The sequence below is a fragment of the Azoarcus indigens genome, from assembly GCF_004361735.1.
In the GTDB taxonomy this organism is placed as follows: domain Bacteria; phylum Pseudomonadota; class Gammaproteobacteria; order Burkholderiales; family Rhodocyclaceae; genus Azoarcus; species Azoarcus indigens.
In genome coordinates, this window is record NZ_SNVV01000001.1 from 1 (window position 1) to 56,705 (window position 56,705).

General features: G+C 66.0%; 52 protein-coding genes, 3 tRNA genes and 2 riboswitches (1 of these 57 running past the window's edge). Of the genes, 28 read left to right on the top strand and 27 right to left on the bottom strand.

From position 1 onward, the window contains the following. Positions 1-229: 229 nt before the first annotated feature. The 4 genes from aptA to C7389_RS00020 all read right to left on the bottom strand — a co-directional run bounded on the left by aptA (position 230) and on the right by C7389_RS00020 (position 2,152). Positions 230-1,468 carry an omega-aminotransferase AptA gene (gene aptA, locus C7389_RS00005; protein ID WP_281275339.1) on the bottom strand — a complete coding sequence of 413 codons (1,239 nt, stop codon included), beginning with the start codon at positions 1,466-1,468 and terminating at the stop codon, positions 230-232. A gap of 383 nt (positions 1,469-1,851) precedes the next feature. Next, a tRNA-His gene (locus C7389_RS00010) sits at positions 1,852-1,927 on the bottom strand. A 46-nt stretch (positions 1,928-1,973) separates the two neighbouring features. Further along, a tRNA-Arg gene (locus C7389_RS00015) sits at positions 1,974-2,050 on the bottom strand. A gap of 25 nt (positions 2,051-2,075) precedes the next feature. Continuing rightward, positions 2,076-2,152, bottom strand: a tRNA-Pro gene (locus C7389_RS00020). Positions 2,153-2,314: 162 nt separating this feature from the next. On the opposite strand from C7389_RS00020, the gene dksA reads away from it, so the two are divergent. Then, a complete protein-coding gene (gene dksA / locus C7389_RS00025) occupies positions 2,315-2,740 on the top strand; it encodes an RNA polymerase-binding protein DksA (RefSeq protein WP_133587116.1) in 426 nt (141 codons plus the stop codon). Positions 2,741-2,806: 66 nt separating this feature from the next. Here the strand turns inward: dksA and pnp are convergent, their stop codons facing one another. The 14 genes from pnp to C7389_RS00095 all read right to left on the bottom strand — a co-directional run bounded on the left by pnp (position 2,807) and on the right by C7389_RS00095 (position 17,194). Next, positions 2,807-4,906, bottom strand: a complete 2,100-nt coding sequence (pnp, locus tag C7389_RS00030; RefSeq protein WP_133587118.1) for a polyribonucleotide nucleotidyltransferase — start codon at positions 4,904-4,906, stop codon at positions 2,807-2,809. Positions 4,907-5,073: 167 nt separating this feature from the next. Continuing rightward, positions 5,074-5,343, bottom strand: coding sequence for a 30S ribosomal protein S15 (gene rpsO / locus C7389_RS00035; RefSeq protein ID WP_133587120.1), 270 nt, complete (start codon positions 5,341-5,343; stop codon positions 5,074-5,076). Between the two features lie 78 nt (positions 5,344-5,421). Beyond that, positions 5,422-6,351 carry a tRNA pseudouridine(55) synthase TruB gene (gene truB / locus C7389_RS00040; RefSeq protein ID WP_133587122.1) on the bottom strand — a complete coding sequence of 310 codons (930 nt, stop codon included), beginning with the start codon at positions 6,349-6,351 and terminating at the stop codon, positions 5,422-5,424. A 17-nt stretch (positions 6,352-6,368) separates the two neighbouring features. Further along, entirely contained in the window at positions 6,369-6,752 is a 384-nt protein-coding gene (gene rbfA / locus C7389_RS00045) for a 30S ribosome-binding factor RbfA (RefSeq protein WP_133587124.1), read from the bottom strand. Between the two features lie 3 nt (positions 6,753-6,755). Further along, positions 6,756-9,566: a translation initiation factor IF-2 gene (infB, locus tag C7389_RS00050; RefSeq protein ID WP_133587126.1), complete on the bottom strand. Its 2,811-nt coding sequence runs from the start codon at positions 9,564-9,566 to the stop codon at positions 6,756-6,758. A 13-nt stretch (positions 9,567-9,579) separates the two neighbouring features. Further along, on the bottom strand, positions 9,580-11,055 hold the full coding sequence (gene nusA / locus C7389_RS00055) for a transcription termination factor NusA (protein ID WP_133587128.1): 1,476 nt from the start codon (positions 11,053-11,055) through the stop codon (positions 9,580-9,582). Positions 11,056-11,082: 27 nt separating this feature from the next. After that, on the bottom strand, positions 11,083-11,517 hold the full coding sequence (rimP, locus tag C7389_RS00060; protein ID WP_133587131.1) for a ribosome maturation factor RimP: 435 nt from the start codon (positions 11,515-11,517) through the stop codon (positions 11,083-11,085). Positions 11,518-11,712: 195 nt separating this feature from the next. After that, positions 11,713-12,732: a 23S rRNA pseudouridine(2605) synthase RluB gene (rluB, locus tag C7389_RS00065; protein WP_133587133.1), complete on the bottom strand. Its 1,020-nt coding sequence runs from the start codon at positions 12,730-12,732 to the stop codon at positions 11,713-11,715. Further along, positions 12,680-13,276 (bottom strand): SMC-Scp complex subunit ScpB, encoded by a 597-nt coding sequence (gene scpB / locus C7389_RS00070; RefSeq protein WP_133587135.1) that lies wholly within the window; start codon positions 13,274-13,276, stop codon positions 12,680-12,682. Before scpB ends, rluB begins: the two co-directional genes overlap by 53 nt. Further along, positions 13,254-14,084 carry a segregation and condensation protein A gene (locus C7389_RS00075; protein WP_133587137.1) on the bottom strand — a complete coding sequence of 277 codons (831 nt, stop codon included), beginning with the start codon at positions 14,082-14,084 and terminating at the stop codon, positions 13,254-13,256. Before C7389_RS00075 ends, scpB begins: the two co-directional genes overlap by 23 nt. Before the next feature lie 13 nt (positions 14,085-14,097). Continuing rightward, positions 14,098-14,757, bottom strand: coding sequence for a site-2 protease family protein (locus tag C7389_RS00080; protein WP_133587139.1), 660 nt, complete (start codon positions 14,755-14,757; stop codon positions 14,098-14,100). 45 nt (positions 14,758-14,802) lie between these two features. Continuing rightward, on the bottom strand, positions 14,803-15,435 hold the full coding sequence (locus C7389_RS00085; RefSeq protein WP_133587142.1) for an L-threonylcarbamoyladenylate synthase: 633 nt from the start codon (positions 15,433-15,435) through the stop codon (positions 14,803-14,805). A gap of 22 nt (positions 15,436-15,457) precedes the next feature. Beyond that, on the bottom strand, positions 15,458-16,288 hold the full coding sequence (locus C7389_RS00090; protein ID WP_133587144.1) for a 3',5'-nucleoside bisphosphate phosphatase: 831 nt from the start codon (positions 16,286-16,288) through the stop codon (positions 15,458-15,460). A gap of 36 nt (positions 16,289-16,324) precedes the next feature. After that, positions 16,325-17,194: an alpha/beta fold hydrolase gene (locus tag C7389_RS00095; RefSeq protein ID WP_133587146.1), complete on the bottom strand. Its 870-nt coding sequence runs from the start codon at positions 17,192-17,194 to the stop codon at positions 16,325-16,327. 89 nt (positions 17,195-17,283) lie between these two features. Next, positions 17,284-17,373, top strand: a riboswitch (glycine riboswitch). Next, a riboswitch (glycine riboswitch) is annotated at positions 17,374-17,498 on the top strand. It abuts the riboswitch before it with no gap. Positions 17,499-17,560: 62 nt separating this feature from the next. Between C7389_RS00095 and gcvT the strand changes: the two genes are divergently transcribed. From gcvT to C7389_RS00115, 4 genes are all read left to right on the top strand, one after another. Further along, the gene (gene gcvT, locus C7389_RS00100; RefSeq protein ID WP_133587148.1) at positions 17,561-18,652 is read left to right on the top strand and encodes a glycine cleavage system aminomethyltransferase GcvT; all 1,092 of its coding nucleotides are present in this window, start codon (positions 17,561-17,563) and stop codon (positions 18,650-18,652) included. Between the two features lie 54 nt (positions 18,653-18,706). Then, positions 18,707-19,090 (top strand): glycine cleavage system protein GcvH, encoded by a 384-nt coding sequence (gene gcvH / locus C7389_RS00105; RefSeq protein WP_133587150.1) that lies wholly within the window; start codon positions 18,707-18,709, stop codon positions 19,088-19,090. An 84-nt stretch (positions 19,091-19,174) separates the two neighbouring features. After that, the gene (gene gcvP / locus C7389_RS00110; RefSeq protein ID WP_133587152.1) at positions 19,175-22,078 is read left to right on the top strand and encodes an aminomethyl-transferring glycine dehydrogenase; all 2,904 of its coding nucleotides are present in this window, start codon (positions 19,175-19,177) and stop codon (positions 22,076-22,078) included. Positions 22,079-22,217: 139 nt separating this feature from the next. Beyond that, on the top strand, positions 22,218-23,837 hold the full coding sequence (locus tag C7389_RS00115) for a glycoside hydrolase family 17 protein (protein ID WP_133587154.1): 1,620 nt from the start codon (positions 22,218-22,220) through the stop codon (positions 23,835-23,837). Here C7389_RS00115 and C7389_RS00120 read toward each other — a convergent pair. Together C7389_RS00120 and C7389_RS00125 are read right to left on the bottom strand one after the other, a co-directional pair. Next, positions 23,733-24,176, bottom strand: a complete 444-nt coding sequence (locus C7389_RS00120; RefSeq protein ID WP_246034579.1) for a hypothetical protein — start codon at positions 24,174-24,176, stop codon at positions 23,733-23,735. The two genes, C7389_RS00115 and C7389_RS00120, sit on opposite strands and share 105 nt — an antisense overlap. After that, positions 24,155-24,373: a hypothetical protein gene (locus C7389_RS00125; protein WP_133587156.1), complete on the bottom strand. Its 219-nt coding sequence runs from the start codon at positions 24,371-24,373 to the stop codon at positions 24,155-24,157. Before C7389_RS00125 ends, C7389_RS00120 begins: the two co-directional genes overlap by 22 nt. Before the next feature lie 67 nt (positions 24,374-24,440). Between C7389_RS00125 and C7389_RS00130 the strand changes: the two genes are divergently transcribed. Beyond that, positions 24,441-27,071 (top strand): glycosyltransferase, encoded by a 2,631-nt coding sequence (locus tag C7389_RS00130; RefSeq protein ID WP_133587158.1) that lies wholly within the window; start codon positions 24,441-24,443, stop codon positions 27,069-27,071. Positions 27,072-27,143: 72 nt separating this feature from the next. On the opposite strand, the gene C7389_RS00135 is transcribed toward C7389_RS00130, so the two are convergent. Continuing rightward, positions 27,144-28,070, bottom strand: a complete 927-nt coding sequence (locus C7389_RS00135) for a LysR family transcriptional regulator (RefSeq protein WP_133587160.1) — start codon at positions 28,068-28,070, stop codon at positions 27,144-27,146. A 106-nt stretch (positions 28,071-28,176) separates the two neighbouring features. Between C7389_RS00135 and C7389_RS00140 the strand changes: the two genes are divergently transcribed. After that, the gene (locus C7389_RS00140; protein ID WP_133587162.1) at positions 28,177-28,953 is read left to right on the top strand and encodes a ferredoxin--NADP reductase; all 777 of its coding nucleotides are present in this window, start codon (positions 28,177-28,179) and stop codon (positions 28,951-28,953) included. 118 nt (positions 28,954-29,071) lie between these two features. Here C7389_RS00140 and C7389_RS00145 read toward each other — a convergent pair whose 3' ends face one another. After that, positions 29,072-30,994 carry a CHASE domain-containing protein gene (locus C7389_RS00145; protein WP_133587164.1) on the bottom strand — a complete coding sequence of 641 codons (1,923 nt, stop codon included), beginning with the start codon at positions 30,992-30,994 and terminating at the stop codon, positions 29,072-29,074. Between the two features lie 218 nt (positions 30,995-31,212). Here C7389_RS00145 and C7389_RS00150 point away from each other — a divergent pair, with 218 nt between their 5' ends. The 9 genes from C7389_RS00150 (at position 31,213) to purT (ending at position 43,474) form a co-directional block, all read left to right on the top strand. Then, positions 31,213-32,265 carry a cytochrome-c peroxidase gene (locus C7389_RS00150; RefSeq protein WP_133587166.1) on the top strand — a complete coding sequence of 351 codons (1,053 nt, stop codon included), beginning with the start codon at positions 31,213-31,215 and terminating at the stop codon, positions 32,263-32,265. Further along, complete coding sequence (locus C7389_RS00155; protein ID WP_133587168.1) at positions 32,262-34,931, top strand: EAL domain-containing protein; 2,670 nt, start codon at positions 32,262-32,264, stop codon at positions 34,929-34,931. Before C7389_RS00150 ends, C7389_RS00155 begins: the two co-directional genes overlap by 4 nt. A gap of 95 nt (positions 34,932-35,026) precedes the next feature. Next, positions 35,027-36,769: an ABC transporter transmembrane domain-containing protein gene (locus tag C7389_RS00160; protein ID WP_133587170.1), complete on the top strand. Its 1,743-nt coding sequence runs from the start codon at positions 35,027-35,029 to the stop codon at positions 36,767-36,769. Between the two features lie 100 nt (positions 36,770-36,869). Then, on the top strand, positions 36,870-38,534 hold the full coding sequence (gene ettA, locus C7389_RS00165) for an energy-dependent translational throttle protein EttA (RefSeq protein ID WP_133587172.1): 1,665 nt from the start codon (positions 36,870-36,872) through the stop codon (positions 38,532-38,534). A gap of 76 nt (positions 38,535-38,610) precedes the next feature. Next, entirely contained in the window at positions 38,611-39,768 is a 1,158-nt protein-coding gene (locus C7389_RS00170; RefSeq protein WP_133587174.1) for an MlaE family ABC transporter permease, read from the top strand. After that, positions 39,765-40,541, top strand: a complete 777-nt coding sequence (locus tag C7389_RS00175; RefSeq protein WP_211342493.1) for an ABC transporter ATP-binding protein — start codon at positions 39,765-39,767, stop codon at positions 40,539-40,541. Before C7389_RS00170 ends, C7389_RS00175 begins: the two co-directional genes overlap by 4 nt. A gap of 12 nt (positions 40,542-40,553) precedes the next feature. Next, entirely contained in the window at positions 40,554-41,492 is a 939-nt protein-coding gene (locus C7389_RS00180; protein ID WP_133587177.1) for an MlaD family protein, read from the top strand. Continuing rightward, positions 41,489-42,136, top strand: coding sequence for an ABC-type transport auxiliary lipoprotein family protein (locus C7389_RS00185; RefSeq protein WP_246034580.1), 648 nt, complete (start codon positions 41,489-41,491; stop codon positions 42,134-42,136). Before C7389_RS00180 ends, C7389_RS00185 begins: the two co-directional genes overlap by 4 nt. Positions 42,137-42,280: 144 nt before the next feature. Next, a complete protein-coding gene (gene purT, locus C7389_RS00190; protein ID WP_133587179.1) occupies positions 42,281-43,474 on the top strand; it encodes a formate-dependent phosphoribosylglycinamide formyltransferase in 1,194 nt (397 codons plus the stop codon). A gap of 55 nt (positions 43,475-43,529) precedes the next feature. On the opposite strand, the gene C7389_RS00195 is transcribed toward purT, so the two are convergent. From C7389_RS00195 to C7389_RS00205, 3 genes are all read right to left on the bottom strand, one after another. Then, a complete protein-coding gene (locus C7389_RS00195) occupies positions 43,530-43,757 on the bottom strand; it encodes a VF530 family protein (RefSeq protein WP_133587181.1) in 228 nt (75 codons plus the stop codon). After that, entirely contained in the window at positions 43,754-44,239 is a 486-nt protein-coding gene (locus tag C7389_RS00200) for an acyl-CoA thioesterase (protein WP_133587183.1), read from the bottom strand. The genes C7389_RS00195 and C7389_RS00200 overlap by 4 nt, the downstream gene beginning before the upstream one ends. A 176-nt stretch (positions 44,240-44,415) precedes the next feature. Beyond that, on the bottom strand, positions 44,416-44,625 hold the full coding sequence (locus C7389_RS00205) for a dodecin (protein ID WP_133587185.1): 210 nt from the start codon (positions 44,623-44,625) through the stop codon (positions 44,416-44,418). Positions 44,626-44,913: 288 nt separating this feature from the next. Between C7389_RS00205 and C7389_RS00210 the strand changes: the two genes are divergently transcribed. The 4 genes from C7389_RS00210 to C7389_RS00225 all read left to right on the top strand — a co-directional run bounded on the left by C7389_RS00210 (position 44,914) and on the right by C7389_RS00225 (position 47,735). Further along, positions 44,914-46,119, top strand: coding sequence for an alpha/beta hydrolase (locus C7389_RS00210; protein WP_133587187.1), 1,206 nt, complete (start codon positions 44,914-44,916; stop codon positions 46,117-46,119). Then, positions 46,103-47,116 carry a DnaJ C-terminal domain-containing protein gene (locus tag C7389_RS00215; protein ID WP_246034581.1) on the top strand — a complete coding sequence of 338 codons (1,014 nt, stop codon included), beginning with the start codon at positions 46,103-46,105 and terminating at the stop codon, positions 47,114-47,116. The genes C7389_RS00210 and C7389_RS00215 overlap by 17 nt, the downstream gene beginning before the upstream one ends. Positions 47,117-47,138: 22 nt before the next feature. Beyond that, entirely contained in the window at positions 47,139-47,348 is a 210-nt protein-coding gene (locus C7389_RS00220; RefSeq protein WP_133587189.1) for a hypothetical protein, read from the top strand. Positions 47,349-47,435: 87 nt separating this feature from the next. Further along, a complete protein-coding gene (locus C7389_RS00225; RefSeq protein WP_133587191.1) occupies positions 47,436-47,735 on the top strand; it encodes a hypothetical protein in 300 nt (99 codons plus the stop codon). Between the two features lie 70 nt (positions 47,736-47,805). On the opposite strand, the gene C7389_RS00230 is transcribed toward C7389_RS00225, so the two are convergent. Further along, a complete protein-coding gene (locus tag C7389_RS00230; protein WP_162851612.1) occupies positions 47,806-48,936 on the bottom strand; it encodes a DUF805 domain-containing protein in 1,131 nt (376 codons plus the stop codon). 158 nt (positions 48,937-49,094) lie between these two features. Between C7389_RS00230 and gorA the strand changes: the two genes are divergently transcribed. After that, positions 49,095-50,450, top strand: a complete 1,356-nt coding sequence (gorA, locus tag C7389_RS00235) for a glutathione-disulfide reductase (protein WP_133587194.1) — start codon at positions 49,095-49,097, stop codon at positions 50,448-50,450. A gap of 46 nt (positions 50,451-50,496) precedes the next feature. On the opposite strand, the gene arfB is transcribed toward gorA, so the two are convergent. Then, entirely contained in the window at positions 50,497-50,925 is a 429-nt protein-coding gene (arfB, locus tag C7389_RS00240; RefSeq protein WP_133587196.1) for an alternative ribosome rescue aminoacyl-tRNA hydrolase ArfB, read from the bottom strand. Positions 50,926-51,055: 130 nt separating this feature from the next. On the opposite strand from arfB, the gene C7389_RS00245 reads away from it, so the two are divergent. The 7 genes from C7389_RS00245 to C7389_RS00275 form a co-directional block, all read left to right on the top strand. Then, positions 51,056-51,679, top strand: a complete 624-nt coding sequence (locus C7389_RS00245) for a LemA family protein (RefSeq protein WP_133587198.1) — start codon at positions 51,056-51,058, stop codon at positions 51,677-51,679. 12 nt (positions 51,680-51,691) lie between these two features. Continuing rightward, complete coding sequence (locus tag C7389_RS00250) at positions 51,692-52,603, top strand: TPM domain-containing protein (protein WP_133587200.1); 912 nt, start codon at positions 51,692-51,694, stop codon at positions 52,601-52,603. A gap of 1 nt (position 52,604) precedes the next feature. After that, positions 52,605-53,141 (top strand): TPM domain-containing protein, encoded by a 537-nt coding sequence (locus C7389_RS00255; RefSeq protein ID WP_133587202.1) that lies wholly within the window; start codon positions 52,605-52,607, stop codon positions 53,139-53,141. Positions 53,142-53,276: 135 nt separating this feature from the next. Further along, positions 53,277-54,272, top strand: coding sequence for an LLM class flavin-dependent oxidoreductase (locus tag C7389_RS00260; protein ID WP_133587204.1), 996 nt, complete (start codon positions 53,277-53,279; stop codon positions 54,270-54,272). 174 nt (positions 54,273-54,446) lie between these two features. Next, the gene (locus C7389_RS00265) at positions 54,447-55,139 is read left to right on the top strand and encodes a DUF5610 domain-containing protein (RefSeq protein ID WP_133587206.1); all 693 of its coding nucleotides are present in this window, start codon (positions 54,447-54,449) and stop codon (positions 55,137-55,139) included. Positions 55,140-55,204: 65 nt separating this feature from the next. After that, complete coding sequence (locus C7389_RS00270) at positions 55,205-56,122, top strand: LysR family transcriptional regulator (protein ID WP_133587208.1); 918 nt, start codon at positions 55,205-55,207, stop codon at positions 56,120-56,122. Positions 56,123-56,268: 146 nt separating this feature from the next. Continuing rightward, positions 56,269-56,705, top strand: partial view of an alpha-hydroxy acid oxidase gene (locus C7389_RS00275; RefSeq protein ID WP_281275330.1) — the 5' end (the start) only. The gene runs 760 nt beyond the window's last position; 437 of the gene's 1,197 nt are visible here — the first part of the coding sequence; the start codon lies at positions 56,269-56,271; the stop codon falls past the right edge of the window.

Below are 56,705 nucleotides of genomic sequence, written 5' to 3' on the forward strand. Positions count from 1 at the left end.
CCGCGGCCCCCACCCCGATCACCGCGGAGAGTTGATTAACCCAGGGGGTCAATTCCAGATGTCGTCAGGGGGTTAAATCCTCGTGTCGCTTGACAAGCGCAGGATTGAACACCGGTTTGGTCCTGCCTTCCCCAGGCTGGACCCGGCCGTCGATGTAGTGACCAAGTATCTTCATGGCGAGCGCACTGTCTTGAAGTTGAGGAGTTGTTAAGCCGCGCATTCATCTGCATCAGTGCAGCCGGCGGAGCGCGTTCCGGACGCAATCGAAAGTACGTTCCAGTTCTTCGTTGTTAGAGTTCAGAAACGGGGCGAACTGCAGCGTATCTCCGCCGTTGCGGATTACCACGCCCTGCTCGAAGCAGTCACGGAACACATCGAAACCTCGCACTCCCGGTTCGCCTGCTCGGGGAGCCAGTTCAACACCGCCCATGAGGCCGATATTACGGATGTCAATTACGTGCGGCTCGTCACGCAGGCTATGCAACGCTTCTTCGAACCGCGGTTCGAGAGCCTTCGCTTGCTCGAAGCTCCCCTCTTCCTCGTAGGCGCTGAGCGTGGCGAGTCCCGCTGCCGCCGCAACGGGATGCCCGGAGTAGGTGTAGCCGTGAAAGAACTCCACAGCCTCTGCCGGCCCCTGCATCAACGCCTGGTAGATACCCTCCCTTACAAGTACTGCCCCCATGGGAATCACACCATTTGTGAGGCCCTTTGCAGTGGTCAGAATATCGGGCAACACGCCGAATCGCTCGGCAGCGAAGGCCGCTCCGACTCTTCCAAAGGCGGTAATGACTTCATCGAAGATGAGAAGAATGCCGTAACGGTCGCAGAGCTCACGCAAGCGCTGCAGATAACCTATGGGTGGCACAAGGATACCGGTTGAACCCGCTACCGGCTCCACAATGACCGCCGCAATACCATAGGCATCATGCAGGTGGACCAACCTCTCAAGGTCGTCAGCAAGATGAGCCCCCCAGTGCGGCTGCCCTCGACAATAGGCCATCTCCGAGCGCTCATAGGTATGCCGGAGATGATCGGTACCTGGCAGAAGACAGGCACCGAAGGCCTTGCGATTGGCACCAATACCCCCCACCGAGAGCCCGCCGAAGTTGACTCCATGATAGGCACGCTCACGGCCTATAAAACGCGTCCGCTGCCCCTCCCCTCTGGCCCGGTGATAAGCAAGAGCTATTTTCAGTGCAGTATCAGCCGACTCCGACCCGGAGTTGGTAAAGAAAACCCGATCCAGGTCTCCAGGCGCCAAGGCGGCCAGCCTCTCCGCGAGCGCGATCGCCTTATCGTTAGTGGCTTGAAAACCTATGGCGTAGTCCAGCGTTGCAACCTGAGCCTGGACTGCAGCAACGATACGTGGATGACAATGCCCTAGGCCCGACGTCCATAGCCCGGAGAAGCCATCCAGCAAGGCTTCGCCAGTAATCGTTTCATAGTAGTGGCCACGGCCAGCCTGAATGACTCTGGGTCACGTCCAGAACGCCCGATTCGCGGTATAGGGAAGCCAGAAAGCATGTGTCCGATCGATTGCCGCCATACCCATCTCCAGGAACAGATGACTAGATGCTAGCCCCGGAAATGAGGATGCGAAACCACGAGCCGGGCATCACCCCGGCAGAGCCCTTCCAACGTCCTGACAAAAACCCGATGGCCTTAAGGTCAGCAGTCCCAATAGAGCAAACAGATTGATCCGCCATTGATCCGGGCAAGATCAGTCCTTTCCTCATTTCATTGGTGACCGAAATGGAAAACCAGAGGGTAAATAGCAAAAAATCCAGCCTCGCGTAAAACAAGGCTGGATTTTTTTAACTTCACTGCCATAGTAAAGCGTGAAGTTTTATTTGGGGCGACATACCGGAATCGAACCGGTGACACCTGGAGCCACAATCCAGTGCTCTACCAACTGAGCTAATGCCGCCACTACTCATTTGGTTCAACTTATCAAGTCGAACCTGAAACTCATCTGGCCTGCCCGGCAGGACTCGAACCTGCAACCCCCGGCTTAGAAGGCCGGTGCTCTATCCGGTTGAGCTACGGGCAGATTCCCGCGGGCAATCGGAGTGAGCTGGTCGGGGTGGAGGGATTCGAACCCCCGACATCTTGCTCCCAAAGCAAGCGCGCTACCGGACTGCGCTACACCCCGAGAGACGCGGACTATACAGAGTCTCCGCTGGCGCGTCAAATCTTGTTCGCGCTATTTTCATCGTCGCGGGGCAACAGTGGCCATCGGCATACTGCTTGCTGCGCCGAAGCGTTTTCTGCTATTTAATTGCATCGCACAATGCACCCTACGGAAGGCTACACCATGCCCGATGATGCCCTTCACCGGCAATTCCCCGTCTACGTCCCTTCCCCGGGCGAGGAATACATGAGTGCCAAGCAGATTTCGCACTTCCGCGATGCACTCATCAACCTGAAGAACGAATTGTCTGCCGATATAGAGCGGACGGTGCAAAGCCTGCAGACCGAAGTTTCGACCTTCGCCGACCCCAATGACAGAGCCAGCCAGGAGTCGGAACTGGCACTTGAGTTGCGCAACCGGGACAGGGAACGGCGCCTCATCAAGAAGATCGATGAGGCTCTGGCCCGCATCGAGGCCGGTGAATACGGTTACTGCGACAGTTGCGGCGTGGAGATCGGCCTGAAGCGCCTAGAAGCCCGCCCTACCGCCACGCTTTGTATCGACTGCAAGACCCTGGAAGAGATGCGGGAGCGCCAACTTGGGAAGTAACGCTGGCAACCAAAAGCAATAAAAAAGGACGCCCTCAAGCGTCCTTTTTTTTGCGGCTTTAGGCAATCAACCTGCGTTCTCGCTCAGCAGCGCCTTCATGCTTAGACGGATCTTGCCGCGCTCGTCGGTCTCCAGAACCTTTACACGCACGCTCTGCCCTTCCTTCACATAGTCGGAGACGTTGTTGACGCGTTCATTGGCAATCTGGGAGACATGCAGCAGACCGTCACGGCCCGGCAGGATATTTACGATGGCACCGAAATCCAGCAAGCGTACAACCGTCCCTTCATAGACTTTGCCCACTTCGACCTCGGCCGTGATCTGCTCGATACGTTCCTTGGCCTTCTGGGCGCCTTCGGCGGACACCGACGAGATCGTGATGTTGCCGTCGTCCTCGATCTCGATGACGGTGCCAGTCTCTTCCTGCAGAGCGCGAATCACTGCACCGCCCTTGCCGATCACATCGCGGATCTTCTCCGGATTGATCTTCATGTTGAGCATGCGAGGCGCATACTCGGACACCTCGACACGGGCACCGCCTTGTGCCTGCTTCATCAGACCCAGAATGTGCATGCGGCCTTCCTGCGCCTGACTCAGCGCGACCTGCATGATCTCCTTGGTGATGCCTTGGATCTTGATATCCATCTGCAACGCGGTAACACCGTTCTCGGTCCCCGCCACCTTGAAGTCCATATCGCCGAGGTGGTCCTCGTCGCCCAGAATGTCGGTCAGAACGGCAAAACGGTTGCCGTCCTTGATCAAACCCATCGCGATACCGGCCACATGGTTCTTCATAGGCACCCCGGCATCCATCAGCGCCAGCGAGCCGCCGCAGACCGACGCCATGGAACTAGAACCGTTGGACTCGGTGATCTCGGACACCACGCGGATGGTATAGCCGAAATCCTCGTCCTTCGGCAGCATCGCCACCAGAGCGCGCTTTGCAAGACGGCCGTGACCGATCTCGCGACGCTTGGTCACACCGAAACGCCCCGTCTCGCCTGTGGAGTACGGCGGGAAGTTGTAGTGCAGCATGAAGCGCTCTTTGTATTCACCCGCGATGGCATCAATGATTTGCTCGTCGCGGCCAGTACCCAGGGTAGCCACCACCAGGGCCTGGGTCTCGCCGCGGGTAAACAGCGCGGAACCGTGGGTACGCGGCAGCACGCCGACGCGAATCTCGATCGGCCGCACGGTGCGGGTGTCCCGGCCATCGATACGCGGTTCGCCATTCAGGATGCGGCTGCGGACGATCTCAGACTCGAGATTGAAGAAGATGTCCTTCACTTCGTTATCGGAGGGCGGTACATCCACGCCTTCCGCCAGCGAAATCGCCAGTTCCTTGCGGATTTCGCTCAGGCGCTCGGTACGGGCCTGTTTGCTGGTGATACGGAAGGCTTCGTCAACCTTGGCCCGCGCAAGTTCGGAAACCCGGTTGATCAACGCTTCGTTGCGCGGCGCAGGCTGCCAGTTCCATTCTGGCTTGCCGGCCACTTCCACCAGCTCATTGATTGCCTGGATCGCGGTCTGCATCTGTTCATGGCCAAATACCACTGCGCCCAGCATGACTTGCTCGGGCAGTTCGTCCGCCTCAGATTCGACCATCAGCACCGCGGCTTCGGTACCGGCGACCACCAGGTTCAACTGGCTGGACTTGGTCTGGCTGGTCGTCGGGTTCAGCAGGTACTGACCGTCGGCGTAACCAACGCGGGCAGCACCGATCGGACCATCGAACGGAATGCCGGAAATCGCCAGCGCGGCCGATGCGGCCAGCATCGCCGGAATGTCGCCATCCACTTCGGGATTCAGCGACAGAACGGTAACAATGACCTGCACTTCGTTGTAGAAGCCTTCAGGGAATAGCGGACGAATCGGGCGATCAATCAGCCGGGAGGTCAGGGTTTCCTTCTCGGTCGGGCGACCTTCCCGCTTGAAGAACCCCCCCGGGATACGGCCCGCGGCATAGAACTTCTCGACGTAGTCCACCGTCAGGGGGAAAAAGTCCTGACCCGGCTTGGCATCCTTCGCAGCAACCACCGTAGCCAGAACCACGGTCTCGTCCATGTTGAGAATGACAGCACCACCCGCCTGACGGGCAACCTCACCCGTCTCCAGGGTGACCGTATGAGCGCCGTAGGTAAAAGTTTTCTTGATTGCGGTAGGCAAGGGGATTTCCTTTTATTCAGTGAGAGCAGCGAACAACAACTGCGAACATGTGTGCAACCGGAAACCCAGAAACGACAAAGCCGGCGCGGCCCTTGTTGGGCTCGCCCGGCTTTGCTGGCTTAAGCCGCCGTTTCAGGCGCTGACGGTCGCGTCACGGCCGGCTTTGCTTACTTGCGCAGCCCCAGGCGCTCGATCAGGGCACGATAGGAATCGGCGTTGGTGCGCTTCAGATAGTCCAGCAGTTTGCGACGCTGGCTAACCATCTTCAGCAGGCCACGGCGGGAGTGGTGATCCTTGCCATGCTCCTTGAAATGGCCGGTCAGGCCGTTGATACGGGTGGTCAGCAGGGCAACCTGAACTTCCGGCGAGCCGGTGTCGCCAGGGGCGCGCTGGTAATCGGAAACGACTTGCGCCTTGGTAGCGGTATCGAGAGCCATGTGCGTATTTACTCTTTTCGTTCTGCCAATCAGAAGCGGCGGATTATACCTAACGCCGCGCGGGAAACTCAATCAATATCACGTACTTTGAGTAGATGTCGCCGTGGCAATGAGGCGTTTAGGCCACAACTTTCCATCCACTTTCCATTCAGCCAGCCCAAGGAAGTCTGAGGGGCCGTAAAGACGGCAACAGCCCCCTGCTTCGCCTCGCAGTGCGAGCGGCCTTCCCTGCAGGACAGCACCGGCCTGCTCCTGGGTCAAGATCACTGCAGGGAGATGCTGGACCAACTTGTCCGCGGCCTCGAGGTGCGCATCACGCGTTTCCGGCGTATCGCACTCCTCCAGGTTGCGAAGGGTGACAGCCTCCTCAACCGTGAAAGCTCCGATACGAGTCCGGCGCAATGCAGACAAATGCCCCCCGCATCCCAGAGCCGCGCCAATATCCGTGGCCAGACTGCGGATGTAAGTCCCCTTGCTGCAATCGACCTCGATCGTGAAGCCGCTGTCCGAAAATGCCTTCAACTCCAACCTGTGGATATGTACCACCCTGGCTTCACGCTCCAGTTCGATTCCGGCGCGGGCATATTCGTAAAGCGGCTTTCCGTCACGCTTCAAGGCGGAATACATCGGCGGAACCTGCCGGATCTCGCCCCTGAAATCCGCCAGCACTTCTTGCAGGCGAGTCTCCGAGACGTCCACCGGGTGGGTGCGTACGACCTCACCATCCGCATCACCCGTATCGGTCTCCGCGCCAAGCACCACCGTCGCCAGATACGTCTTGTCCGCGTCCAGCAGCATCTGCGAAAACTTGGTCGCCTCGCCGAAGGTCAGCGGCAATAGGCCCGACGCCATCGGATCCAGAGTCCCGGTATGGCCGGCCTTGGCCGCGTTCAGCAGCCGCCGCGCGGTCTGCAGCGCGGCGTTGGAGGTCAAACCCTTCGGTTTGTCGAGCAGGAGCACGCCATCAACGGCGCGCCTTACAATCTTGCGCTGCACAGCCCTTTCCATCGAACACCCTGAACAACTCAGGCGTCATCCTCATCGCGGTGACGCGCCTCGTCATCCTTCACCGTCTCGTCGATAAGACGGGAAAGGCGGGTCCCCTCCTCCACCGAACGATCGTAGTGAAAGTGCAGTTCGGGGATGGTGTGGATGCGGATCCTCCGCCCCAGCTCCCGCCGCAGGAAACCGCTGGCGCGCCGCAGCCCTTGCAGGATCTCGGGCACGCTTTCCTCACCCGTCATCGAAGTGAAAAACACCTTCGCGTGAGCGTAATCCGGCGTGATCTCGACATCGGTGAGGGTGATGAACCCGACACGCGGGTCCTTCACCTCCAGCCGGATCAACTCCGCCAGTTCGCGGCGGATCTGCTCCACCACGCGCTGGCTGCGGGAATATTCCTTAGGCATCGATCAGAGCGTCCGTGCGACTTCCTTGATCTCGAAGATCTCGAGCTGGTCGCCTTCTTGAATGTCGTTGTAGTTCTTGAGCTGGAGGCCGCATTCGTAGCCGAACTTGACCTCCTTAACGTCATCCTTGAAGCGTTTGAGCGAATCCAGCTCACCACTCCACACCACCACGTTGTTGCGCAGCAGGCGCGCGGAAGAGTTGCGCTTGACCACGCCCTCGAGCACGTAGCAGCCGGCCACCGAACCCACCTTGGAGATTGTGAAGACCTGGCGGATCTCGACCAGACCGATAACCTCTTCGCGCTTCTCGGGGGCCAGCATGCCGGACAGCGCCGCCTTCACCTCATCCACGGCGTCATAGATGATGTTGTAGTAGCGGATATCCACACCGAAGGTCTCGGCCAGCTTGCGGGCACCGGCATCGGCACGGGTATTGAAGCCGACGATGACCGCACCGGACGCTTGCGCGAGGTTCACATCCGACTCGGAGATTGCCCCCACCGCCCCGTGGATGACGTTGACTCGCACCTCGTCGGTGGAAAGCTTGTTGAGCGCATGGACCAGAGCTTCCTGAGAGCCTTGCACGTCCGCCTTGACGATGAGCGCCAGGCTCTTGACTTCGCCTTCCGCCATCTGCTCGAACATGCTCTCGAGCTTCGCCGCCTGCTGGCGGGCCAGCTTGACGTCGCGGAACTTGCCTTGGCGGAACAGCGCGATCTCCCGAGCCTTCTTCTCGTCGGCCAGCGCAATCGCCTCATCGCCAGCCGCCGGCACATCCGACAGGCCGAGAATTTCGACCGGAATGGACGGACCCGCTTCGTCGATCGACTTGCCGTTCTCGTCCAGCATCGCGCGGATGCGGCCGAAAGTCGCGCCGACCAGCAGCACATCCCCCTTGCGCAAGGTGCCGGACTGCACCAGCAGCGAAGCCACCGGGCCGCGGCCCTTATCCAGACGGGCTTCCACGATCAGGCCCTTGGCCGGGGTATCGACCGGAGCGGTCAGTTCCAGCACCTCAGCCTGTAGCAGCACGCTTTCCAGCAGCTGGTCGATGCCGACGCCGGTCTTGGCGGAAACCGGGATGAACATCACGTCGCCACCGTACTCTTCCGGCACCACGCTTTCCGCCACCAGTTCCTGCTTCACGCGATCGGGGCTGGCCTCGGGCTTGTCGATCTTGTTGATCGCCACCACCAAGGGCACGCCGGCCGCCTTGGCGTGGTGAATGGCCTCGCGCGTCTGCGGCATCACGCCGTCGTCGGCGGCCACGACCAGGATCACGATGTCGGTCGCCTTCGCACCACGGGCACGCATGGCGGTAAACGCTTCGTGGCCCGGCGTATCCAGGAAGGTGATCACGCCACGCGGCGTTTCCACGTGGTAGGCACCGATATGCTGGGTAATGCCGCCAGCCTCGCCCGCCGCTACCTTGGCGCGACGGATGTAGTCCAGCAGCGAGGTCTTGCCGTGGTCGACGTGGCCCATGACGGTGACCACCGGCGCGCGCGGCAATACCTCCGCGTCCTTGTGCTCGTCGTGCTCCTCGAGGAAGGCATCCGGGTCGTCCAGCTTGGCAGCCAGCGCCTTGTGGCCCAGTTCCTCGACGACGATCATCGCGGTTTCCTGGTCCAGCACCTGGTTGATGGTGACCATGGAGCCCATCTTCATCAGCACCTTGATGAGCTCGGTCGCCTTCACCGCCATCTTGTGCGCCAGGTCGGCAACGGTAATGGTCTCGGGCACATGCACTTCGCGCACAATGGGTTCGCTGGGCGCCTGGAAGCTCTGGCGATCATCGTGGCCGCGGCCATGACGACCACCGCCCTTGGCGCCACGCCAGGCATTGCCGGCGCTGGCACCACCCACTTCGCCACGGGTCTTCAGGCCACGGCGCTTGGCGCTTTCATTCTCCCGCGTGCCGCGCTTGACGTCCTTCGCCCCCTTGTCGTCGGCCTTGGCCGGGCGATGCAAGGTACCCGTCGTCGGCTTGGCTGCAGTCGCAGCCGGCTTCGCAGCCTCTTCCTTGCGCTGGGCTTCGGCACGCACGCGAGCCTCTTCCTCCGCACGGCGGGCTTCGGCCGCAGCCTTGGCGGCGGCATCGCGCTGCTGGCGGGCGCGCAGGTCTGCTGCCTGGCGCTCCTGCAGCTGACGATGGCGATTGGCTTCGCGCTCGCGGGCGGCGATTTCCTCTTCGCTCAGCAGCTCGGTAATGGAGACCGGCTTGCGCGGTGCAACCGGCTCCGCGGTAGTGACAGCTTCCTTCATCTCTTCCTCAGCCGGCTGCTCGACCTTCTCGGCCTCGACCGCTTCAACCACGGGAGCAGGCTCCGGCTCGACAGGAGCGGCTTCCGCAACCGGCTCGGGTTCAGGTTCGGGCTGCGCCTCTACCACCGGCACCTCCTCGATCACCGCCACCGGCTCCGGCAACTGCTCCTCGGCGACCACAGGCTCAACACCGCCGAGTTCCTCTTCGAGCACCGGAACAGCCTCGCCGGCCCCTGCGTCGGCAAGCAACTCGTCGCGCTTGACGAAGGTGCGCTTCTTGCGGACCTCGACCTGCACCGTGCGGGCGCGCCCGGTCGAATCGGTGGCCCGGATCTCACTGGTCTGTTTGCGGGTCAGGGTAATCTTGCCCTTGGACTCGGTATCCCCATGCGCACGCCGGAGATATTCCAGCAGCCGAGCCTTGTCCTGTTCGGTCAGCAGGTCGTTCGCACCCGCCTTCTCGACGCCGGCACGCTTCAACTGCTCGAGCAGCACCGCCGCCGGCATCTTCAGCTCGCCGGCAAACTGCGTCACGCTCATCTGTTCCATCAATGCCCTCCCGTCATTCCTCGAACCAGTGAGCGCGTGCAACGGAAATCAGCGCCTTGGCTCGTTCTTCGTCCATACCGGACATCTCGATCAGTTCATCGACCGCAAGGTCGGCGAGATCGTCGCGGGTTCGGATCCCCTTCTGCGCAAGCGCAGCTGCCAGCGACTTGTCCATCCCTTCGAGGCCGAGCAGATCGTCGGCAACGTTTTCCAGCTGTTCCTCGGTCACGATCGCTTCGGTCAGCAAGACGTTGCGCGCGCGATTGCGCAGTTCGTTGACCGTGTCCTCATCGAAGGCTTCGATCTCCAGCATTTCGGCCAGCGGCACATAGGCCACCTCCTCCAGCGAGGAAAAACCTTCATCGATCAGGATGTCGGCCAGCTCTTCGTCCACGTCCAGCTTGGCGATGAAGAGGCCGCGCAACGCAGAACGCTCGTGCTCCGACTTCTCCGCCGACTCCTGCTCGCTCATCAGGTTGATCGTCCACCCGGTGAGCTCGGACGCCAGCTTGACGTTCTGCCCATTGCGACCGATGGCGATGGCGAGGTTGTTCTCGTCCACCACCACATCCATCGCATGCGCTTCCTCATCCACCACGATGGAGACCACTTCGGCGGGCTGCAGCGCCGCGATCACGAACTGGGCCGGGTCCTGCGCCCACACGATGATGTCGATCTGCTCACCGCCGATCTCATTGCGCACCGCAGTAACGCGCGAGCCGCGCAGGCCGACGCAGGTGCCGATGGGGTCGATGCGCTGGTCGTTCGACTTGACGCCGATTTTGGCGCGCAGGCCAGGGTCGCGGGCACAAGCCTTGATCTCCAGCAGCCCGTCTTCGATCTCTGGCACTTCGAGCTCGAACAGCTTCATCAGGAATTCAGGCGCGGTACGTGACAGGATCAGTTGCGGACCACGGGCGCCGCGGTCGATCTTCAGCAGATAGGCCTTGACCCGGTCGCCCACCCGCAGGTTCTCGCGCGGGATCTGCTGATCGCGCGGCAGCACCGCTTCCATCCGCCCCACTTCGATGATCGCGCTGCCACGTTCCATCCGCTTGATGGAACCGGAGACGAGGAATTCCTTGCGTTCCAGGAAGTCGTTCAGCACCTGCTCGCGCTCGGCGTCGCGGATGCGCTGCAGGATCACCTGCTTGGCGGCCTGGGCGCCGATACGGCCGAAGTCGATCGGTTCCAGCGGCTCCTCGATGTAGTCACCCAACTGGATGTCGGCACGGATTTCGCGGGCGTCGATGATGCCCATCTCCGCCTCGTCGTTGGTGACCTCCTCGTCGGGCATCACCACCCAGCGGCGGAAGGACTCGTAGTCGCCGCTGTCGCGGTCGATGGTGACGCGGACGTCCGCGTCGTCATGAATACGTTTCTTGGTCGCGGAGGCGAGCGCCGACTCCAGGGCGGCGAACACGATGTCTTTGGCAACGTTCTTCTCGCGTGCCAGCGCATCCACAAGCAGCAAAATCTCGCGGCTCATTTCAGGAAAACCTCCACATCCACGGTCTCAAAATTTGGGAACAAGGCGTGCTTTCTCGATTTCGTCGAAGGGGATGAGGACCTCGCCCTTGTCGGTGGTGAGCACGACTGCGCCATCGCGCAGCCCGTTCAGCACGCCGGCAAAATTTCTCTGGTTGTTGATAGGCAGGGAGGCGCGCAGCTGGATTTCCTGACCGGCAAAGCGCTCGAAATCGGCCAGCTTCTTCAGCGGCCGATCCAGCCCGGGGGAGGAAACCTCCAGCCGGTCGTAGTCGACGTTCTCGACCTCGAACACACGGGTCAGCTGATTGCTCACCGTGGCGCAGTCATCCACCGTGATGCCCCGCTCGATGTCGATGAACACCCGCAGCAGACGGCCCTTCGGCGAAAGCTCGAAATCCACCAGCTCGAACCCGAGTCCGCTGACAACCTGCTCGACAAGACTGACGATATCTACCCGCATGTCCAATCCACGCCACAAATAAAAAATGGGCGAAACGCCCATTCCTGTCGTTACAACCGGAGTGACGGAAAGCGCCAGAAAGCCAGCTTTCCAAACCGCCCCCGTCAAAGCCTTTGGATTATAGCGCTGAATCGCGCCCTCCAGCAAACCCGCGTAATGCGCACGGCGTGCGGACCGCCTGAGAGCCTGCCCCCATCAGCGGGGTTTCTGCACCGTGCGATGCAGCTTCGGCGGTTTCTTGTCCCGCTTCTGCTGCGGGTTCTGGGCAGGCGGCGGCAATCCCGCCAGTGCACAAGCGTCCGCCTCGGCCATCTCCATCCACATTCCGCGCTTCAGACGCGCCGGTAGTTCGACGGGACCGTAGCGCACCCGCATCAGCCGGCTCACCGTCAGGCCGACGGCCTCGAACATGCGCCGCACCTCGCGATTGCGGCCTTCGGAGATCGTCACCCGGTACCAATGGTTCGCGCCCTCGCCGCCCGCGTCCCGCAGCGAATTGAAACGCGCCGGGCCGTCGTCGAGTTGAACGCCGTCGATCAGGCCCTGAGCCTGCTCCTCGTCCAGTTGGCCGAGCAAACGGACCGCATACTCGCGATCCAGTTCGTAACGCGGGTGCATCAGTTTGTTCGCCAGATCGCCGTCGTTGGTGAACAGCAACAATCCCGAAGTATTGAAATCCAGCCGCCCCACTGCCAACCAGCGCCCCTTGCGCAGCAGGGGCAGGCGCTCGAATACGGTCGGCCGGCCTTCCGGGTCGTCGCGGGACACGATCTCGCCCTCTGGCTTGTGATAGATCAGCACCCGCGGCGTGCGTTGGGTGAAGCGCAAGGGGATCAGCTTGCCGTTAAGCTTCACTCTGTCGCCCGGGCCGATCTTCTGCCCAAGTGCCGCCGGCAAGCCATTCACCGAGATCCGGCCGGCCATCACCAGTTCCTCGATCTCGCGGCGGGAGGCCACGCCGGCCTGCGCCAGCACCTTCTGCAGGCGCTCTGGCTCGGAGAAGGTCGGCGCAGCCGCTGGGCCACCCGGGCGGCGCGGTTGCGGCCGCCTGGTCGAGGTGCCATCGGGACGGCCCAAGGCAGACTGGTGGGCATCCGGACGCAGCCTGCTGGTGTCGTCTTCTCCCACTTCCTCACGGCGGGGAGCCGGGGCGGCCTGGGGCTTATTCTTCTGGGGTGGCCGCAGCGGCCGCTTCGATTTGCGTGGTGTCGACAAGATCCATGATCCTTTCGATTTCGGTCAGGGCCGGCAACTCGGTCAGGCTGCGCAGCCCCATGTCGTCCAGGAAACGGCGGGTGGTGGCAAAGAGTTCGGGACGCCCGGGGGTGTCCCGGTGTCCGACCACATCGATCCAGCCGCGCGATTCCAGGGTTTTCAATATGTTCGATGAAACAGCAACGCCTCGGGTGTCCTCGATGTCGCCCCGCGTCACCGGCTGCCGGTAGGCGATGATCGCCAATGTTTCCATTACGGCTCGGGAGTAGCGCGGCGGCTTTTCTTCCTTCAGCCTGTCCAGGTACACCTGGTATTCAGGACGGGTCTGGAAGCGCCAGCCGCCAGCCAACTGCACCAGTTCGACGCCGCGCTCCGCAGCAGCCCACTCAGCGCGCAATTCATCCAGCAGCCGGCGCACCAAATCTGCCCCCGGATCCGGCTCGAACAGGCGGCGCAGTTCCCCCACCGGCAGCGGCGCCGACGCGGCGAGCAAGGCAGCCTCCATCACCCGCTTGTACTGCTCAGGCGTCGTCTCGAGATCCATCGGCCAGCTTTACATAGATAGGTGCAAACGCTTCGTTCTGCGTCACATGCACGAGCTTTTCCTTCACCAGTTCCAGCACCGCCAGGAAGCTGACAACCAGGCCGGCTGGGCCCAGCGCGTGATCGAACAAGGTGTCGAACACCACGAAGGCACCATCCCCCAGCTTTCTCAGGATCGCGGTCATGTGTTCGCGCACCGAAAGCTGCTCCCGGCCGACACGGTGATGCTGGGTCAGGCGGGCCTTCTTCATGATGCGCAGCCAGGCCACCTGCAGATCATGCAAGCTGACCTCGGGCAGACGCTCCACCACTTTCTCGGCGACGAAAACACTGATCCACTCGAAGTCGCGCTCCGCCCGCGGCAGGGTATCCAGCCGCGCCGCCGCCATCTTCATCTGCTCGTATTCCAGCAGGCGCCGCACCAGCTCCGCGCGCGGGTCAAGCTCTTCTTCAGCTTCCCGCGCGGGTCGCGGCAGCAGCATGCGCGACTTGATCTCCAGCAGCATCGCCGCCATCAACAGATACTCGGCAGCCAGCTCCAGATTGGTCGCCCGCATCGCCTCCACGTACTCCAGGTACTGACTGGTGAGCGGTGCCATCTGGATGTCAAGGATGTTCAGGTTGGCCTTGCGGATCAGGTAGAGCAGCAGATCCAGCGGCCCCTCGAAGGCCTCGAGGAACACCTCGAGCGCATCCGGCGGAATATACAGATCTTTGGGCAGTTCGAGCAGGGGCTCGCCATAGAGGCGTGCAACCGCCTCCTTCTCCTCCAGGCTCTCGACCGGCGCCAGTTCCAGCGGGAGGTTCATCCGGAGCGTGCCGTCAGATGCCGAGCGCGCCGGCAAGGAACATCCGGCTCAGCGCAACAATGGGCCACAGGATGGTCCACAGCACGCCGGTGAACAGCAGCACCAACAGTATCGGGAAGCCGTAGGGCTCCACCCGGGCGTAGCGCCAGGCCAGCTTGTTCGGCAGCAAGCTGACGGCAATCCGGCCGCCGTCCAGCGGCGGGAGCGGCAGCAGGTTCAGCGCCATCAGCACCAAGTTGATCTGCATGCCGGCGTCCGCCATCTTCATCATGGGAACGGTATAGCTGCTTTGCGGCAGGCTCACCGCGAATTTGAACAACAGCCCCCAGCCAATGGCCATCAGCAGATTCACGAAGGGCCCGGCAGCGGCCACCCACAGCATGTCAGCCTTGGGTTTGCGCAGGCGGCCGAAATTCACCGGCACCGGCTTCGCCCAGCCAAACAGCAGGCCGCCGCCACCGAACAGCGTGGTCACCGCCAGGATGACGACCGGCACCACCACGGTACCAAGGGGGTCGATGTGCTGCAGCGGGTTGAGCGTGATGCGCCCGGCAAGCTCCGCGGTGGGATCGCCAAAGTAGCGCGCCACGTAACCGTGCGCCGCCTCGTGCAGCGTGATCGCGAGCACGACGGGCAGCGCCCAGATGGCCAGCGTGGAGATCAGCTCATTCATGGCGTGCCTGGCAGGAAAGGGCGCGGATTCTAGCAGAGCGCCCCATCAATCCGCCTCCAGGCCGAACGGCGCCAGGTCCCCCTGGCCCGCGCGGACCAGTTCGGGGACGCCGGAGGTGAGATCGATCACCGACGTCGCCCCCGGACCACAGGGACCAGCCTCTATGACCAGATCCACCTGCTTCTCCAGCCGCTCGCGGATTTCCTGCGGGTCGGTGAGCGGCAGAGCTTCGCCAGGCAACAGCAGCGTGGAGGTCAGCAGCGGCTCGTTCAGTTCCTCCAGCAGCGCGGCGACCACCACATGCTCCGGCACCCGCAAGCCCAGGGTCTTGCGCTTGGGGTGCAAGACCCGACGCGGCAGTTCCTTGGTGCCTTCGAGGATGAAGGTGTAGGGGCCGGGCGTGACGGCCTTCAGCAAGCGGTACTGGCTGTTGTCCACCCGCGCGTACTTGGCGATCTCGGACAGGTCGCGGCACATCAGGGTGAACTGGTGGCGCTCGTCGACGCCGCGGATACGCCGGATGCGTTCGAGCAGTGCCGCATCTCCGGTATGGCCGCCGAGCGCGTAGGCGGAATCCGTTGGGAAAGCCACCAGCCCGCCGCTGCGCATGATCTCCGCCGCCTGGCGGATGAGCCTGGCCTGGGGTTGTTCCGGGTGCAGGGTGAAGAACTGAGCCATTGTCGTCCTGAGTCTGTAGCGGTCAGAGCAGCCGGGACCATACCGGGAGGAGGTCCGGCGGCAAGGGATTGCAGCGCCCGACATCCACCGGGCTCTCGTTCTCGCCGTGGAAGTCGGAAGCGCGTGAGGCGAGCAGATCGCGCCGGCGGGCAAGGCTGGCAAAGCGCAGCATCTCTTCCTCGGTGTGCGCACCCGACACCACTTCCACCGCCTCGCCGCCAGCGGCGACGAAACTGTCGAACAAGGCGTCCATGTCAGTGCCGGACAGCCGGTAGCGCGCCGGGTGGGCAACCACGGCGATGCCGCCAGCCTGGCGGATCCAGCCTACCGCCTCCTGCAGCGAGGCCCACTCGTGCTCGACGAAACCCGGCTTGCCGCGCACCAGGTAGTGATCGAACACCGTCTTCACGTCCGGCATCACACCGCTGGCCACCAGGAAGCGGGCGAAATGCGCCCTGCTGACGAGATCGGGGTTGCGCGCGAACCGACGCGCACCTGCAAGCGCATCCCGGATGCCCGCCGCGGCAAGCGCATCGCCCATGCTGCGGGCCCGCTGATCGCGCCCCGACCGGACCTGGCGGAGGCCGTCGCGCAAGGCCGGCGCTTCCGGATCTATGCCCAGGCCAACGATATGTATGGTTTCAGCCTTGAAGCTCACGGAGATTTCGACACCGGGAACGAAGCGGATACCAGCTTCCCGCGCAGCCTCGGCCGCCTCGGCAAGGCCGCCGAGTTCATCGTGGTCGGTCAACGCCAGCAGCTCGGCGCCATTGGCCGCGGCCCTGCGCACCACCGCGGCCGGCTCCAGCCAGCCGTCCGAACGGGTCGAATGGCAATGCAGATCAGCGTTCATCGTTTTTCCCAGGATCCGTTTTGCAGCGAAACGCCATTACGACAGCAAAAAGGCTTCGGCGATCCTTGCGACGGTCTCGGCCTGGTGATGATGCAGGTTGTGGCCGGCATCCGGGATGCGCTCCAGCCGCAAGTCACGGAAGCATCGCAGGGCAGCCTGGTGCTGCTCGTCATCCACGCCGATGCGGCGCCGCAACTCGGGCTCCAGCGGCTCCACCATCAGCACCGGCGCACTGCATCGCCGCCAGCAGGCTTCGGCCTCGGCACGTCGGTACAGCACCGGATTCACCCGGCGATGCACCGGATCTCCCGCCATGCGGAATCCGCCCTCGCCCTCTTCCACGCCCACATGCTCCGCCAACCAGGCCGCGCGCTCCGGTGATAAACGGGAGTCGTTGTGCAGCAGGCGCTCCGCCAGTGCGGCCCGGTCCGGGTAGGAACGAAAGGAAACCGGCGCGCCCAACTCGGCCAACCACTTCTCGTAACGGCCGGGCGCATCCTCGGCGGGCCTGTCGGCCAGGCCGAAGGCATCCAGCGCCACGATCCGCTCGACCCGCCCGGGGCGGATGCCCGCATACATCAGCGCCACGTTGCCGCCCATGCTGTGACCAAGCAGACGCACCCGGCCGTCGGGCTGAAAGTGGTGCAGGAGCACGTCCAGGTCGGCGAAATAGTCGGGGAACCAGTAAACATCGCCACCGCCCCAGCCGCTGGCGCCGAAGCCTCGCCAGTCGGGCGCAATGACGTGCCAGTCCGAAGCCAGGGCATCCACGATGAACTGGAAGGACGCGGAGGCATCCATCCAGCCATGCAGCATGAAGAGCTTGGGTGCGCCCTCCTCGCCCCACTCGCGAACGTGATAGCGCAGGCCGCGCACGGCAAGGAATTGACTGCGTGATGGTTTCATCCCCGGCATGATAACAAAGCCCGGCAAGCGGCCCGGCGGTGGCCCCGAAGCGCATGGTTGCCGCCCTCCGCGGAGCAATGCTATCGTCCGCCCGTCGCGCGGGAGAGAGCCCTTTCCCGAGAGCCGCCGAAGGCGTAACCCCCCGGGAACCGCTCAGGCAAAAGGACCGCGCGGGCATCACAACTCTGGAGAGCGGTGCGGGCATCCAGGCATGCCGGCGCACCCACCGAAGGGGCACCCGCAAGGCATCGGCGAACGCCGGCTGGTTGCGGAATCTCTCAGGTACAAGGACAGATGGGGGCGAAACCGGCGACCGGCCGGGCCGCCCCTTTTTTCGTTTACATCGTGCCTGTCGGAGACTCGTCCATGAATGCCCCTGCCAGACTTACGCCCCTGCATGGTCAGCACCTCGCAGCCGGCGCCCGCATGGTGAACTTCGCCGGCTGGGAGATGCCGGTGAACTACGGCTCCCAGATCGCCGAGCACCACGCCGTGCGCCGCCGCGCCGGCATGTTCGACGTCTCCCACATGCTGGCGCTGGACCTCAGCGGCGCCGGCGCCACGCTCTTCCTGCGCGGGCTGCTCGCCAACGACGTGGCGCGCCTCGGGCAGCCGGGCAAGGCGCTCTACAGCTGCATGCTGAACAAGAACGGGGGGGTCATCGACGATCTCATCGTCTATCGCCTCGCCGACGACGACTACCGCCTGGTCGTCAATGCCGGTACCGCCGACAAGGACCTTGCCTGGATGCGCAGCCGCATCGCCGAGACCGGCGCCAACGTTACCCTCCAGGGGCGTCGCGATCTGGCGATGATCGCGGTACAGGGGCCGCAGGCCCGCGAACTGTTCGGCGCCGCCCTGCCCGGGCTGCGTGACGCGATGACGCCGCTCGCCACCTTCTCCGGCGCCCGCGTTGGGGACACCTTCATCGGCCGCACCGGCTACACCGGCGAGGATGGCCTGGAGCTCGCACTGCCCTCGACCGAAGCGGCCGCTGCCTGGCAGGCGCTGGCCGCCGCCGGCGTCGCCCCCTGCGGCCTGGGCGCTCGGGACACGCTGCGCCTCGAAGCCGGCATGAACCTGTACGGCCAGGACATGGACGAGAACGTGAGCCCGCTGGACGCCGGTCTGAGCTGGACGGTGGATCTGCGCGACGAGAGCCGCGACTTCGTCGGCCGCGAAGCCCTCGCTCTCAAGCCGGCGACCAGGCGCCTGCTCGGCCTCGTGCTCGAAGCGCCCGGCGTGCTGCGCGCCCACATGCCGGTCCATACCGGCGACGGCGACGGCGAAACCACCAGCGGCAGCTTCTCGCCCACGCTGGAGAAGGCCATCGCCTTCGCCCGCCTGCCGTTGGCGATCCAGCCCGGCAGCCAGGTCAGCGTGGATGTACGCGGCAAACTGCTGCCAGCGCGGGTGGTGAAACCACCCTTCGTACGCAATGGCGAGGCGCTGGTCTGAGCGGCTCGCAATCGAACCATCCCTAATCAATCCCTTGTCCCTATTGGAGTTCCCATGAGCAACCTGCCCGCCAACCTGAAGTATGCCGCCAGCCACGAATGGGTCCGCAGCGAAGCGGACGGCACCCTCACCATCGGCATCACCGACCACGCCCAGGAAGCGCTCGGCGACGTCGTCTTCCTGGAATTGCCGGAAGTCGGTCGCAAGGTGGCCGCAGGCGAAAGCTGCGCGGTCATCGAGTCGGTGAAGGCGGCATCCGACATCTACGCCCCGGTGGGCGGCGAGATCATCGCCAACAACGGCGCTGCGGTCGATGCGCCCGAAAGTGTGAACGCCGACGCCTACGCCACCTGGCTGTTCAAGATCCGCCCGGACGACCCCGCCCAGCTCGACACCCTGCTGGACGCCGCCGGCTACAGCGCCTCCATCGCAGAGTAAGTCTCCCCCACGCGCCGGGCCGGCCGTGGCAGCGCGGCGGACCGGACGCCGCCGCGCAGTCAAACGTATACCGGATACGTCGCCATGGCCCACCCGCTCGCCACCCCGTTCGACAGCCCCCTCGCCAGCCTGGGGCAGGAAGACGTTTTCGCCCGCCGCCACATCGGCCCCAACGCCACCGAGATCGCCCGCATGTGCGCCGCGCTTGGCGTGAACGACCTGGATGACCTGATTGGCCAGACGGTTCCCGCCGGCATCCGGCTGAAGGGCGCGCCGGATCTACCGGCCGCGCTCACCGAACATCAGGCGCTAGAGCGCCTGCGCGAAATCGCCTCGCGCAACCAGTCGAAGAAATCCCTGATCGGCCTGGGCTACTACGGCACGCTGACGCCGCCCGTCATTCAGCGCAATGTCTTCGAGAACCCCGGCTGGTATACCGCCTACACGCCCTACCAGGCGGAGCTCGCCCAGGGACGGCTCGAGGCCCTGCTGAACTTCCAGCAGATGGTGAGCGATCTCACTGGGCTAGACCTGGCGAACGCCTCGCTGCTGGACGAGGCCACCGCCGCTGCCGAGGCGATGGCGATGGCACGCCGCCTCTCAAAAAGCAACGCCAACGCCTTCTTCGTCGACGAGAACTGCTTCCCGCAGACCCTGGACGTGCTGCGCACCCGCGCCCAGGGCTTCGGCTTCGAGCTGATCGTCGGGCCGGCAAGCCAGGCCGTCCGTCATACGGTCTTCGGCGCCCTGTTCCAGTATCCGGGCGCCGATGGCGGCATCCCCGATCTGGCGCCCATCCTCGCCGCGCTGAGGGAAAACGGCGCCATCAGCGCGGTAGCCAGCGACCTGATGGCGCTGATGCTGCTGCAGCCGCCGGGCGCGCTCGGTGCCGACATCGCCCTCGGATCGGCGCAGCGCTTCGGCGTACCCATGGGCTACGGCGGGCCGCACGCCGCCTTCTTCGCCACCCGCCAGGCCTACGTCCGTGCCATGCCCGGGCGCATCATCGGCGTCTCCCGCGACAGCCGCGGCAAGCAGGCGCTGCGGATGACGCTGCAGACCCGGGAGCAGCACATCCGCCGGGAGAAGGCCAACTCCAATATCTGCACCTCGCAGGTGCTACTGGCCAACATGGCCGGCTTCTATGCCATCTACCACGGTCCGGCGGGGCTGAAGGCGATCGCCGCCCGCATCCACCGCCTCGCCGGGCTACTCGCCCGCGGCCTCCAGCAAGCGGGCTACACGCTGGCCTCGACGCGCTTCTTCGACACTCTTGTGGTGCGCAGCGGCAAGCGCAGCGATGCGCTGCTCGCCGCCTGCGAACAGGCCGGTTACAACCTGCGCCGGGTCTCGGACGAAGCCCTCGCCATCGCGGTCGATGAAACCGTCACCCTGACCGACATCGCCGCGCTGCTGAAGATCTTCGGCGCTGCGGATGATCTCGCCGCGGTGGACGCACAGCGCGACGAAAACGCCTTCCTCCCCGCCGCCCTGCTGCGCACCGACGCCCCGCTCTCCCATCCGGTGTTCAACAGCCATCACGCCGAACACCAGATGCTGCGTTATCTCAAGCGCCTGCAGAACCGCGATCTGGCGCTGGACCACTCGATGATCCCGCTGGGCTCCTGCACCATGAAGCTGAACGCCGCCAGCGAGATGATGCCGGTGAGCTGGCCGGCCTTCGCCTCGCTACACCCCTTCGCGCCAACCGAGCAGGCAGCCGGCTACCGCGAGCTGATCGACGGCCTGGCCGCAGCCCTGCGCGCACTCACCGGTTTCGACGCCATCAGCATGCAGCCCAACTCCGGCGCGCAGGGCGAGTACGCCGGCCTGGTCGCCATCCGCCGCTACCAAGCCAGCCGCGGCGAAGGCCGGCGCGACGTCTGCCTGATCCCGCGCTCCGCCCACGGCACCAATCCCGCCACCGCGCAGATGTGCGGCATGCAGGTGGTGGTGGTCGATTGCGACTCCCAGGGCAACGTGGAACTGGCCGATCTGCGCGCCAAGCTCACAGAGCACGCCGAGCGGCTCTCGGCGCTGATGATCACCTACCCCTCCACCCACGGCGTGTTCGAGGAATCCATCCGCGAGATTTGCGAACTGGTGCATGGCCACGGTGGCCAGGTTTACATGGATGGTGCCAATCTGAACGCCCAGGTGGGCCTCAGTGCCCCGGCGGCCATAGGCGCCGACGTCTCTCACATGAACCTGCACAAGACCTTCTGCATTCCCCACGGCGGCGGCGGACCGGGGATGGGACCCATCGGGGTCAAGACCCACCTCGCGCCTTTCCTGCCCGACCATGTGCTGGCCGCCACCGGCGAAGCCACGCGCGCCAATCGCGGGCAGGGGGCCGTCTCGGCAGCGCCCTTCGGCTCCGCCAGTATCCTGCCGATCTCCTGGATGTACATCGCCATGATGGGCGCCGACGGGCTGCGCCAGGCGAGCGCGGTCGCCATCCTCAACGCCAATTACATCGCCCACCGGCTGGCGCCCCACTATCCGGTGCTCTATACCGGCAGGCACGGCCGGGTCGCTCATGAGTGCATCCTGGACATCCGTCCGCTGAAGGCGGCTTCCGGCATCAGCGAGGTAGACATCGCCAAACGGCTGATGGACTACGGCTTCCATGCGCCGACCATGTCCTTCCCGGTTCCCGGCACCATCATGGTCGAGCCGACCGAATCGGAGAGCCTGGAGGAACTGGACCGTTTCATCCAGGCCATGATCTCCATCCGCAAGGAGATCCGCGAGATCGAGAACGGCAACTGGCCAGCGGAGGACAACCCGCTGCGCAACGCCCCCCATACACAGGCAGACCTCGCCGACGACGGCTGGCACCACCCCTACAGCCGCCGCGTGGCCGCCTTTCCCCTGCCCTGGATCGCCGACAACAAGTTCTGGCCCAGCGTGAACCGGATCGACGACGTCTACGGCGACCGCAACCTGCAGTGCAGCTGCCCGCCGCCGGCCGCCTACGAGGACTGAGGCCGACCCCAGCCACCGAAAGCCGCATCGCTGCGCACTCCGGTTAGAATGCGCCGTCCTGCAATCAAGCCACGCCTAGGGCGTGGCTTTTTCATGCGCAGGAACGACGCACCTCCCCAAGAGCCTACGCACAACACCCATGACCCAAGCACGTCCGTCCAACCGCAAGCTCTGGTACGCGCTCCTTTCCATCCATCTGCTCATCCTCGCCGGACTGCTCGCCTGGATGTTCCTGCAAACCCGCCCGATCGCCATGCACGATCTGCATCTGGCCGAAGGGGAAAAACTCAAGTGCGTGTCCTACGCGCCTTACCACCGGCCCGGGCAGACGCCCTTCGACCTCAAGCTGGTCATCCCCAGGGAACAGATCGCCGCCGACCTCGCCGCGCTGGCCAGGGTCACCGACTGCGTGCGGCTGTATGCGATCAACCAGGGGCTGGACGCGGTGCCGGAGATCGCGCGGGAAGTCGGCCTCAAGGTGCTGCTTGGCACCTGGATCGGCTTCGAGAAGGAGAAGAACGCGATCGAGCTGGATAAAGCGATCGAACTGGCCAATGCCAATACTGACGTCGTCCGCGCGCTGATCGTGGGCAATGAGGTGCTGCTGCGGCGGGAGCGCACCGAGGATGAGATGCGCGTGCTGATCGCCTACGCCAAGGCGCGCTCCCAAGTGCCGGTCACCTATGCGGACGTCTGGGAGTTCTGGGTTCGACACGACAGCCTGGCGAAGGAGGTGGACTTCATCACGGTACATATCCTGCCATTCTGGGAGGACGAGCCGGTCGATATCGAACATGCCCTGGCCCATGTCGCCGACATTCGCCAGGAAGTGGGCAAGCACTTCGCCGGCAAGTCCATCCTCATCGGCGAAACGGGCTGGCCCAGCGCCGGGCGGCAGCGCGAGGAATCGCTACCCTCGGCGGTGAACCAGGCCCGCTACATCCGCGAATTCGTCCACCAGGCCCATGACCGGGGCTGGGACTACAACCTCATTGAAGCCATCGACCAACCGTGGAAACGAGCACTGGAAGGCACCGTGGGCGGCTACTGGGGCATGCTGGATGCGACTCACCTGCAGCCGAAATTCCCGCTCGCGGGGCCCGTGCAAGAGCGTAGCAGCGTTGTGCTGCCGCTGGGGGGGACGCTCGCCGGCGCGGTCCTCTGCCTGCTGCTGGCCCTGCGGCGGCGGGACGAGACGGGCGCAGTCAGGCTGGCGGCACTGACGGTCATCGGCGCGGTCGCCGGGCTGGTCGCCGTGCTGCATGCGGAGCATGCTCTGCTCGCCTACCGCAATCCGCTCGAATGGACCTTGCTCGGTGGCATCGCCGCGCTGGGCAGCCTGAGCGTCCTGCTATTTACCCAGTGGCCTGGGCGTGCTTTGCCCTCCGCCGCCCAGGCTTGGCGTATTCAGCGAGAAACCCCGGGGGCGATGGACAACACGGCCCGGCTGGGGCTGCTGCGCGGCGTGCTCCTGTTCGCAGCCGCCATTGCAGCGGTACTGCTGTTTGCCGATCCACGCTACCGCGACTTCCCCAGCCTGCTCTATCTTGTGCCCGCCTTGCTGTTGGGGGCACTCAGCCTGCGCCATGCGCAGGCTGCGCGGGCGGAACGGATATGCGCCGCGCTCATTGCCGCGTGCGTGGTGTTCCGTTGGTCAACCGAGCCGGCCAACCTGCAGGCGATCTGCTGGCTGGTCACCGGCCTCGTCTTCGCGCTGCCGGTCCTGTTCGGCACCGCGGGCGAGGACCAGAAGGGATAACAGGGCACCGACGGCCGCGTAGTCATAGCTGTAGAGCACCAGCCCTGCCATGCCGATCAACCAGCCCGCCCAGGCCGCACGCCGGCATGAGAAGACAAAAGCCAGCACGCCCAAGGCCAGACTCGCCCAGCCCATGCGCTGCTGCAGGAAGGACTGCACCAGCGCCCACTTGAAGCCGCAGGCACTCCAAATGCTCTCGCCGTATGTGGCCCCACACTCATGCGGCAGCACCCCGTTTTCCAGCAGGCCGTACCGCGTTCCCAGTGCTGCCGCCAGCACCACCAGCCCGACCATCAGCACCGGAGCCGGTACATATTTCAACAAACAATTACGGAGCACGTATCTTTTCCCTTACAAATCAGTTGCTCTTGGCGGGCCACATGTCCTGTTGCAAATCGCGTTGCAACATTTTCCATAACAGCTTGAAATAATGAATAAAATGCGCCGCACTTGGCCCATGCGGCAAGCGTGAATTCTGTCACACCGGAAACGGCGAGTGAATTTCCGCGCGCGGGTGCGAAATCTGTCGCCAGCATGCTGCAATCGATGAACCATACTTGCAATCTCGGGCCACCGGCCCATTGATCGGACTAGAAGCGCCACATGAAAAACGCCGCCTCGCTTACCTATCGCCTGGCCATTGCGTTCGCCCTCGCTACCCTGGTTGCCTTTGCCCAATACTGGATCTGGGAGCATTTCAACCGGGGCTCCGAATTCATCGGCACCAACCAGAGCATCAAGGGTTATGCCTACAACGGTTTCCAGCGCGACCAGAGCCCGCTGCGCGGAACCTACCCCACCGCCGAACAGCTGGGTACCGACCTGGACCTGCTGGGCAAATCCTCCTACGGCCTGCGAACCTACGGCATGCTTGACACGCCGGAACTGCTGGATCTCGCCGGAGACCGCGACCTGTTGGTCACCGCCGGCGCCTGGCTGGACCGGGACAAGGAGAAGAACGAGCGCGAGATCGCCGCGCTGATCGAAGCGGCGAAGAAGATGCGCCACGTTGAGCGCGTCATGGTCGGCAACGAGTCGGTGCTGCGCGGCGACGTCAGCATTCCCGAGTTGATCCAGTACCTGGACCGCGTACGCAAGGTGCTGCGCAAGCCGGTTTCCTCCGCCGAACCCTGGCACGTCTGGCTGCGTAATCCAGAGCTGGTCAAGCACGTCGACTACATCACCGTGCATCTGTTGCCCTACCACGAGGGCGTGCCGGTGGAAGCGGCGGTGGAATATGCATTCCAGCGATACGACGAACTGGTGAAGGCCTTCCCGAAGAAGAAGATCGTCATCGGTGAAATCGGCTGGCCCAGTCGCGGCCCGGTGATCGGCGCTGCGATTCCGTCTCTGGACAACGAAGCCCGCTTCATCCGCGAATTCCTGGCCGACCCGCGTACCCCGCGCCTGGACTACTTCATCATGGAAGCCATCGACCAGCCGTGGAAGGTGGATGTGGAAGGCTGGGCCGGCGCTTACTGGGGCATGTTCAATGCCGACCGCGAGCCCAAATTCGCGCTCGAAGGTCTGGTGGAGCGCGATCCGCACTGGTCGAAGAAGGCGAGCAATGCCGGCGTGCTGGCCTTCCTCCCGATGTTCCTGGTCATCTTCTTCCTCAACGACTGGAGCGTGTTCGGCCGGGTGTTCCTCGCCGCGCTGATCCAGGCCTGCGTCTCCACCCTGATCGTCGGTCTCAACGTTCCGGTCGACTACTATCTGACGCAGCGCGACCTCGTCGGGCTGGCCTTGCTCCTGGGCGCGACCGGCATGACCGCAGCGGTGCTGCTATCCCACGGCTTCGAGTTCGGCGAGATGCTGTTCAAGCAGAAATGGCAGCGCCGGTTCATGCCGCTGCCCCCGCATGCGTCCGATCAGCAGCCTTTCGTCTCCATCCACCTGGCCTGCTACAACGAACCGCCGGAGATGGTGATCGCCACGATCGATAGCCTGGCCAAGCTGGACTACAACAACTTCGAAGTCCTGATCCTGGACAACAACACCACCGACGAAGCGCTGTGGCGCCCACTGGAGAAGCGCTGCGCCGAGCTCGGCCCCCGCTTCCGCTTCTTCCACTTGGAGAACTGGCCGGGCTTCAAGGCCGGCGCGCTGAACTACGGCCTGAAGATGACGGATCCGCGTGCCGAGGTCGTCGGCGTCGTGGATGCAGACTACGTGGTCGATCCGGAGTGGCTGGCTGCGCTGATCCCGCATTTCGACAAGGCCGACGTCGCCGTCGTCCAGGCGCCGCAGGCCCACCGCGACTGGGAGAACCAGCCCTTCCGCCGCATGTGCAACTGGGAATTCGACGGTTTCTTCCGCATCGGCATGCACCACCGCAACGAGCGCAACGCCCTGATCCAGCACGGCACCATGACGCTGGTCCGCCGTCTGGCGCTGGAAGAAGTGGGCGGCTGGTCCGAATGGTGCATCTGCGAAGACACCGAACTGGGCCTGCGCCTGATCGAGAAGGGCTACGACACCCGCTACGTGGACCACATCATGGGCCGCGGGCTGACACCGTCCGACTTCGCCGCGATCAAGAGCCAGCGCTTCCGCTGGGCCTTCGGCGCGATGCAGATCCTGAAGGCTCATCTGCCGCAAATGCTGGGCCGGAGCAACCTCAACCTGGCCCAGCGCTATCACTTCCTCACCGGCTGGTTCGCCTGGTTCGGCGACGCGCTGCAACTGGTGTTCGCCTTTGGCAGCCTGGCGTGGACGCTGGGCATCCTGGCCTTCCCCAAGTCCTTCGGTCTCCCGGTAACCGCGCTGGCCATGCCCATCCTCGGTTTCATGGCCTTCAAGGCGGCACTGGGCCCCATCCTTTACCGCCGCACCATGGACTGCCCGTGGAAGGACATCCTCGGCGCCTCTGTGCTGTCGGTCGGCCTGGCACATGCCATCGCCCGCGGCGTGTTTACCGGCCTGGTGAAGAAGAAGGGCGTGTTCGTGCGCACCCCCAAGGGTTGGCGCGCCCAAGGCGCCCTCGCCTTCTTCGGCCCAATCCGGGAGGAGATCGGGATGCTGGTCGCCCTGCTGCTGGGCGCCTTCGCCCTGGTCTCCCTGCGCGGCGCCAACGATCTGGAAACTCAGTTGTGGGTGGGTATCCTCTGCCTGCAATGCATCCCGTATGTGGCGGCCATCGCCTGCCAGATCGCCGCCTACATGCCAGAGAAACCGATGCCCCCGCAGACCGTCGGCGCGCTTGTAGGCAAGCTCGAAACCGGCAAGAGCTGAGCTCGCCCTAGCAGCACAAGAAGGCCACGTCTGTCACGACGTGGCCTTTTTCATCGGGCGGGCGACAGGGCGTCAAGGCACGAAGGGGAGCCGGATCTCATGGCTGCGCTGCGCGCCCTCGGTCATCGACCTGCACTCCTCCAGGAAGGTGCGTATCGCCGCAGTGTGGTACTTGCCCTTGTGCCAGGCGAATTGGAAACAGCGCTGTAGGTCCAGTTCAGGCGTTTCCAGCGGTACCAGGCTGCCGCGACGGAAAGCGTCGCGCAGGGCGAGGCGGGAGATGCAGCCTATGCCCAACCCACTTTCCACCGCTCGCTTCACCGCCTCGGTGTGCTCCAGTTCCAGGCGCACGGTAATGCCATGCCTGGCCAGGCGCAGCGCCTGTTCCAGGGTTTCGCGTGTGCCGGAACCCCTCTCGCGGAGAATCCAGTGCTCCTCGGCCAGTTCGGCCAGGCTGGCGGTTTGCTGATTGGCGAGAGGGTGTGACGGAGCGCAGAAGACGACCAGTTCGTCCTCCACCCAGGGCGCAACCTCCACCTCGGGATCGCTGACGGCCCCTTCCACGAGGCCGATGTCGATCTCGTAGCGCGCAACCAACCCTACGATGGTCGCCGTGTTATGCACCTGCAACTGAACCCGGCTCTCCGGATGGCGCTGCAGGAAGTTGGCCGCAATCAAAGGAACAAGGTAGTTGCCAACCGTCAGGGTCGCGCCCACTTTCAGACTACCCAGGCCCCGTTGACCGCTAAGCAGGGCTTCGATCTCCTGCGCGCGGTCCAGCAGTTCCACCGCCCGGGGAAGCAACAGCCTGCCCTGCTCATTCAGCTTCAGGCGGCGGCCGTGGCGGTCGAAGAGTTGCTGGTCGAACTGGTTTTCCAGTTCCGCCAAGGCATTGCTGGTCGCAGACTGGGAGAGATTGAGGGCTTCCGCCGCACGGGAAACGTTCTCGTTACGGGCAACGGCCACGAAGGCCTCGAGTTGGCGCAGGGTGTATCGCATATTCACCGAACTTATTAGCTTTATAGAAATTATCCAACTAATCGCTAAGGGTTCGCATTTAGAATTCTTACCAACCGAATTCCGTCCGCTACTTCATAGGTCCATCATGAGCAACCTGCTCCAGGAACGTGTTCTCAGCGTCCATCATTGGAACGACTCCCTCTTCAGCTTCCGTACCACCCGCGATCCGGGCCTGCGCTTCGAGAACGGGCAGTTCGTGATGATCGGCCTGGAAGTCGACGGCCGCCCGCTTACCCGTGCCTACAGCATCGCCAGCCCCAACTACGAGGAGCATCTGGAGTTCTTCAGCATCAAGGTGCCCAATGGCCCGCTGACCTCCCGCCTCCAGCACCTGCGTGAAGGCGACGCCATCGTCGTCAGCAAGAAGCCCACTGGCACGCTGGTGCTGCACGATCTGAACCCGGGCAAAAACCTCTACCTGCTCTCCACCGGCACCGGCCTCGCCCCTTTCATGAGCGTGATCCAGGATCCGGAAACCTACGAGCGCTTCGAGAAGGTCGTGCTGATCCACGGCGTGCGCTACGTCTCCGAGTTGGCCTACGCCGACTTCATCACCAAGACCCTGCCGGAGAACGAGTTCTTTGGGGAGGAGGTGAAGGAAAAGCTGATCTACTACCCCACGGTAACCCGAGAACCCTTCCGCAACACCGGCCGCCTGACCGAACTGCTGGACTCCGGCAAACTGACCGATGAAATCGGCCTGCCCCGCCTGAACCCGGAAACCGACCGCGCCATGATCTGCGGCAGCCCGGCAATGCTGAAGGACTGCTGCGATCTACTGGACAGCCGAGGCTTCAAGGTTTCCAAGCGGATCGGCGAGCCGGGCGACTACGTGATCGAACGCGCCTTCGTGGAGAAGTAAGGCACGAAGCGCTCTTCAAGCGCATTGCACGAAGGCCACGCCGGCATCACCGCGTGGCCTTCGGCGTTCACGCCTCTGCCACTTCCGCTATAAACGCTTTCTTCCCCCTGCCGCAGCGCTAGACCTTCTCTCCGGCGGCATCACAAACGGCCACCCGATTACGCCCCGCCGACTTGGCCCGGTACATTGCCTCGTCTGCATGCCGCAGCAGGGCGTCTGCATCGCGTCCGTGCTGCGGGTAGAAGACGACGCCGATGCTGGAAGAGATGTTTAGGTTGCAGCCCTCCACCTCGAAGGGGCGGGCAAGTTCCGCGCGTATCTTTTCCGCCACCCGCTCCGCATCCTGGGTGGACTTCGTTTCCGGCAGCAGCACCACGAACTCATCACCGCCTTGCCTTGCCGGCGTATCGCTAGCCCGCAGGCAACTCTTCATGCGCTTCACCGCCTCCACGAGCAAGGCATCGCCCACCAGGTGGCCGTGGCTGTCATTCACCTCCTTGAAGTGGTCGAGATCGACGAAGAGCAGCGCGAAGCTGTGCTGATAGCGAGCGGCGCGAGCGATGGCCGCCCCCAGCAACTCCTCGAAGCGTGCCCGGTTGGGGATGTCGGTCAGCCCGTCATGGGTAGCCAGATAATTGATCCGCCGCTCCGCCGCTTTGCGCTCGGTGATATCCACCACCATCAGGGTCGCGCCGCTCAATCTTCCATCCGCGTCCACCAAGGGTGCGTCCGAAACCAGCACGGTAAGCTTGCTCCCATCCTCCCTCTGAAGTTCCATCTCCAGGCTGCGGCCATTGCCCTGACGCAGCCGCTCCGCCCTCTCGCCTGCTAGCTCATCGCCCAAGTCCGGGCAGTAGGTGCAAAAGGACGTCCCGAGCAGTTCGTTGGCCGACTGGCGCAGCATTTCGGCCAGCCGGGGATTGACATACGTGAGCCGCCAGCGCTGGTCGACCGTGGCGATGCCCTCGTGGGAAAGATTGACGATGGCGCGGTACTGTGCCTCCCGCTGGCGCAGCGAACCGGAGACGATCGCCAGCGCCCGCGCCCTCGCCCGGGTAACCGCGAGCGACCAGGTCACCGCCAGCAGCAGGCTGCCGATCAATACGATGACGCCCAGTTCGACCAGCGGACGCTCACCCACAGAAAAATCCGGCCGGGTGGAGAATTCGAGCAGCCATTCCCGTCCCCCGAGCACGAGGCGGCGCTCGTAGCGCAGAGCATTTGCCGGGCCTTCCCCGCTCTCCGGTTCGCTATCGAACAGCAGGGCTGGCTGGGAGCCCGGAGAAAGGTCCAGCACCTTCAGGCGCATGTCGCTGGTGAAGCGGCCTAAGGCGCCCTCCATCAGGTCATCCATGCGGAATGGGCTGTAGACCCAGCCCTGCAATTCCCGCCAGCGCGTTGCCACGTCGCTGGCGCTGAAGCCACTGCGGAACACCGCCAGGTAAAGCAGGACACCTCGCTGCTGGGCAACACCGTCCTCCTGGACGAGAACCACCGGCCCGCTCAGCGCGCCCTCGCTCACTTCCACCGCCCGCGTCATTGCCTCGCGCCGGGTGGGCTCCGAAAACATGTCGAAACCCAGCGCCCGCCTGTTGCGTGTGTCCAGCGGTTCGAGCGCGACAATGGCGGAATAGTGCTCCCGCTCGCCAGCGGGCCACACCTTGTAACCCGCCAGCCCGGCGGCCTGCATCCGGGCCTCGAGTTCCAACCGCGCCGCCGGCGTCAGCCAACGACTGAAACCCACGCCCTGAATGCCACGGTAATCCTCGCTCAGGGTCAATCCGGCGACATACTCTGCCCATTCGCGGCCCTCCACCGTATCGGATGCCATGTACAGGGCACGCGCGCCGCGCAGGACCTGGCGGTATCCGCGGAAGCGTTCCTCAACCTTGAGCGCTATTCCGTTGGCCTCGGCTTGCAACCGCTGCTGCAGCGCCGCCTGCTTGCGCTCCTCCAACGCCCCCCAGGCCAGCCAGGCGGCGAGCAGCACGAACAACAGCATTGCCAAAGTCGCCCCCAGCGCGCCTGCCGGCTTGGCCACTACCACGCCACCCGAAGCATCCATCGTGACAGGCATAGGAAGAAGCACCTCCGTTCAGGGACACCTCCTTGCCTCACGCCACCAGCAGGCGCAAGACCGCGTGGCAGCGATCATCCGCTCCAGCGGGAGAGAGCGTCAATTCCCATCCGGCGGCCGAACGAGGGCGACCTCCCCATTCCTTGACCATGCTCAATGCCACCTTCCCCCGGCGCTATACCATGCCCGCCGTGAAACGCAGCTTCTCCTCCCTGCTCCCGCCGCTCACCGTGGCGGGTTTGATCGCTTTATCGGCGGGCTTGCTGCTGTCACTCACCTGGCGGGGGGTTCCCGAAGAAAACAGCCGCAAGGCCACCACTGTGCTCACCGAGGGCATGCGGCGCACCGAGCCGCTCTCCCCGCTGCCGCGCAGCCTGGAGGTGGATACCAGCAAGGCCGCCCTCGGCGAAAGGCTGTTTCACGACCCGGTGCTTTCCCGCGACCACACCATCTCCTGCGCCAGCTGCCATCCGCTGAACCAGGGTGGCACCGACCGCCGGGCGCGCTCCATCGGCGTCGCTGGCGCAGTGGGCACCATAAATACGCCGACGGTGCTGAACACAGTGTTCAATTTCGTCCAGTTCTGGGACGGCCGCGTGGCAACGCTGGAGGAGCAGGTCAGTGGCCCGCTCACCAATCCGCTGGAAATGGCCTCCAATTGGACCGACGTCATCGCCCGCCTCAATGCGGACCGCGATTACCGCGAACGCTTCACCCTGCTCTACCCCTCCGGCATCACACCGGCAACAGTGGCAGACGCACTGGCCCAGTTCGAACGCACCCTGATCACACCCGACGCCCCCTTCGACCGTTACTTGCGCGGCGAGCACGACGCCATCGGCGAAGATGCCCGCGAGGGTTACCGGCGCTTCAAGGACTACGGCTGTGCCAGTTGCCATCAAGGCGTCAACATCGGTGGCAACATGTTCCAGCGCTTCGGCGTAATGGGTGATTACTTCGCCGCCCGCCAACGGGCGGTGGAGGACGCCGACCTCGGCCGCTTCATCGTCACCGGCCGGGAGGACGACCGTCATGTCTTCAAGGTTCCCAGCCTGCGCAACATCGCCCTGACCGCGCCCTACTTCCACGACGGCTCCGCCACCACGCTGGACGAAGCGGTGGTGGTGATGGCCTGGTACCAGCTGGGCCGCGAACTCAATGCCGAGGACCGCAGGGTCCTCGTCGCCTTCCTCAACAGCCTCACCGGCCAGTTGCGCGGCGAGGCCATGCGATGAGGGCGCCTGGCCAGCTGCAGGGTGCCGACGGCCTCCCTCCCCCACCCCGCGACCGGGCGGATTACCTGCGCCTGCTGCGCAGCCTGCTGCTCGCCCTGCTCGCGATAGCGGTGCTGGGGTGGCTTTTCGCCGGTGCGGACTCGGTCTCGGTGGAGGAGCACCAGCATTACACCCGCGCACTGGACAAGCTGCGCCAGGGTGATATCCAGCTCAACGCCGCGATTCTCGCCAACCGCCTGGCGCTGCATCGGGATTTCGACACCCTCTCCAGCACCCTCACCGCCCAGCAGGCCACGCTGCAGGCCATAGGCGAGCCGCCAGCCTACCTCACCGCAATCGACGGTGCCCGCCTGCTGGACACCCTGGCCGAGTACCGCCGGCTGGCCGCGCTCAAGGCGGAAGCGATAGACCGCTACCAACGCGAAGTGGCCATCCTGCGCAACTCGCTGGCCTATTTTCCTGCCGCTACCCAGAGCTTCATCAGCGAGGGCGCCGCGCCGCCGGCCCTGTCGCGGGAAATCGGCATCTTCGCCCGCGGCGTCACCACCTATGCCCTCAATGGCGATGCCGATCTCGCCCAGGAGCTGGTGCTCAGCCTGGCCCATCTGCAGCAGATAGCCGCCGACCCCGAGTACTCCCAGGCCCCCCGCCTGCGCAACCTGCTCGCCCATGCCAATGTGATCCTTGAGCGCAAGGCTGTGGTGGACTCCGCGGTACGCGACATCCTGGAGTTGCCCACGGCAGAAGCTGGCGAACGCATGGTCGGGCTCTACAACGAGGGCTACAGCCACGGCGCCCTGCGTGCGCATGTACACCGTGTGCTGCTTTTCGTCGCCGCGCTGGTGCTCGCAGCCTACCTCGCGGTGGTCATTGCCCGCCTCGGCCGCGCCAGCCGTGCGTTGGTCCGGGCAAATCAGAATCTGCAAGACCGCATCGCCACGCTGCGGCACACCCAGGAGGAACTCCATCTCTACGCGACCGTGTTCACCAATGCCACCGAAGGCATGACCATTACCGATGCCGAGTCCCGCATCGTCGCAGTGAATCCCGCCTTCTCCCGCATCACCGGTTACGCCCCGGCCCAGGTCATTGGCCAGACGCCCAAGCTGCTGAGCTCCGGCCGCCAGGACGCCGGCTTCTACCGCGACATGTGGGCCACGCTGGCACGGCGCGGCCAGTGGCAGGGCGAGATCTGGAACCGGCGCCAGAGTGGCGATGTGTATCCGGAGTGGCTGTCCATCACCGCGGTGCGAGATGCAGATGGGGCGCCAACGCACTACATCGGCATCTTCTCCGACATCACCGAGCGCAAGCAGACCGAGGCGCGCATCCGCCACCTGGCCAACCATGACGCCCTCACCGGCCTGCCCAACCGCCTGCTGCTGCAGGACAGGCTGAACCAGGCCATCCTGCAGTCGCGCCGCGACAAGCGCCGCGCCGCGGTGCTCTTCCTCGATCTCGATCGCTTCAAGATCATCAACGACACCCTGGGCCACGAGGTGGGCGACGCCCTGCTGATCCAGGTCACCCAGCGTTGCCTGGGCGCAGTGCGGGACACTGACACGGTGGCCCGCCAGGGCGGCGACGAATTCGTCATCGTGCTGCCCGAACTGGAGCACGCGCAGGACGCGGCGATGATCGCGCGCAAGCTGCTCTCCGCCCTGGCTTCGCCCTTCCAGCTCGGCCCCCACGCGCTGACGGTAACCGGCAGCGTGGGCATCGCCCTGTACCCGGAGGACGGCCAGAACGAGTCGGTACTGCTGCGCAACGCCGACACCGCCATGTACCGCGCCAAGGACGACGGTCGCAACGGTTTCCAGTTCTACTCCGCCGACATGAACACCGCCTCCCTCGGCGAGCTGCTGCTGGAAAACCAATTGCGCGGCGCACTGGAGCGCGGTGAGCTGCGGCTGCACTACCAGCCCAAGGTCTGCGCCCGCGGCCATGCGGTAGTCGCCGCCGAAGCGCTGCTGCGCTGGCAGCACCCGGAGCTGGGGCTGCTCTCCCCAGGCCGTTTCGTGCCGGTAGCCGAGGAATCCGGCCTCATCGTGCCCATGGGCGAATGGGTCATACGCGAGACCTGCCGCCAGCTGCGCGCCTGGCAGGACGAAGGCCGGGTACTGGTACCGGTGGCGGTCAATCTCTCCGCCCAGCAGTTCGTGCACCAGGACATCGTCTCGCTGGTGCGCGAGGCACTGGACGACAACGATCTGCCGGCCCACCTGCTGGAACTCGAACTCACCGAGACCATGCTGATGCGCGATGCCGACCGCACGGTACACATCCTTGCCCAACTGCGTGCGATGGGCGTCAGCCTGGCGATAGACGACTTCGGCTCCGGCTATTCCTCGCTCGCCTACCTCAAGCGCTTCCAGGTGCAGACGCTGAAGATAGACCGCAGCTTCGTCCACGACATCCGCGAGGGCGGCGAGGATGGCGAGATCGCCGCGGCCGTCATCGCTCTCGCCCACAACCTTGGCCAGCAGGTCGTCGCCGAAGGAGTGGAAACCGAATACCAGCGGGACTTCCTTACCCGTCAGGGCTGCGATCTGCTGCAAGGCTTCCTGTTCGGCCGGCCACAAGCGGCGGAGGATTTCGCCTCCTCGCTGGGGAGCGCGCAGATGCCCCGGGACGCCCGGGCGGCAGGCGAATCCGTCGCAGCCTGACGACCTTGCCGGCGCTGTCCGGCTGACGCGGGCCCGCGTAAACAGGGCTTTTCCGCGAAAGCCGTACAATGGCGCGTCCTTTCCGGAGCGCCGCGATGCCCCCAGAGAACACCTCGTCCAAGCTGTTTGCCGAGTTGCTTCGCCCTTATCGGCTGCGTGTCATCCTCGCCGGCTGCGGCCTGGTCGTTGCGGCGGTGACCATGCTGGCCGTCGGCCAAGGCCTGCGCACAGTGATAGACCAGGGCTTCTCCACCGGCGACCCCGGTTGGCTGGACCGCAGCCTGGCGGTGATGTTCGGCCTCATCGCCCTGCTTGCCATCGCCACCTGGGTGCGCTTCTACAACGTTTCCTGGTTGGGCGAGCGCGTCACAGCCGATCTTCGCCAGCGCGTCTTCAATCACCTGCTCAGCCTTCCGCCCTCCTGGTTCGAGGCCGGGCGCACCGGCGAGGTGATCTCCCGCATCACCTCCGATACCACTCAGATCGAAAACGTGATCGGCTCGGCGCTGTCGATCGCGCTGCGCAACTCCCTGCTGCTGGTCGGCGGGCTGGTGATGCTGTTCACCACCAGCCTCAAGCTCACGCTGATGACGCTGGCCGGCGTGCCGCTGGTGGTAGCGCCCATCATCGTCTTCGGCCGCAAGGTTCGGCAGCTCTCGCGCGAGAGCCAGGACCGCATCGCCGATCTGGGCAACCGTATCGACGAAACGGTGCACGAGATCCGCGTGGTGCAGGCCTACGGCCATGAGGACGCCGACCGCCGCGAATTCTCCGAACTGGTGGAGCGCGGCTTTGCCACCGCCCGCCGCCGCATCCGCCAGCGCGCCGCGCTGGTGGTCGTGGTCATGGTGCTGGTGTTCGGCGCCGTCGCCGTCATTCTGTGGATAGGCGGCCACGACGTGCTGGAGGGCCGCATCACCGCCGGCCAGCTCTCCGCCTTCGTCTTCTATGCGGCGCTGGTCGCCGGCAGCGTCGGTGCGCTGTCGGAAGTGTGGGGCGACCTGCAGCGCGCCGCCGGCGCCACCGAGCGGCTGCGCGACATCCTGGACGCACAGCCAGACATCGCCGCCCCGCCGCAGCCGCGGCGCCTGCCCGAGCCAGCCAGCGGGCTGATCGAGTTCGACGCGGTCAACTTCCGCTATCCCACCCGCCCGGACACCGCCGCCCTGAGCGACTTCAGCCTCTCCGTGCAGCGGGGCGAAAGCGTCGCCTTGGTCGGCCCTTCCGGCGCCGGCAAGAGCACTGTGTTCCAGTTGCTGCTGCGCTTCTACGACCCGGACAGCGGCAGCCTGCGGCTGGATGGCGTCAGCCTGCCGGAAGCCGACCCGGCAGCGGTACGCGGCCGCATCGCCTTGGTACCGCAAGAGCCGGTGATCTTCGCCGCCAGCGTCATGGACAACGTCCGCTACGCCGCGCCGTACGCCAGCGAGGCCGAGGTGGAGGCCGCCTGCGCCGCCGCCCATGCCGACGAGTTCATCCGTCGCCTGCCCGACGGCTACCAAAGCCAGTTAGGCGAACGCGGCGTACGCCTGTCCGGCGGCCAGCGCCAGCGCCTCGCCATCGCCCGCGCCATTCTCGCCAATCGCCCGGTGCTGCTGCTGGATGAAGCCACCTCGGCGCTGGACGCCGAGAGCGAGCGCATGGTCCAGGACGCCCTCGCCAGCCTGATGCGCGGACGCAGCACCCTAGTGATCGCCCACCGCCTGGCCACCGTGCAGCGCGCCGACCGCATCGTGGTCATGGAACACGGCCGCATCGTCGAGACTGGCACCCATGCCGAACTGGTCGCCCGCGACGGCCTCTACGCCCACCTCGCCCGGCTGCAATTCACCGCCTGAGGCTGCTGCCGCCCCGCCGGAGCGCGGCTGCAGCCGTGACCAAGGGCGCCGCCCTCGGGTAGACTCGCGCCTTCATGTCATTCCTCGACGACGAGACCCCATGGCCCAGTATGTAATGTCGATGCTCCGCGTATCCAAGATCGTTCCGCCCAAGCGGCAGATCATCAAGGATATTTCCCTGTCCTTCTTCCCCGGCGCCAAGATCGGCCTGCTCGGCCTCAACGGCTCCGGCAAGTCCACCGTGCTGCGCATCATGGCCGGAGCGGACAAGGAGTTCGACGGCGAAGTGCAGCACCTGGCCGGCCAGCGCATCGGCTATCTGCCACAGGAGCCGGAGCTCGACCCCACCAAGACGGTGAAGGAAGAAGTGGAATCCGGCCTGGGCGAGATCGTCGAAGCCCGCCAGAAGCTGGAAGAGATCTACGCCGCCTACGCCGAACCGGACGCCGACTTCGACAAGCTGGCCGAAGAGCAGGCCAAGTACGAGAACATCCTCTCCGCCGCCGGCAGCGACGTCGAAACCCAAATGGAAATCGCCGCCGACGCGCTGCGCCTGCCGCCGTGGGACGCGGTCATCGGCAATCTCTCCGGCGGCGAGAAACGCCGCGTCGCCCTGTGCAAGCTGCTGCTCTCGCGCCCCGACATGCTGCTGCTGGATGAACCCACCAACCACCTGGACGCCGAGTCGGTGGACTGGCTGGAGCAGTTCCTGACCCGCTTCCCCGGCACCGTGGTGGCCGTCACCCACGACCGCTACTTCCTCGACAACGCCGCCGAATGGATCCTGGAACTGGACCGCGGGCACGGCATTCCCTGGAAGGGCAACTACTCCTCCTGGCTGGAGCAGAAGGGCGAGCGCCTGGCGCAGGAAGCCAAGCAGGAAGCCGCGCACCAGAAGGCGATGAAGACCGAGCTGGAATGGGCGCGCTCCAACCCCAAGGCCCGTCAGGCCAAGTCCAAGGCCCGCCTGGCGCGCTACGAGGAAATGACCACCGTCGAATACCAGAAGCGCAACGAAACCCAGGAGATCTTCATCCCGCCGGGCGAGCGCCTGGGCGACAAGGTCATCGAGTTCCACGACGTCAGCAAGGCCTTCGGCGACAAGTTGCTGATGGACAAGGTGAGCTTCTCGGTGCCGCCCGGCGCCATCGTCGGCGTCATCGGCCCCAACGGCGCCGGCAAGTCCACCCTGTTCAAGATGATCCAGGGCCTGGACAAGCCAGACAGCGGCGAGGTGGTGATCGGCTCCACGGTGAAGATTGCCGCGGTGGACCAGTCGCGCGAAGGCCTGGCCAACGACAAGACGGTGTTCGAGGCCATCTCCGACGGCGCCGACATCCTGACTGTCGGCCGCTTCGAGATGCCCAGCCGCGCCTACATCGGCCGCTTCAACTTCAAGGGCGGCGACCAGCAGAAGATCGTCGGCAACCTTTCCGGCGGCGAGCGCGGGCGGCTGCACCTGGCGAAGACGCTGATCGCCGGCGGCAACGTGCTGCTGCTGGACGAACCCTCCAACGACCTCGACGTGGAAACCCTGCGCGCCCTGGAAGATGCCCTGCTGGAGTTCGCCGGCTGCGCCATGATCATTTCCCACGACCGCTGGTTCCTGGACCGCATCTGCACCCACATCCTGGCCGCGGAAGGCGATTCGCAATGGACCTTCTTCGCCGGCAACTACCAGGAATACGAGGAAGACAAGAGGAAGCGCCTGGGCGAAGAAGGCGCCAAGCCCAAGCGCATCCGCTACAAGCCGATTAGCCGCTGACAGCGAAAGGGGGCCGTCGCTGCACTGCGGCATTCCTGCTGCCGGCACGCCCCCAACTCGGTTACAGTCCGACCCCATGAGAGCATCGTCATCGGCGGATAACGGCGCCGGACGCGCCGAACTTGCGACCACCGACGGCCGCCAGCAGTTACGGCTGTCCGGCGACTGGACCCTGCCGCACTACGCCGCGCTGAGCGGCGAAGTCGCGGCGCTGCGCGCTGGCCTGCCGCCGGACCTGGCGGTGGACGTGGCGCAACTCGGCGCGCTGGACACCGCCGGCGCCGCGCTGCTGCTGCACCTGCTCGGCCAAGAGCGGCTGCGCAGCTTGCTGGGCGGAGGCTCCGCGCTGCCGGCCGAGCGCCGCGCCCTGCTGCAGGCGGTGGCGCAAGCGGTGGGCGAACGCCCGGAGCCGCTGGCCGAGCCCCGCCATTCCGCCCTCGGGGATGTACTGGAGCATGTCGGCATCACCGTCGGCGTGTTCCGCCGGCATCTCACCGACCTGCTCGGTTTCATCGGCCTTACCCTGGAAGCCCTGTTCCTCACCCTGCTGCGGCCCTGGCGCTGGCGCATGACCTCGCTGATCGCCAACCTGGAAAAGACCGCGCTGGACGCGGTGCCCATCGTCGCCCTGCTCACCTTCCTGGTCGGCGCGGTGGTCGCCTTCCTCGGCGCCACCGTGCTGGCGGACTTCGGCGCCAGCATCTTCACCGTCGATCTGGTCGCCTTCTCCTTCCTGCGCGAGTTCGGCGTGCTGCTCACCGCCATCCTCGTCGCCGGCCGCACCGCCAGCGCCTTCACGGCGCAGATCGGCTCGATGAAGGCCAACGAGGAGATAGACGCCATCCGCGTGCTCGGCCTCAACCCGATAGAGCTGCTGGTGCTGCCGCGGGTGTTCGCGCTGCTGCTGGCGCTGCCCATGCTCACCTTCATCGCCATGCTGTCCGGCATCGTCGGCGGCATGCTGGTGTGCGCGCTCACGCTGGACATCTCCCCGGTGATGTTCCTCTCCATTTTCGAGAACGACGTCGGCCTGCGCCACTTCCTCGTCGGCCTCGCCAAGGCGCCGGTCTTCGCCTTCCTCATCGCCGTCATCGGCTGCATGGAAGGCTTCAAGGTCAGCGGCAGCGCCCAGTCGGTGGGCGAGCACACCACCTCGGCGGTGGTGCAGTCCATCTTCGTCGTCATCCTGCTGGACGCGGTGGCGGCGCTGTTCTGCATGGAGATGGGCTGGTGAGCCAGGAAACCATCATCGAGGTGCGCGGCCTCACCAACCGCTTCGGCAGTCAGGTGGTGCATGAGAATCTGGACCTGGACGTGCATCGCGGCGAGATCCTCACCGTGGTCGGCGGCTCCGGCACCGGCAAGTCGGTGCTGCTGCGCACCATCGTCGGCCTGAACAAGCCGGCGGAGGGCAGCGTGAAGGTGTTCGGCGAGGATCTGCTGGTGCTGCCCGCCACCCGCCGCGCCGAGCTGGAACGCCGCTTCGGCGTGCTGTTCCAGAAGGGCGCACTGTTCTCCTCGCTGACGGTGTGCGAGAACGTTTCCCTGCCGCTGGTGGAGCACGCCGGCCTGTCCGCCGCGGATGCGGCCGACCTCGCCCGGGTGAAGATCGCCCTCGCCGGCCTGCCGCCGGAGGCCGGCGCCAAATACCCTTCCGACCTCTCCGGCGGCATGGTGAAGCGCGCCGCGCTCGCCCGCGCGCTGGCGCTGGACCCGGACATCCTGTTCCTGGATGAGCCCACCGCCGGCCTGGATCCGATAGGCGCCGCCGCTTTCGACCAGCTGATCCTGACCCTGCGCGATGCGCTCGGCCTCACCGTCTTCCTCGTCACCCACGACCTGGACACCATCTACACCATCACCGACCGCGTCGCCGTGCTGTCGCGCAAGCGCGTGCTGGTGAACGACAGGCTGGAGGCGGTCGCCGCCACCGACGACGCCTGGATCAGAGACTATTTCCACGGCCCGCGCGGACGCGCGGCCGGAGAGGCCGCAGCGCGGCAATAGGGAGCAAGCGCCATGGAAACCCGTGCCCATCACATTCTGATCGGCCTGTTCACGGTGATCGTGATCGGCGCCGCGCTGCTGTTCGGCCTGTGGCTGGGCAAAGCCGGCAGCGACAAGCAGTTCAGCTTCTACGACATCGTCTTCAACGAGGCGGTGAGCGGCCTCTCCCAGGGCAGCGCGGTGCAGTTCAACGGCATCCGCATCGGCGAGGTCACCAGCCTGAAGATCGACCCGCGCGACCCGCGCCGGGTGCTTGCCCGCATACGGGTGGACAGCCAGGCCCCCATCCGCGCCGACACCGAGGCACGGCTGGCGCTGGCCGGCATCACCGGCATCTCCATCATCCGCCTCAACGGCATCAACCCGGACAGCCCGCCGTTGCAGGCCGAGGATGGCAAGGTACCGGTGATCGTGGCCTCGCCCTCGCCCTTCAGCAAGCTGATGAGCGGCGGCGAGGACATCATGCTCAACGTCAATGAGCTGATCGGCCAGGCGCGCGAGCTGTTCTCCGCCACCAACGTCGCCCACATCGAACGCACCCTGGCCAACCTGGAACAGAGCACCAGCTCGCTGGCCGACCAGCGTGAGGAAATCGCCCACGCCCTCAAGGCCATCACCAGTGCCGGCGAGCAGGCCAACGCCGCCCTGCAGGAAGCCACCCAGGCGATGAAGACCACCAACGGCCTGCTCGACAAGGAAGGCCGCCAGACCTTGGATAGCGCCCGCGAGGCCATGGCCGCCTTCGAGCGCACCATGGACACGGTCGATTCCCTGGTCGCCGACAACCGCAGCCAGCTGGACAGCGGCGTGCGCGGCCTGAGCGAGATCGGGCCCGCCGTCGGCGAACTGCGCAGCACCCTGCAATCGCTGCGCGGCATCACCCGCCGCCTGGAAGAGAACCCCACCGGCTACCTGCTGGGCGCCGACAAGAGCAAGGAGTTCCAGCCGTGAATCCTGTTTCGCACCCCACGCGTCCCTCGCCGCTGCGCGGCGCCCTGCTCTCGGCGGCCGCGGTCGCTGCCCTGATGCTCGCCGGCTGCTCGGTGCTGCCCAGCCAGGAGCCGATAGACGTCTATCGCCTGCCGGCCTCAGCCCAACCCGCCGCCAACGCGGCGCCGCTGTCCTGGTCCTTGCGTGTGGCCACGCCGCGCGCCGGCGGCGCCACCGGCAGCCGCCGCATCGTCGTGCTGCCCGAAGGCGACCGCCTCAGCGTCTACCAGGGAGCGAGCTGGAGCGATCCCGGCCCGGTGCTGCTGCGCGACCGCCTGATTGAAGCCTTCCGCAGCGATGGCCGCGTTCCCGCCGTCACCAGCGACGACAACGCGCTGCAGGCCGACTACGTGCTGGACAGCGACCTCGGCGCCTTCCGCAGCGAGTACCGCGACGGCAAGCCGGAAGTGCTGATCCGCCTGGACGCCCGCCTGGTGGCGCCGGACACCCAACGCATACTCGTCTCCCGCCGCTTCGAAGTGCGCCAGCCGGTGGCCGGCAAGGCGGTGCCGGAAGTGGTCCGCGCCTTCGGCGCCGCGGCGGACAGCCTGAGCGCCGAGTTGCTAGCCTGGACCATTCAGGAAGCCAGTTCGCGCAAGCGTTGAAGCCTCACCGCCGGCCGCGGCATCGCCCTGCGGCCGGCAGACAGGCAGAATATCGCCTGCGCGCACGCCGGCCATCGCCCGCCGATACCGCCACCAGCGCGCCGGCCCATCGTTTCCCCGCATCCTCGCACCAAGGAAAGTCCCATGCCCCGTATCGGCACGCCCCTGTCGCCCACCGCCACCCGCGTCCTGCTCTGCGGTTCCGGCGAGCTGGGCAAGGAAGTCGTCATCGAACTGCAGCGCCTCGGCTGCGAAACCATCGCGGTGGACCGCTACCCCAACGCCCCGGCGATGCAGGTCGCCCACCGCAGCCACGTCATCAGCATGCTGGACGGCGACGCCCTGCGCGCGGTGATAGCGCAGGAAAAGCCGCACTACATCGTGCCGGAGATCGAGGCCATCGCCACCGCCACGCTGGTCGAGCTGGAAGCCGAGGGCTACACCGTAGTGCCCACCGCCCGCGCCGCCCAGCTGACCATGAACCGCGAAGGCATACGCCGGCTGGCGGCCGAGGAACTGGGCCTGCCGACCTCGCCCTACCGCTTCGCCGACAGCTACGAGGACTACACCGCCGCCGTCGCCGCGCTGGGCTTCCCCTGCGTGGTCAAGCCCATCATGAGCTCCTCCGGCAAGGGCCAGAGCCTGCTGCGCGGCGAAGCCGACGTGAAGAAGGCCTGGGACTACGCCCAGGAAGGCGGCCGCGCCGGCAAAGGCCGCGTCATCGTCGAAGGTTTCATCGACTTCGAGTACGAGATCACCCTGCTCACCGTGCGCCACGCCGCCGGCAGCGAGATCGCCACCACTTTCTGCGCACCGGTAGGCCACCGCCAGGAGAAGGGCGACTACCAGGAATCCTGGCAGCCGCAGGCGATGAGCCCCAAGGCGCTGGCCGAGTCCGAACGCATCGCCCGGCGGGTGACCGGCGCGCTGGGCGGCCGCGGCCTGTTCGGCGTGGAGCTGTTCGTCAAGGGCGACCAGGTGTGGTTCAGCGAAGTCTCGCCGCGCCCGCACGACACCGGGCTGGTGACGCTGATCTCGCAGGATCTGTCCGAGTTCGCATTGCACGCCCGCGCCATCCTCGGCCTGCCGATTCCCGCCATCCGCCAGTTCGGGCCGTCCGCCTCGGCGGTAGTGCTGGTGGAAGGCGACTCCACCCAGCCGGCCTTCGCCAACCTGGGCGCCGCGCTGGCCGAACCGGATACCGCGCTGCGCCTGTTCGGCAAGCCGGAGATCAAGGGCCAGCGCCGCATGGGGGTCGCCCTGGCGCGCGACGAGTCCATCGAAGCCGCCCGCGCCAAGGCGCTGCGCGCGGCGGCCGCGGTCAAGGTCGAGCTCTGACGCTGGGCCTGAAGCCGGGAGTGACTACTCCCGGCGCTTTCGCCGCCTGCAGCGGTCAACGCAGGCGCAGCATCGTTTCCAGGTAGAGCGCTTCCACCTGCTCGCGGGCCCATGGCGTGCGGCGCAGGAATTTCAGACTGGAGGCGATGCTGGGTTCGTGGCTGAAGCAGCGCACCTTCACCCGCCGCGCCAGCCCGTCCCAACCGTGGATCTCCACCAGCTTCTCCAGCAGCGCCGCCAGCGTCACTCCGTGCAGCGGATCACCCGCGCCGCCGGTGCTCACTGCGGCGTCCGCACCAGCGCCTGACGGCGCGTCTCGAATTCCTGGCGCAACTGCCGGCGCAGCAGCGCGGCACCGTGGCGGCGCTGTTCATCCGCGGTCTCCGGCACCAGCGGCGGTACCTTGGTCGGCTTGCCGTCGTCACCCAGCGCCACCATGGTGAAGAAACAACTGTTGGCATGGCGCACCGTCTTGGCCCGGATGTTCTCCGCCATCACCTTGATGCCGATCTCCATCGAGGTATTGCCGGTGAAATTGACCGAGGCCAGGAAGGTCACCAGTTCGCCGACGTGGATGGGCTCGCGGAACATCACCTGGTCCACCGACAGGGTGACCACGTAATGCCCGGCGTAGCGGCTCGCACAGGCATAGGCGACTTCGTCCAGCAGCTTGAGGATGGTGCCGCCGTGGACATTGCCCGAGAAGTTGGACATGTCCGGCGTCATCAGCACCGTCATGCTGAGCTGGTGATTGGGTAATTGCATGGGGACTCCGACTTGCCCGCGCCCTGTGGGCTGCCCGCATGCAGGCTGGTGAGGGGGCTGCGGGCGCGCACAGGGTAAGGCAGCGGCGGCCGGCGCTCAAATCGCGAAACTACCAAGATGCGCCGCGCCCGCTTTCCGCGGCCCCGCCGTGCTGCGCCTGCCGCCCAGCCCGGGCGCTAGGCTTCCAGCCGGAAGCCCACTTTCAACGTCACCTGGAAGTGAGCCACCGTTCCATCCACCACATGGCCCCGGGTAGAAACCACCTCGAACCACTCGACATGGCGCAAGGTCTTCGAGGCGGTCTCGATGGCATTGCGGATGGCGTCATCCAGGCTCTGGGAAGAAGAACCGACGAGTTCGACGAGTTTGTACACATGATCGGCCATGACTTGCTCTCCTTGGGTGGGTGTGAGCTGCGATTGCTGTGATGCAGCCGCCGTGATCAAGTATAGGCAGGCAAAACCGAGGCCCGGCAAAGAGGCGCCTTTTGCCGGCAGCCCCCGCACTTGCCGTGCCGATTTTGCAATCGTCCGCGTGGCCCTTCCCTTCTCCACCATCGTCGTGCTTGCCGGTGCCGAGCCGCAATTCCGCAACGGCGCTATCATCTCGATCGCCGGCGCGATGACGCGGCGCAACATTCCCGCCAGCCTATCTGCAAGCCCAACGCGCAATCCATGTCACCGTTCGTCCGCCCTCTTCGCTCCTGGCTCTTGCTGCTGTTCGGCACCGCCCTGCTTGGCGGCTGCGTCGGCGGCCCCCGCCACATCCTGCCGCTGGGCCAGGACAGCTTCTCCCGCTACCGTGCCGAAAGCCGCCAGTGGCTGGCCATGCAACGCCAGGACGGCCTGCAGGACGGCGACGCACTGGAACTCAACCTGCCGCAAGAATGGCGGCCCGCCACGCCCGGGCGGCGCGGCATCCTGCTGATCCACGGCCTGGGCGATTCGCCCTACTCCTTCAGCGACATCGGCCCCGCCCTCGCCACCCGCGGCTACCTGGTACGCAGCGTGCTGCTGCCCGGCCACGGCAGCAAGCCGGCGGACCTGATGACCGTAGCGGTGGAAGACTGGCAGCGGGTGGTGAAGGAACAGACCGAGTTGCTGAAGCAAGAAGTGGATACCGTCTACCTTGGCGGCTTCTCCACCGGTGCCAACCTGGCCCTGGTGCGTGCCAGTGAAGACCCGGCGGTCGCCGGCCTGCTGCTCTTCTCTCCCGCCTTCAAGTCCGACAGCAGCTATGACTGGCTCGCCCCTTACGCCGCCTGGTTCAAGCCCTGGCTGCGCGAACCCGAGACGGAGCGCCGGCAACAGACGCGGGTGCGCTACCTCAACGTGCCCACCAACGGTTTTGGCCAGTTCTACCGCTCCAGCGCGCTGGCGCGCGAGGTGCTGGAACGCGAACCCTGGCGCAAGCCAGCGCTGCTGGTCGTCGCCCAGCACGACTCGGTGCTGGACGTGGCCTACCTGCGCGATACCTTCCCCCGCTTCTTCACCCATCCCGCCAGCCGCCTGATCTGGTACGGCGACACGCCGGCGGAAGTACGCCAGCTGGCCCGCAGCGACCGCCTGCCAGCCCAGCGCATCAGCCAGTTCTCCCACATGGCGGTGCTGTTCTCGCCGGCCAATCCGCTGTATGGGGTGGAAGGCAGCGAAAAGCTGTGCGAGAACGGCCCGGTGGCGGAAGACCTGCAACGCTGCCGCGCCGGAGAGCCCGTGTGGTACTCCGACTGGGGCTACCGCGAGCCGGGCAAGGTGCACGCACGCCTCACCTTCAACCCCTACTTCGACTGGCAGATGAAGGTGGCGGACGAAGTCCTGGACGCCGCCGCCCCGCAATCCGTATCCGCCGAGGGAACTCATCAGCATGAGCGGCTCAACTGACGCCGGGATGGACGCCCCCCTGAACGACCCGCACGAACTGCTGGGCGTCGCACCAGGCGCGGACGCGAGCGAGATCAAACGCGCCTTCCGCCGCCTGGCGATGCGCTGGCACCCGGACCGCAATCCCGATCCGGCCGCCGCCGATCATTTCCGCCGCCTGCGGGCCGCCTTCGAGAGCTTGCTGGACGGGCTGCAGCCCGCCGGACCGGCAGCCGAGCCGCAGCAAGACACGGACGCCGCCCCTCGCGGCGCGGACCTCCGCGAAACGCTGGAGATCAGCCTCGAGGAAGCCTGCCTCGGTGGCGTGCGCACCCTGGTCCGCGAAGAAAGCACACGCTGTGAAGACTGCCAGGGCAGCGGCGAACAGACCCTGAGGCACAGCCGGCTCTGCCCGCACTGCCACGGCTCCGGGCGGGTCCGGGGCGCGGAGGGCCTCACCGCCTGCGCCCGTTGCCAGGGCCGCGGCTACCGGCTGCTTGCGCCCTGCGACAGTTGCGGCGGCAATGGCAAACAGATCCGCCCACGCAACCTGGAAGTCCGCCTGCCACCCGGCCTGCAGCCCGGCGACGAGCTGCGCCTGCGGGGCGAAGGCGGGCCGGCGGTGGAATCCGACGGCGAGGCCGGCGACTTGCGGCTGCGCATCGAAGTCGCCCCGCATCCGCTCTACCGGCTGGCCGGCCGCGATCTCTTGCTGGAGCGCCCGCTGAGCGTGTTCCGCCTGCTCGCCGGCGGCGAAATCGCCTTGCCGCACCCGGCCGGCCTCCGCCATCATCCCTTGCCGCCGGGTGACGGCCGCGCCACCGAGCTGAGGCTGAGCGGTGCCGGCCTGCCTCGCCGCGGCAAACATGCCGCCGGCGACATGCTGGTCACCCTGCGCCCGGTCCTGCCCACTGGCGTCGGCGCCGAACTGCTGCCGCTGCTGGACAGGCTGGACCGCGCACTGGCCTCCGAACTGACCGAAATCTCGGACTGGGAAAGCCGCTGGCTCCCAGCCTGAACCCGAACGAAGACACCGCACCATGACCTACGAACAGTTTCTGGATGAAGTCACCACCTTGATCTACGAGCGCTATGGCCTCGGCGAAAAGGCCGCCATCGCGGCGGTCATGAAGGCGCAGGCGGATGACTTCTTCACCCTCCACGACGAGGACGCCAGCCTGCGCACCCAGGAGCGTGCGGAACAAGACGCCCGCGCCGTGTTCAAGAAGTACGGAGCGCCCCGCCGCTGATCCTGTCCAGGCGGCACTCCGGCAACGCAGGGCATGTCCAACCAGCGCGCCTGCTCACCCCTTGCCCAACCCGACCGGGAGACCGCAATGACACCGCAATCCATCGAATCGCTGATGGCAGACATCGAGGCTGAAGATCCGCTGGACGTCCGCGACCTCGCCCTCGACGAAACCGAGGCCCGCCGGCTAATGGCCAATCACTTCTGCGAAATCGACCAGCGGCTGGTGGAGCATGGACTGGACGCGGAAGCCCGGTTGGAGGTGATGGCAGCCATCGCCGCGCACACCATGGCGGAGAACCTGGTGCTGCACATCCAGCGCCTTCGCCGGGAGAACGACAAGGACGCCTTCCAGGCCTGGATGCGGCGGCACCGTATCGGCGGCTGAGCCAGCCGGGGAGGAACACCGAAACAGACACCGCCGGTCCAGCCTGGCGGCATCTGGCCGCCGCCGGCATTCAATCCTCGTAGTAGTAGGGACTGCCGGGCGCCGTTGCAGCCCCCTCTTCCATTTCCATCTCTTCCCCGCCCGGCAGCATCCCCTCCAGGCGGCGGTTGCCATCGCTCACGCCGCCAGCAATGCCAAGACCTATCGCGGCCATCGCGCCGATGATGGTCCACAGGGTGTTCGGCCCCGACGGTTCCCCGTAGTCGTTGACGCCCATGTCGCCCGGCCAGAACAGCAATAGCAGCGAGCCGACGATGAAGAAAACGGCGCTGGCCATGACGCCCAACGGCGCCCCGCTGAGGCCGGCCACCACCGGCAGCGCGATCGCCAGCAGTACCCACTTGCCGCTGCGGTTGAGGTCATGCAAGCGCAGCACGCTGACGCGCAGCGCCATCCATACCGTCAGCAGCGCGCCAATGAGGATCGCCGCCAGCATCGCCGTGCCCTGCCCCAGCACTGCGGCCAGCAGCGCGCCGGCGACCAGCGGCACGTAGGCCGGAAAGGAATAGGCGAGATAACGCAGGCGGCCCACCCGGCCTTCCAGCGACAAGGAGAACGCGGCCGGGGTCGAGAAGCCGTCCGGGCTGTCGTCCTTCCCCGCCCTCGACAAGGGCCCCAGGGGCCCGGCAGCTGCGGCGCTGCGGGCAGGGGCCGCTACGGTGCCCACAGCCTGCGTCTGCGCGGCCAGCATGCGGGGCATGTCCACGCCGCACGCGCGGCACAGGTTGCGCCTGGGTTGGGCTGCGCCGCAGGACGGGCAGTTCATCATCTCCAGTGCCGGCTCATCCAGCGCCAGCACTGTGGCCGGTGGTGTGGCCGCCCCCGCGGCCTGCTGCACGGGCTCCCGTGCAATTGCCGCGGCTACCGCCACTCCCGATGCGGCCTCCCCGGGCACCTGCTTACCCTGGCCGGCACTCGCCTCCACCCTGGCTTCGGCCCCCGCCTGCCGCAGCGCCTGCAGATAGCGCGGCGCCTTGGTCGCCTCCAGGTTGCGCCGGACCACGGTCTCCTTGCCCGCCAGCAGCGGCAGGATCTTCTCCTCCGGCAGCCCCATCAGGCGGGAAAGTGCCTGTGCCACGTCAGCAGCAGCATGACCCGGCAGGATGCTGCCGGTAAGGATGAGATTGACGCCGGAGTCCATCGACGATGCCCTTCGCATTGATCGCCGGCGATTCTAGCGGCAGCCAGTTACATCGTGTTGCGTGTTCGACACAAAGCCGTCTGCGGCCCGCGATGGGCCGCTCGACGGCGCTCGCGTTACCATCCGCCCCCTGAGCCCGAAAACCAAGGAACAAAGGGATGAAGACCTTCGACTATCTCGTCATCGGCGGCGGCAGCGGCGGCGTGGCCACCGCGCGCCGGGCGGCCGAATACGGCGCCCGGGTGGCACTGATCGAGGCCGGCCGCCTGGGCGGCACCTGCGTGAACGTGGGCTGTGTGCCGAAGAAGGTGATGTGGTACGCCGCCAACATCGCCCACTCGCTGGAAGACGCCGCCGGCTATGGCTTCACCCTCGCTGGCCATGACTTCGACTGGCCGACGCTGAAACAGCGCCGCGACGCCTATGTGCAGCGCCTGAACGGCATCTACGACGGCATGCTGGAGAAGGCCGGTGTCGAGGTGATACGCGGCTTCGGCCGCTTCGTGGACAAGGACACGGTGGAAGTGGACGGCCAGCGCTACAGCGCGCCGCACATCGTCATCGCCACCGGCGGCCGCCCCGTGGTTCCGGAAACGCCCGGCGCCGAGCTAGGCATCACCTCCGACGGCTTCTTCGAACTCGAACGGCTGCCCAGGCGGGTGGCGGTGGTCGGCAGCGGCTACATTGCGGTGGAACTGGCCGGCGTGCTGCGCGCACTGGGCAGCGAGGTCGACCTGCTGGTGCGCGGCGAGGTGCTGCTGCGGCCCTTCGACGGCCTGCTTCGTGAAGAACTCGTCACCCACATGCGGGATGCCGGCATCCAGCTCTGCTTCCGCCACCAGGTGCGCAGCCTGGCGCGGCAGCAGGATGGCAGCATCCGCATCGACGGCGAGGATGGCGACGGCAAGCCGGTGCAGCGCATGGCCGACACGGTGATCTGGGCGATAGGCCGCGAAGCCGCCACCGACGGCCTCAACCTTGCCGCCGCCGGCCTCAACGCCGGCAAGCACGGCGTGCTGGAGACAGACGAGTACCAGAACACCGCCGTGCCCGGCATCTACGCCATCGGCGACATCGTCGGCAAGGCGGAGCTGACACCCGTGGCCATAGGCGCCGGCCGCAAGCTGGCCGCCCGCCTGTTCCGCGATCAGCCCGACAGCAAGCAGAACTACGACCTCATCCCCACCGTGGTCTTCACCCACCCGCCCATAGGCACCATCGGCCTGACTGAGGAAGCCGCGCGGGAGCGCCACGGCGAGGCGGTCAAGGTCTACAGCGCCCGCTTCACCGGCATGTACAACGCGCTGACCGAGCACAAGCCGCGCACCGCGATGAAGCTGGTCTGCGTGGGCAAGGAAGAGAAGGTGGTCGGTTGCCACATCATCGGCACCGGCGCCGATGAAATGCTGCAAGGCTTCGCCGTCGCCATCGGCATGGGCGCGACCAAGGCGGATTTCGACGCCACCGTCGCCATCCATCCGACCGCGGCCGAGGAGCTGGTGACCTTGCGCTGAGGCGGCGCGGGCAAGCCCTGCGGCGCGGTCCCCGGACGGCGCCGCATCATTCCCGCAGCTTGCCGCGCCCGGCCTTGATCTCGCCGCGCTGGCGCTTGCCCTCCAGGCGCCGGCGCTGCGACCCCAGGGTCGGCTTGGTCGGCCGCCGGCGCTTGGGCACATGCGCCGCCATCGCCACCAACTCCGCCAGCCGCCGCAGCGCTTCCTGGCGATTGGCTTCACGGCTGCGGCTATCGCCCACCTTGATCACCACCACACCGGCGCTGCTGATGCGCTGGTCGCCCAGCGCCAGCAGCTGCGCCTTCACCGCCTCCGGCAAGGACGAGGCGGCGACATCGAAACGCAGGTGGATGGCACTGGAAACCTTGTTCACGTTCTGGCCACCCGGCCCCTGGGCCCGGATCGCGTCCATCACGATCTCCGCCAGCGGAATCGCCAGCCCCGGCTTCACCACCAGCTTGTCTTCGCCCTCCATCCACTCCCCTTCATTTCGCCACGTACAAGGCCAGCATGATGCCGCGCCCGGCGCGCCAGGGCGACCTCGCAGCGAGGCTGGTAAAGTTGCGCGGATCGAACCCCCCCCCCAGCGCTACAAGGAAACAAAAATGCCTGCGACCCGCTTCCGCCGCTTCAGCGCCCCCCTGCTCATCGCCGCCTCGCTCAGCCTCTCCGGCTGCGGCTACAACGACTTCCAGCGCCTGGACGAACAGAGCAAGGCCGCCTGGAGCGAGGTGCTGAACCAGTACCAGCGCCGCGCGGACCTCATCCCCAACATCGTCAACACGGTCAAGGGCGAGGCCAACTTCGAGCAGGAAACCCTGGCCCGGGTGGTGGAGGCCCGCTCCCGCGCCACCGCCATCCAGGTGACGCCGGAAACGCTGAACGATCCGCAGGCCATGGAGCGCTTCCAGCAGGCCCAGGGCCAGCTCGGCAGCGCCCTCTCCCGCCTGCTGGCGGTGTCGGAGAACTATCCCAACCTGAAGGCCAACCAGGGCTTCCAGGATCTGCGGGTGCAGTTGGAAGGCACCGAGAACCGCATCACCGTGGCGCGCAACAAGTACATCCAGACGGTGCAGGAATACAACGTGCTGGCGCGCAGCTTTCCCACCAACCTGACGGCCATGGTGTTCAGCTACCAGCCCAAGGCGAACTTCAGCGTCGCCAACGAAGCCGAGATCTCCCGCCCGCCCACGGTGGATTTCGGCGGCCAGCAGCAGCCCACGCGCTGATCCCGGCCGGCCATGAGCCTTACCCGCTTCAGCCTGCCCGCCCTGCGCCACGGCTTCACCCTGCTGCTTCTGCTGTGTGCCGTCGCCGTGCCCCGGCTGGCCGGCGCACAGGCGCTGCAGGCGGTGCCCGCGCTCAGTGCGCGGGTGATCGACCAGACCGCAACGCTGAGCGCGCCGCAGCGCCAGGCGCTGGAGGAAAAGCTGGCCGCTTTCGAACACGAGCGCGGCAGCCAGATCGTGGTGCTGCTAGTACCCACCACCGCGCCCGAGGACATTGCCGCCTATGCCTTCCGCGTCGCCGACAGCTGGAAGATAGGCCGCAAGGAGGTGGGTGATGGCCTGCTGCTGCTGGTGGCGAAGAACGACCGCAAGGTTCGTATCGAAGTCGCACGCGCGCTGGAAGGCGCAGTGCCGGATCTGGCCGCCCATCGCATCATCGACCGCTACATCACCCCGGCCTTCCGCCAGGGCGACTTCGCCGGCGGCATCACCGCCGGCGTGGATGCGCTGACCGCGTTGATACGCGGCGAGGAACTGCCGCTGCCCGCCCGCGGCGCAGCGGCGGCCGACGACGGCGCATCGCTGGAAGACCTCGCTGTCTTCCTCTTCGTCGGCGTCCCGGTGGTGGGCGCCGTCTTGAACGCCGTGCTCGGCCGCAAACTCGGCAGCATGGCGACCGCCGGCGGCGCCGGCCTGCTCGCCCAGCTGTTCACCGGCAGCCTGATCATGGCCGGAGTCGCCGCGGCGATCGCGCTGGTGCTGGCGCTCGCCATGGGCGGCAGCGGCGGCGGGCGGGGCGGCGGAGGCGGCATCGGCGGTGGTCCCATCATCTGGGGCGGCGGCGGTCGCCGCAGCGGGGGCGGCGGTTTCCGCTCCGGCGGCGGTGGCAGCTTCGGTGGCGGCGGCGCCTCGGGGGGCTGGTGACATGAATACCGTCATCCGTTTCCTGCGCCACCTGTGGGCCGACGCCGGCGATGTACGCCGCAAGCTGGACAGCGCCGCGCTGCAGCGGCTGGAACAGCTGGTAACGGACAGCGAGGCCCGCCACAGTGGAGAAATCTGCCTGTGCGTGGAAGCCGCGCTGCCGCTCAGCTACCTGTGGCGCCAGTTCCACCAGCGCCTGCCGGTGGAAGAGATCGTGCACCAGCGCGCCCTGAGCCAGTTCGGCAAGCTGCGGGTGTGGGACACCGAGCACAACAATGGCGTGCTGATCTACCTGCAGCTCACCGAGCACCGCATCGAGATCATCGCCGATCGCGGCCTCGCCCACCGCTTGGCGGCCGACACCTGGCAGGCGGCAGTGGTGGCGATGCGGCCCGCGCTGCAGGCCGGCCAGCTGGAGCAGGCGCTGGCGAGCGCGGTAAAGGCCGTCGGCAGTGCGCTGGAAGTCCATTTTCCGCTCGACCCGGCCACGCCCCGGGATGACCTGGACGAGCTGCCGAACCGGCCAGTGGTGCAATAGCCCCTTCACGCCGCGCCACCCCGCACGGCGCGGGAGGCGGCCACCGCCGGAACCGCCACCGCCCCGGCCAGTCTGTACAACATCGGCCCCCGGTTCGCGGGTGCCTCCTCCAAACAAGAAAGACACGCCCCCAATATGACCCCGCTCACTACCCCGCTTTCCATCCTGGATCTCGCTCCCGTGGCCGAAGGCAGCACACCGGCCCAAGCCTTGCGCAACAGCCGCGAACTCGCCCGCCTGGCAGAGAAGCTGGGCTACCAGCGCTTCTGGTTGGCGGAGCACCACAACATGGTGGGCGTCGCCAGCGCCGCCACCGCGGTCGCCATCGGCTATGTGGCCGAAGGCACCTCGACGATACGGGTGGGCGCCGGCGGCATCATGCTGCCCAACCACGCGCCGCTGGTGATCGCCGAGCAGTTCGGCACCCTGGCCGCGCTCTACCCCGGCCGCATCGACCTCGGCCTGGGCCGCGCGCCCGGCACCGACCAGCGCACCGCCCGCGCCCTGCGCCGCAACCTGATGGACAGCGCGGACACCTTCCCGGACGACGTCGTCGAGTTGCAGTCCTACTTCCGCCCGGCGGAGCCCGGGCAGGCGGTGCGCGCGGTGCCCGGCGAAGGCCTGGAGGTACCGCTATGGCTGCTGGGCTCCAGCCTGTTCAGCGCCCAGCTGGCCGCCGGCCTGGGCCTGCCCTTCGCCTTCGCCTCCCACTTCGCGCCGCGCTTCATGGAAGCGGCCATCGACGTCTACCGCCGCCAGTTTCGCCCCTCCGCCGTGCTGGAGCAGCCTTATGTGATGCTGGGCCTGAACGCGGTCGCCGCCGATAGCGACGAAGAAGCAGCCTATCTCTTCACCTCGCTGCAGCAGCGCTTCGCCAGCCTGGCCCGGGGCAATCCCGGCCCGCTGCAGGCGCCGGTGGAGAGCATGGAGGGCCAGTGGACGCCGGCCGAGCGCGCCTTCGCCGAATCCTCGCTGGCCTGCTCGGTGGTCGGCTCCCGCGCCACGGTGGCCGAGGGCCTGCGCCGCTTCGTTGCCGACACCGGCGCCGACGAACTGATGGTCACCGGCCAGATCTTTGACCAGACCGCCCGCCTGCGCTCCTTTGAACTTGTCGCCCAGGCCAGGGACTGAAGAAACAAGCCCGCCGCCATTCGCCGCGCGGGCAGGACGAGGCGGCACACCGGGCGAGAAGCGGCGCGGGCCGGGCACGCTGCCTGCTGTATCAGAACGGCCAAAGCTCTTCTAAAGTTTTGCCTGAGGCTGCCGTTAATACAGCCTTGCCACCCCAGGGACAGGAGAATCGCCATGGCCATTCCCTCCAGCACCTCGGTAACCAACCGCAGCGCCACCGTACAGACGCAGGACAGCCAGACCGAGGCCACCAAGCCGGATGCCGGCAAGACTGAAAGCGCCCAGGCCTCCACTACCGGGTCCATACGCGCCGAGGTCAAGAGCCAGCTCAACATCCAGATCATCCAGGCCTCGCTCGAGGTCTCCATCAACGCCGGCAACGACAGTCAGGCGCTGCTCTTCCGCAGCGCCATCGACAATCTGAACGAAGTGCTGGCGCCGGAACTGGGCGAAAACGCGATCCAGAACGCCGCCAAGCAGCAGGACAACTCGCCGGAAGCCACCGCCGACCGCATCCTGAAGTTCGCCACCGGCATGTTCGATGCCTACGCCGCCCAGCATCCGGACAAGGACAGGGAGACCCTGGCCAACGACTTCGTCGACCTCATCCGCGGCGGTTTCGAGAAGGGCTTCAAGGAAGCGGCCGACATCCTCGACGGCCTCGGCGTGCTGCAAGGCGATGTCGAAAGCGGCATCAACAAGACCTACGACTTGGTGCAGAAAGGCCTGGACGACTTCCTGACCTCGCTGCTGCCGAAGAAGGAAAGCGAAGAAGGGACGGAAGGCGGTGGCAGTGCCAGCTCGCCGGCCAGCGGCACCACCTCGACCGGCACGACGGCTTCAGGCCGTCCCACCGTCAAGGGCTAAGGCGGCTCGGGGCTGCGGGCCTCATGCTCTAGAATCGGGCCCTTCGTCCCTCCCGGCCCGGCCCGATGACTCTTCCCACCGCGCGGCAGGCCAGCCGCCTGCCGCCGCTGCCCGCCATCCGCGCCTTCGAGGCCGCCGCCCGCCTCGGTTCCATAGAGCGTGCCAGCGAGGAGCTGGCGCTCACCGCCAGCGCGGTAGGCAAGCGCATCGCCAGCCTGGAGCAACTGCTGGGTGTGCGCCTGCTGGAACGGCATGCGCGCGGCGTCACCCCGACCGCTGCCGGGCTGGAGTACCAGGAGCAGGTGCGCACCGCGCTCGGCCTGCTCTCCGCCGCACCGCTGCACCGGCGCGACCCGGCGCGCCGCGTCCATCTGCCAGTGTGTTCCCCGCCCACCTTCGGTCGCGAGATCCTCGTTCCCCATCTCGGCAGCTTCCTGCAACAGGCGCCGCAGGTGGATGTGGAGATCGTGCTCTCCGTGCCCTACCTCGGCCTGCGCCAACCCGGTTCGGCGGTGGAAATCTGCGCCACGCGTGCGGGCGACGACAATCCCGACATCGTGCTGGACGACCCGCTCACCGTGGTCTGCAGCCCGGATTACGCCCGCCGCCACCAGTTGCAGGTGCCCGCCGACCTCTCGCGCGGGCCGCTGTTGCGCAGCCCGCCGGAGTCCTGGCTTCCCTGGTTCGCCGCCGCCGGGCTGGACTGGCCGGAGCCGGCCAGCGGTCCGCGCCTGGTCGACATGGGCATGACCATCTCCGCCGCCGCCTGCGGCCTGGGCGCCGCGCTGGTACGGCCCAGCCTGGCGTGGCGGGCGCTGCGCAGCGGCGAACTCATCGCCCCCTTCGATGTGCGCTGCACCCCGCTCACCCACTACGCCATCGCCTTCGACCCGCGCTACGAGGGCGATGCCGACGTACGCCATGCGGCACGCGAGTTCGCCGCCTGGCTGCGCGGCGTATGCGCCAGGCTGAGCAGCGGCTGACCCCGGCTCTCGCACGCAAGCGGCGGACGGCGGCGGATGAAAAGTCAGACCGGACGTTTCTTCCGCCCTGCGCAGCGGCGCTTTCCACCCGCCGGGCGCTGGCGGCGGCTAGCATTGCGGGCAGCACCACACAGAAGGAGAACCCCGTGCCCACGCCCATCACCTGCAACGAAGACCTCCGCCAACTCGCCCGCCGCCGCGTTCCCAAGGCGATCTTCGACTATGTGGACCGGGGCTCCTACGACGAGACCACGCTGAACGCCAACCGCGCCGACCTAGAGGCCATCCGCCTGCGGCAGAAGGTGATGGTGGATGTGGACAACCGCCGGCTGGACACCACCCTGGTCGGCGAAGCGGCGCGCATCCCGGTCGCCATCGCCCCCACCGGCCTCACCGGGCTGATGCACGGCAGCGGCGAGATCCTCGCCGCCCGCGCCGCCCAGGCCTTCGGCGTGCCCTTCACGCTGTCCACCATGTCCATCTGCTCCATCGAACAGGTGCGCGCCGCGGTGGACCGGCCCTTCTGGTTCCAGCTCTATGTGATGCGCGACCGCGACTTCGTGCGCTCGCTGATCGCCCGCGC

What these genes read in the sequence shown, in the direction of transcription:
- dksA (WP_133587116.1), top strand. Translation starts at nt 2,315, where the DNA reads ATGCCCGATGATGCCCTTCACCGGCAATTCCCCGTCTACGTCCCTTCC.
- rpsO (WP_133587120.1), bottom strand. Translation starts at nt 5,343, where the DNA reads ATGGCTCTCGATACCGCTACCAAGGCGCAAGTCGTTTCCGATTACCAG.
- truB (WP_133587122.1), bottom strand. Translation starts at nt 6,351, where the DNA reads ATGGAAAGGGCTGTGCAGCGCAAGATTGTAAGGCGCGCCGTTGATGGC.
- rbfA (WP_133587124.1), bottom strand. Translation starts at nt 6,752, where the DNA reads ATGCCTAAGGAATATTCCCGCAGCCAGCGCGTGGTGGAGCAGATCCGC.
- infB (WP_133587126.1), bottom strand. Translation starts at nt 9,566, where the DNA reads ATGGAACAGATGAGCGTGACGCAGTTTGCCGGCGAGCTGAAGATGCCG.
- nusA (WP_133587128.1), bottom strand. Translation starts at nt 11,055, where the DNA reads ATGAGCCGCGAGATTTTGCTGCTTGTGGATGCGCTGGCACGCGAGAAG.
- rimP (WP_133587131.1), bottom strand. Translation starts at nt 11,517, where the DNA reads ATGCGGGTAGATATCGTCAGTCTTGTCGAGCAGGTTGTCAGCGGACTC.
- scpB (WP_133587135.1), bottom strand. Translation starts at nt 13,276, where the DNA reads ATGGATCTCGAGACGACGCCTGAGCAGTACAAGCGGGTGATGGAGGCT.
- C7389_RS00075 (WP_133587137.1), bottom strand. Translation starts at nt 14,084, where the DNA reads ATGAACCTCCCGCTGGAACTGGCGCCGGTCGAGAGCCTGGAGGAGAAG.
- C7389_RS00080 (WP_133587139.1), bottom strand. Translation starts at nt 14,757, where the DNA reads ATGAATGAGCTGATCTCCACGCTGGCCATCTGGGCGCTGCCCGTCGTG.
- C7389_RS00085 (WP_133587142.1), bottom strand. Translation starts at nt 15,435, where the DNA reads ATGGCTCAGTTCTTCACCCTGCACCCGGAACAACCCCAGGCCAGGCTC.
- C7389_RS00090 (WP_133587144.1), bottom strand. Translation starts at nt 16,288, where the DNA reads ATGAACGCTGATCTGCATTGCCATTCGACCCGTTCGGACGGCTGGCTG.
- C7389_RS00095 (WP_133587146.1), bottom strand. Translation starts at nt 17,194, where the DNA reads ATGAAACCATCACGCAGTCAATTCCTTGCCGTGCGCGGCCTGCGCTAT.
- gcvT (WP_133587148.1), top strand. Translation starts at nt 17,561, where the DNA reads ATGAATGCCCCTGCCAGACTTACGCCCCTGCATGGTCAGCACCTCGCA.
- gcvH (WP_133587150.1), top strand. Translation starts at nt 18,707, where the DNA reads ATGAGCAACCTGCCCGCCAACCTGAAGTATGCCGCCAGCCACGAATGG.
- gcvP (WP_133587152.1), top strand. Translation starts at nt 19,175, where the DNA reads ATGGCCCACCCGCTCGCCACCCCGTTCGACAGCCCCCTCGCCAGCCTG.
- C7389_RS00115 (WP_133587154.1), top strand. Translation starts at nt 22,218, where the DNA reads ATGACCCAAGCACGTCCGTCCAACCGCAAGCTCTGGTACGCGCTCCTT.
- C7389_RS00125 (WP_133587156.1), bottom strand. Translation starts at nt 24,373, where the DNA reads ATGCTGGCGACAGATTTCGCACCCGCGCGCGGAAATTCACTCGCCGTT.
- C7389_RS00130 (WP_133587158.1), top strand. Translation starts at nt 24,441, where the DNA reads ATGAAAAACGCCGCCTCGCTTACCTATCGCCTGGCCATTGCGTTCGCC.
- C7389_RS00135 (WP_133587160.1), bottom strand. Translation starts at nt 28,070, where the DNA reads ATGCGATACACCCTGCGCCAACTCGAGGCCTTCGTGGCCGTTGCCCGT.
- C7389_RS00140 (WP_133587162.1), top strand. Translation starts at nt 28,177, where the DNA reads ATGAGCAACCTGCTCCAGGAACGTGTTCTCAGCGTCCATCATTGGAAC.
- C7389_RS00150 (WP_133587166.1), top strand. Translation starts at nt 31,213, where the DNA reads ATGCCCGCCGTGAAACGCAGCTTCTCCTCCCTGCTCCCGCCGCTCACC.
- C7389_RS00155 (WP_133587168.1), top strand. Translation starts at nt 32,262, where the DNA reads ATGAGGGCGCCTGGCCAGCTGCAGGGTGCCGACGGCCTCCCTCCCCCA.
- C7389_RS00160 (WP_133587170.1), top strand. Translation starts at nt 35,027, where the DNA reads ATGCCCCCAGAGAACACCTCGTCCAAGCTGTTTGCCGAGTTGCTTCGC.
- ettA (WP_133587172.1), top strand. Translation starts at nt 36,870, where the DNA reads ATGGCCCAGTATGTAATGTCGATGCTCCGCGTATCCAAGATCGTTCCG.
- C7389_RS00170 (WP_133587174.1), top strand. Translation starts at nt 38,611, where the DNA reads ATGAGAGCATCGTCATCGGCGGATAACGGCGCCGGACGCGCCGAACTT.
- C7389_RS00180 (WP_133587177.1), top strand. Translation starts at nt 40,554, where the DNA reads ATGGAAACCCGTGCCCATCACATTCTGATCGGCCTGTTCACGGTGATC.
- purT (WP_133587179.1), top strand. Translation starts at nt 42,281, where the DNA reads ATGCCCCGTATCGGCACGCCCCTGTCGCCCACCGCCACCCGCGTCCTG.
- C7389_RS00200 (WP_133587183.1), bottom strand. Translation starts at nt 44,239, where the DNA reads ATGCAATTACCCAATCACCAGCTCAGCATGACGGTGCTGATGACGCCG.
- C7389_RS00205 (WP_133587185.1), bottom strand. Translation starts at nt 44,625, where the DNA reads ATGGCCGATCATGTGTACAAACTCGTCGAACTCGTCGGTTCTTCTTCC.
- C7389_RS00210 (WP_133587187.1), top strand. Translation starts at nt 44,914, where the DNA reads ATGTCACCGTTCGTCCGCCCTCTTCGCTCCTGGCTCTTGCTGCTGTTC.
- C7389_RS00215 (WP_246034581.1), top strand. Translation starts at nt 46,103, where the DNA reads ATGAGCGGCTCAACTGACGCCGGGATGGACGCCCCCCTGAACGACCCG.
- C7389_RS00220 (WP_133587189.1), top strand. Translation starts at nt 47,139, where the DNA reads ATGACCTACGAACAGTTTCTGGATGAAGTCACCACCTTGATCTACGAG.
- C7389_RS00225 (WP_133587191.1), top strand. Translation starts at nt 47,436, where the DNA reads ATGACACCGCAATCCATCGAATCGCTGATGGCAGACATCGAGGCTGAA.
- C7389_RS00230 (WP_162851612.1), bottom strand. Translation starts at nt 48,936, where the DNA reads ATGGACTCCGGCGTCAATCTCATCCTTACCGGCAGCATCCTGCCGGGT.
- gorA (WP_133587194.1), top strand. Translation starts at nt 49,095, where the DNA reads ATGAAGACCTTCGACTATCTCGTCATCGGCGGCGGCAGCGGCGGCGTG.
- arfB (WP_133587196.1), bottom strand. Translation starts at nt 50,925, where the DNA reads ATGGAGGGCGAAGACAAGCTGGTGGTGAAGCCGGGGCTGGCGATTCCG.
- C7389_RS00245 (WP_133587198.1), top strand. Translation starts at nt 51,056, where the DNA reads ATGCCTGCGACCCGCTTCCGCCGCTTCAGCGCCCCCCTGCTCATCGCC.
- C7389_RS00250 (WP_133587200.1), top strand. Translation starts at nt 51,692, where the DNA reads ATGAGCCTTACCCGCTTCAGCCTGCCCGCCCTGCGCCACGGCTTCACC.
- C7389_RS00255 (WP_133587202.1), top strand. Translation starts at nt 52,605, where the DNA reads ATGAATACCGTCATCCGTTTCCTGCGCCACCTGTGGGCCGACGCCGGC.
- C7389_RS00260 (WP_133587204.1), top strand. Translation starts at nt 53,277, where the DNA reads ATGACCCCGCTCACTACCCCGCTTTCCATCCTGGATCTCGCTCCCGTG.
- C7389_RS00265 (WP_133587206.1), top strand. Translation starts at nt 54,447, where the DNA reads ATGGCCATTCCCTCCAGCACCTCGGTAACCAACCGCAGCGCCACCGTA.
- C7389_RS00270 (WP_133587208.1), top strand. Translation starts at nt 55,205, where the DNA reads ATGACTCTTCCCACCGCGCGGCAGGCCAGCCGCCTGCCGCCGCTGCCC.